Origin of the sequence: Rhodopseudomonas pentothenatexigens (assembly GCF_900218015.1) — a bacterium.
Lineage (GTDB): Bacteria > Pseudomonadota > Alphaproteobacteria > Rhizobiales > Xanthobacteraceae > Rhodopseudomonas > Rhodopseudomonas pentothenatexigens.
This window is the reverse complement of record NZ_UFQQ01000013.1, coordinates 55,600-113,270: the sequence shown is the minus strand read 5'-3', so window position 1 is coordinate 113,270 and position 57,671 is coordinate 55,600. Positions and strand designations below refer to the sequence as shown.

48 protein-coding genes, 1 tRNA gene and 2 riboswitches (2 of these 51 only partly in view) are annotated in these 57,671 nt (G+C 66.0%); of the genes, 26 read left to right on the top strand and 23 right to left on the bottom strand.

Annotated features, from left to right (window positions below; translation table 11 throughout):
- Together DWA33_RS14095 and DWA33_RS14090 are read left to right on the top strand one after the other, a co-directional pair.
- On the top strand, positions 1-893 hold the 3' portion of the coding sequence (locus DWA33_RS14095) for an NAD(P)/FAD-dependent oxidoreductase (protein WP_114358705.1). The gene continues 235 nt to the left of window position 1, outside the view; only the last 893 of its 1,128 coding nucleotides appear in the window; its start codon lies off the left edge, out of view; the stop codon is at positions 891-893.
- 60 nt (positions 894-953) lie between these two features.
- Entirely contained in the window at positions 954-1,328 is a 375-nt protein-coding gene (locus tag DWA33_RS14090) for a rhodanese-like domain-containing protein (protein WP_114358704.1), read from the top strand.
- A 12-nt stretch (positions 1,329-1,340) separates the two neighbouring features.
- On the opposite strand, the gene DWA33_RS14085 is transcribed toward DWA33_RS14090, so the two are convergent.
- Positions 1,341-1,778, bottom strand: a complete 438-nt coding sequence (locus tag DWA33_RS14085; protein WP_114358703.1) for an ArsR/SmtB family transcription factor — start codon at positions 1,776-1,778, stop codon at positions 1,341-1,343.
- A 252-nt stretch (positions 1,779-2,030) separates the two neighbouring features.
- On the opposite strand from DWA33_RS14085, the gene DWA33_RS14080 reads away from it, so the two are divergent.
- A complete protein-coding gene (locus tag DWA33_RS14080) occupies positions 2,031-2,900 on the top strand; it encodes an alpha/beta fold hydrolase (protein WP_114358702.1) in 870 nt (289 codons plus the stop codon).
- A gap of 120 nt (positions 2,901-3,020) precedes the next feature.
- Here the strand turns inward: DWA33_RS14080 and DWA33_RS14075 are convergent, their stop codons facing one another.
- The 7 genes from DWA33_RS14075 to DWA33_RS14045 all read right to left on the bottom strand — a co-directional run bounded on the left by DWA33_RS14075 (position 3,021) and on the right by DWA33_RS14045 (position 10,738).
- On the bottom strand, positions 3,021-3,722 hold the full coding sequence (locus tag DWA33_RS14075) for an ABC transporter ATP-binding protein (protein WP_114358701.1): 702 nt from the start codon (positions 3,720-3,722) through the stop codon (positions 3,021-3,023).
- The gene (locus DWA33_RS14070; RefSeq protein WP_114358700.1) at positions 3,715-4,449 is read right to left on the bottom strand and encodes an ABC transporter ATP-binding protein; all 735 of its coding nucleotides are present in this window, start codon (positions 4,447-4,449) and stop codon (positions 3,715-3,717) included. The genes DWA33_RS14075 and DWA33_RS14070 overlap by 8 nt, the downstream gene beginning before the upstream one ends.
- A complete protein-coding gene (locus DWA33_RS14065; RefSeq protein WP_430707894.1) occupies positions 4,436-5,392 on the bottom strand; it encodes a branched-chain amino acid ABC transporter permease in 957 nt (318 codons plus the stop codon). The genes DWA33_RS14070 and DWA33_RS14065 overlap by 14 nt, the downstream gene beginning before the upstream one ends.
- 361 nt (positions 5,393-5,753) lie before the next feature.
- Positions 5,754-6,977 carry a substrate-binding protein gene (locus DWA33_RS14060; protein ID WP_114358698.1) on the bottom strand — a complete coding sequence of 408 codons (1,224 nt, stop codon included), beginning with the start codon at positions 6,975-6,977 and terminating at the stop codon, positions 5,754-5,756.
- Positions 6,978-6,981: 4 nt separating this feature from the next.
- Positions 6,982-7,839 (bottom strand): branched-chain amino acid ABC transporter permease, encoded by an 858-nt coding sequence (locus tag DWA33_RS14055; protein WP_114358697.1) that lies wholly within the window; start codon positions 7,837-7,839, stop codon positions 6,982-6,984.
- Positions 7,840-7,875: 36 nt separating this feature from the next.
- Positions 7,876-9,390 (bottom strand): amidase, encoded by a 1,515-nt coding sequence (locus DWA33_RS14050; protein WP_114358696.1) that lies wholly within the window; start codon positions 9,388-9,390, stop codon positions 7,876-7,878.
- 163 nt (positions 9,391-9,553) lie between these two features.
- Positions 9,554-10,738: a substrate-binding domain-containing protein gene (locus tag DWA33_RS14045; RefSeq protein ID WP_114358695.1), complete on the bottom strand. Its 1,185-nt coding sequence runs from the start codon at positions 10,736-10,738 to the stop codon at positions 9,554-9,556.
- A 158-nt stretch (positions 10,739-10,896) separates the two neighbouring features.
- Between DWA33_RS14045 and DWA33_RS14040 the strand changes: the two genes are divergently transcribed.
- Positions 10,897-11,340 carry a MarR family winged helix-turn-helix transcriptional regulator gene (locus DWA33_RS14040; RefSeq protein WP_114358694.1) on the top strand — a complete coding sequence of 148 codons (444 nt, stop codon included), beginning with the start codon at positions 10,897-10,899 and terminating at the stop codon, positions 11,338-11,340.
- A gap of 164 nt (positions 11,341-11,504) precedes the next feature.
- Positions 11,505-12,650, top strand: coding sequence for an acyl-CoA dehydrogenase family protein (locus DWA33_RS14035; protein ID WP_114358693.1), 1,146 nt, complete (start codon positions 11,505-11,507; stop codon positions 12,648-12,650).
- A gap of 61 nt (positions 12,651-12,711) precedes the next feature.
- On the opposite strand, the gene DWA33_RS14030 is transcribed toward DWA33_RS14035, so the two are convergent.
- Both DWA33_RS14030 and DWA33_RS14025 read right to left on the bottom strand, forming a co-directional pair.
- Positions 12,712-13,047 (bottom strand): cysteine-rich small domain-containing protein, encoded by a 336-nt coding sequence (locus tag DWA33_RS14030; protein ID WP_114358692.1) that lies wholly within the window; start codon positions 13,045-13,047, stop codon positions 12,712-12,714.
- A 193-nt stretch (positions 13,048-13,240) separates the two neighbouring features.
- Positions 13,241-13,440: riboswitch (cobalamin riboswitch) on the bottom strand.
- A gap of 57 nt (positions 13,441-13,497) precedes the next feature.
- Positions 13,498-14,073: a histidine phosphatase family protein gene (locus tag DWA33_RS14025; RefSeq protein WP_114358691.1), complete on the bottom strand. Its 576-nt coding sequence runs from the start codon at positions 14,071-14,073 to the stop codon at positions 13,498-13,500.
- Between the two features lie 172 nt (positions 14,074-14,245).
- On the opposite strand from DWA33_RS14025, the gene DWA33_RS14020 reads away from it, so the two are divergent.
- Positions 14,246-14,977 carry a Crp/Fnr family transcriptional regulator gene (locus tag DWA33_RS14020; RefSeq protein ID WP_114358765.1) on the top strand — a complete coding sequence of 244 codons (732 nt, stop codon included), beginning with the start codon at positions 14,246-14,248 and terminating at the stop codon, positions 14,975-14,977.
- A gap of 16 nt (positions 14,978-14,993) precedes the next feature.
- Here the strand turns inward: DWA33_RS14020 and DWA33_RS14015 are convergent, their stop codons facing one another.
- A complete protein-coding gene (locus DWA33_RS14015; RefSeq protein WP_430707893.1) occupies positions 14,994-15,767 on the bottom strand; it encodes a Crp/Fnr family transcriptional regulator in 774 nt (257 codons plus the stop codon).
- 222 nt (positions 15,768-15,989) lie between these two features.
- Between DWA33_RS14015 and DWA33_RS14010 the strand changes: the two genes are divergently transcribed.
- Positions 15,990-18,527 (top strand): HWE histidine kinase domain-containing protein, encoded by a 2,538-nt coding sequence (locus tag DWA33_RS14010; RefSeq protein ID WP_114358689.1) that lies wholly within the window; start codon positions 15,990-15,992, stop codon positions 18,525-18,527.
- 19 nt (positions 18,528-18,546) lie between these two features.
- Here DWA33_RS14010 and DWA33_RS14005 read toward each other — a convergent pair whose 3' ends face one another.
- The 7 genes from DWA33_RS14005 to DWA33_RS13975 form a co-directional block, all read right to left on the bottom strand.
- Positions 18,547-19,260 (bottom strand): ABC transporter ATP-binding protein, encoded by a 714-nt coding sequence (locus tag DWA33_RS14005; protein WP_114358764.1) that lies wholly within the window; start codon positions 19,258-19,260, stop codon positions 18,547-18,549.
- A complete protein-coding gene (locus DWA33_RS14000; protein ID WP_114358688.1) occupies positions 19,241-20,005 on the bottom strand; it encodes an ABC transporter ATP-binding protein in 765 nt (254 codons plus the stop codon). The genes DWA33_RS14005 and DWA33_RS14000 overlap by 20 nt, the downstream gene beginning before the upstream one ends.
- A complete protein-coding gene (locus DWA33_RS13995) occupies positions 20,002-21,000 on the bottom strand; it encodes a branched-chain amino acid ABC transporter permease (protein ID WP_114358687.1) in 999 nt (332 codons plus the stop codon). The genes DWA33_RS14000 and DWA33_RS13995 overlap by 4 nt, the downstream gene beginning before the upstream one ends.
- A gap of 2 nt (positions 21,001-21,002) precedes the next feature.
- On the bottom strand, positions 21,003-21,869 hold the full coding sequence (locus tag DWA33_RS13990; protein WP_114358686.1) for a branched-chain amino acid ABC transporter permease: 867 nt from the start codon (positions 21,867-21,869) through the stop codon (positions 21,003-21,005).
- Between the two features lie 374 nt (positions 21,870-22,243).
- Positions 22,244-23,419 carry an ABC transporter substrate-binding protein gene (locus DWA33_RS13985; RefSeq protein WP_114358685.1) on the bottom strand — a complete coding sequence of 392 codons (1,176 nt, stop codon included), beginning with the start codon at positions 23,417-23,419 and terminating at the stop codon, positions 22,244-22,246.
- A 48-nt stretch (positions 23,420-23,467) separates the two neighbouring features.
- Complete coding sequence (locus DWA33_RS13980; RefSeq protein ID WP_114358684.1) at positions 23,468-24,928, bottom strand: glutamine synthetase family protein; 1,461 nt, start codon at positions 24,926-24,928, stop codon at positions 23,468-23,470.
- Entirely contained in the window at positions 24,925-26,283 is a 1,359-nt protein-coding gene (locus DWA33_RS13975) for an aromatic ring-hydroxylating dioxygenase subunit alpha (protein WP_114358683.1), read from the bottom strand. The genes DWA33_RS13980 and DWA33_RS13975 overlap by 4 nt, the downstream gene beginning before the upstream one ends.
- Positions 26,284-26,640: 357 nt before the next feature.
- Here DWA33_RS13975 and DWA33_RS13970 point away from each other — a divergent pair, with 357 nt between their 5' ends.
- A complete protein-coding gene (locus DWA33_RS13970) occupies positions 26,641-27,432 on the top strand; it encodes an IclR family transcriptional regulator domain-containing protein (RefSeq protein WP_114358682.1) in 792 nt (263 codons plus the stop codon).
- A gap of 21 nt (positions 27,433-27,453) precedes the next feature.
- Here DWA33_RS13970 and DWA33_RS13965 read toward each other — a convergent pair whose 3' ends face one another.
- The 3 genes from DWA33_RS13965 to DWA33_RS13955 all read right to left on the bottom strand — a co-directional run bounded on the left by DWA33_RS13965 (position 27,454) and on the right by DWA33_RS13955 (position 33,788).
- Positions 27,454-29,844: a PAS domain S-box protein gene (locus tag DWA33_RS13965; RefSeq protein ID WP_114358681.1), complete on the bottom strand. Its 2,391-nt coding sequence runs from the start codon at positions 29,842-29,844 to the stop codon at positions 27,454-27,456.
- A gap of 264 nt (positions 29,845-30,108) precedes the next feature.
- Positions 30,109-32,691 (bottom strand): YncE family protein, encoded by a 2,583-nt coding sequence (locus tag DWA33_RS13960; protein WP_147270247.1) that lies wholly within the window; start codon positions 32,689-32,691, stop codon positions 30,109-30,111.
- A gap of 11 nt (positions 32,692-32,702) precedes the next feature.
- On the bottom strand, positions 32,703-33,788 hold the full coding sequence (locus DWA33_RS13955) for a hypothetical protein (protein WP_116080224.1): 1,086 nt from the start codon (positions 33,786-33,788) through the stop codon (positions 32,703-32,705).
- A 517-nt stretch (positions 33,789-34,305) separates the two neighbouring features.
- Positions 34,306-34,410, top strand: a riboswitch (guanidine-I (ykkC/yxkD leader).
- 75 nt (positions 34,411-34,485) lie between these two features.
- On the opposite strand from DWA33_RS13955, the gene DWA33_RS13950 reads away from it, so the two are divergent.
- From DWA33_RS13950 to atzF, 7 genes are read left to right on the top strand one after another with little or no spacing between them, the layout of a single operon-like run.
- Entirely contained in the window at positions 34,486-35,556 is a 1,071-nt protein-coding gene (locus DWA33_RS13950; RefSeq protein WP_114358678.1) for a putative urea ABC transporter substrate-binding protein, read from the top strand.
- 35 nt (positions 35,557-35,591) lie between these two features.
- The gene (locus DWA33_RS13945; protein WP_114358677.1) at positions 35,592-36,410 is read left to right on the top strand and encodes an ABC transporter permease; all 819 of its coding nucleotides are present in this window, start codon (positions 35,592-35,594) and stop codon (positions 36,408-36,410) included.
- Entirely contained in the window at positions 36,407-37,198 is a 792-nt protein-coding gene (locus DWA33_RS13940; RefSeq protein ID WP_013500911.1) for an ABC transporter ATP-binding protein, read from the top strand. The genes DWA33_RS13945 and DWA33_RS13940 overlap by 4 nt, the downstream gene beginning before the upstream one ends.
- A 38-nt stretch (positions 37,199-37,236) precedes the next feature.
- Positions 37,237-38,076, top strand: a complete 840-nt coding sequence (locus DWA33_RS13935; RefSeq protein ID WP_114358676.1) for an urea amidolyase associated protein UAAP1 — start codon at positions 37,237-37,239, stop codon at positions 38,074-38,076.
- 2 nt (positions 38,077-38,078) lie between these two features.
- Complete coding sequence (locus DWA33_RS13930) at positions 38,079-38,714, top strand: urea amidolyase associated protein UAAP2 (protein ID WP_047307426.1); 636 nt, start codon at positions 38,079-38,081, stop codon at positions 38,712-38,714.
- Positions 38,715-38,716: 2 nt separating this feature from the next.
- Positions 38,717-42,265 (top strand): urea carboxylase, encoded by a 3,549-nt coding sequence (uca, locus tag DWA33_RS13925; protein WP_114358675.1) that lies wholly within the window; start codon positions 38,717-38,719, stop codon positions 42,263-42,265.
- Positions 42,265-44,088, top strand: coding sequence for an allophanate hydrolase (gene atzF / locus DWA33_RS13920; RefSeq protein WP_114358674.1), 1,824 nt, complete (start codon positions 42,265-42,267; stop codon positions 44,086-44,088). The genes uca and atzF overlap by 1 nt, the downstream gene beginning before the upstream one ends.
- Positions 44,089-44,168: 80 nt before the next feature.
- Here atzF and DWA33_RS13915 read toward each other — a convergent pair.
- Positions 44,169-44,243: transfer RNA gene (locus DWA33_RS13915), tRNA-Gln, on the bottom strand.
- Positions 44,244-44,480: 237 nt separating this feature from the next.
- On the opposite strand from DWA33_RS13915, the gene DWA33_RS13910 reads away from it, so the two are divergent.
- The 5 genes from DWA33_RS13910 to DWA33_RS13890 all read left to right on the top strand — a co-directional run bounded on the left by DWA33_RS13910 (position 44,481) and on the right by DWA33_RS13890 (position 50,247).
- Positions 44,481-46,262 carry an acyl-CoA dehydrogenase family protein gene (locus tag DWA33_RS13910; protein WP_114358673.1) on the top strand — a complete coding sequence of 594 codons (1,782 nt, stop codon included), beginning with the start codon at positions 44,481-44,483 and terminating at the stop codon, positions 46,260-46,262.
- Positions 46,263-46,327: 65 nt separating this feature from the next.
- Positions 46,328-47,089: a crotonase/enoyl-CoA hydratase family protein gene (locus tag DWA33_RS13905; RefSeq protein ID WP_114358672.1), complete on the top strand. Its 762-nt coding sequence runs from the start codon at positions 46,328-46,330 to the stop codon at positions 47,087-47,089.
- Between the two features lie 243 nt (positions 47,090-47,332).
- Complete coding sequence (locus tag DWA33_RS13900) at positions 47,333-48,112, top strand: hypothetical protein (protein WP_147270246.1); 780 nt, start codon at positions 47,333-47,335, stop codon at positions 48,110-48,112.
- A gap of 117 nt (positions 48,113-48,229) precedes the next feature.
- Positions 48,230-48,898 (top strand): MlaC/ttg2D family ABC transporter substrate-binding protein, encoded by a 669-nt coding sequence (locus DWA33_RS13895; RefSeq protein WP_114358670.1) that lies wholly within the window; start codon positions 48,230-48,232, stop codon positions 48,896-48,898.
- Positions 48,899-48,981: 83 nt separating this feature from the next.
- Positions 48,982-50,247, top strand: coding sequence for a ricin-type beta-trefoil lectin domain protein (locus DWA33_RS13890; RefSeq protein WP_114358669.1), 1,266 nt, complete (start codon positions 48,982-48,984; stop codon positions 50,245-50,247).
- 203 nt (positions 50,248-50,450) lie between these two features.
- Here the strand turns inward: DWA33_RS13890 and DWA33_RS13885 are convergent, their stop codons facing one another.
- Positions 50,451-50,927 (bottom strand): hypothetical protein, encoded by a 477-nt coding sequence (locus DWA33_RS13885; RefSeq protein ID WP_114358763.1) that lies wholly within the window; start codon positions 50,925-50,927, stop codon positions 50,451-50,453.
- Between the two features lie 231 nt (positions 50,928-51,158).
- On the opposite strand from DWA33_RS13885, the gene DWA33_RS13880 reads away from it, so the two are divergent.
- From DWA33_RS13880 to DWA33_RS13855, 6 genes are all read left to right on the top strand, one after another.
- Positions 51,159-52,838, top strand: coding sequence for a bifunctional metallophosphatase/5'-nucleotidase (locus DWA33_RS13880; RefSeq protein WP_114358762.1), 1,680 nt, complete (start codon positions 51,159-51,161; stop codon positions 52,836-52,838).
- A gap of 102 nt (positions 52,839-52,940) precedes the next feature.
- On the top strand, positions 52,941-53,870 hold the full coding sequence (locus DWA33_RS13875) for a histone deacetylase family protein (RefSeq protein WP_114358668.1): 930 nt from the start codon (positions 52,941-52,943) through the stop codon (positions 53,868-53,870).
- A gap of 82 nt (positions 53,871-53,952) precedes the next feature.
- Positions 53,953-54,204: an exodeoxyribonuclease VII small subunit gene (locus DWA33_RS13870; RefSeq protein ID WP_114358667.1), complete on the top strand. Its 252-nt coding sequence runs from the start codon at positions 53,953-53,955 to the stop codon at positions 54,202-54,204.
- Positions 54,205-54,612: 408 nt separating this feature from the next.
- Positions 54,613-56,538, top strand: coding sequence for a 1-deoxy-D-xylulose-5-phosphate synthase (gene dxs, locus DWA33_RS13865; RefSeq protein WP_114358666.1), 1,926 nt, complete (start codon positions 54,613-54,615; stop codon positions 56,536-56,538).
- A 179-nt stretch (positions 56,539-56,717) separates the two neighbouring features.
- Positions 56,718-57,287, top strand: a complete 570-nt coding sequence (locus DWA33_RS13860) for a nucleoside 2-deoxyribosyltransferase (RefSeq protein ID WP_114358665.1) — start codon at positions 56,718-56,720, stop codon at positions 57,285-57,287.
- Positions 57,288-57,290: 3 nt separating this feature from the next.
- Positions 57,291-57,671, top strand: partial view of a TlyA family RNA methyltransferase gene (locus DWA33_RS13855; RefSeq protein ID WP_114358664.1) — the 5' portion only. 360 nt of this gene lie beyond the right edge of the window; only the first 381 of its 741 coding nucleotides appear in the window; it begins with the start codon at positions 57,291-57,293; its stop codon lies beyond the right edge, outside the window.

The following is a 57,671-nucleotide window of genomic DNA, read 5'->3' as shown; positions in this document are numbered from 1 at the left end:
GCCTGAAGGACGGTGGCCGAATCACCGTCACCGACCAGGGCGAACTCCGCAACGATCACTTGGTCGTCGCCACCGGCGGCCGATTCATCCGCAAGCTGCCGGGCATCGAGCACGCGCTGATTCCGTGCGAAGGCATCAAGGTCGGCGAAGAGATCGGACGCCGGCTCGACGCGCTGAAGGGCGGCACCATTGCGGTCGGCTTCGCCACCAATCCGAACGAGCCGGGCGCGATGCGCGGCGGGCCGATGTTCGAATTCCTGTTCATCATCGACACGCTGCTGCGTCAGCAGGGCAAGCGTCCCGGCTTTCAGATCGTGTTCTTCAGCCCGGCGCCGCGCCCCGGCGCACGGCTCGGCGAGCGCGCGGTCGACGGCCTGCTGCAGGAGATGAAGAACCGTGGCATCGTCACCCGGCTCGGCCGCAAGATCCTGCGGCTCGAACAACGCAAGGTCGTGCTCGAAGACGGCGAGATCGACGCCGACCTGATCCTGTTCATGCCGGGACTGACAGGACCGGCATGGCTGGAGAACACCGAGCTGCCGCTGTCGCCCGGCGGCATGATCAAGGCCGACGAGCTGTGCCGCGTCGAAGGGCTGCCCAATGTCTGGGTCGCCGGCGACGCCGGCTCGTTCCCCGGACCGGACTGGATGCCGAAGCAGGCCCACCAGGCCGACCTGCAGGCGATCGCCTTGGCGGCCAATATCGCCGCGGTGGAAACCGGGCAGCAGCCGGGCACCCGCTTCAAGCCCGAACTGGTGTGCATCGTCGACACGCTGGATTCCGGCATGCTGGTGTTTCGCAACGAGCGCTTCAACTTCGTCGGACCGAAGATGAAGTTGTTTCACTGGCTGAAGCGGATGTTCGAACGTCACTATCTGACCACGTTCCGCTGACATCCGGGTCACGGAAGCGGTGAGCCGATTTCGATTTCGCCAGACGGAGCGGACTGCAACATGAGCGTGAAGACGATTTCGGCGATCGAGGCCCATCGCATGATGACCGAGGACGGCGCTGTCCTGGTCGACGTGCGCGAGCGGCACGAGATTACGCGCGAACACATCGAGGGCGCGATCGAACTGCCGCTGACCGGCCTCAGGCACGGCGACCTGACGGGGGCGAAGGGCCGCAAGGCGATCTTCTTCTGCCATTCCGGCGGACGGACGCGGATGTACGGCGGCCAGATCGAAGCCAAGGCGGCCGGGGTGTGCGACCCCTATGTGCTCGGCGGCGGCATTCTCGCCTGGCGCCGAGCCGGCTTCCCGACAGTGCAGGGTCCGAAGCCACCATCGATGTTCAAACGGCTGTTCGGTGGTGGCTCGGAGCCGTAGGTCAGGATCGTCTCAAGCGTCGACCGGCTGGCGCTGACGACGCGGCCCCGCGCCGTTCCGGGTCGCTCGCGCCCCCGCTCCGTTCGTCGGCTTGTCCTTGCCGCGATCCTTGCGGCAGAAGGTGGCGTGCAGCGCCACGATCAGGCTGCGCACCTCCTCGCTGGCGAGCGAATAGAACACCTGCTGACCGTCGCGCCGCGCCTGCACCAGTTTTTCGCTGCGCAGCCGCGCGAGCTGCTGCGACACCGTCGGCTGCCGTTCGTCGAGCAGCCCGGTGAGTTCAGACACCGATTTCTCGCCTTCCGCGAGCTGACACAGCATGATCAGCCGCGACACGTTGGACAGCGTCTTCAGGAACTCGGCCGCGACCGCGGCATTCTCGCGCAGTTCGCTGGTGTCGACGCGTTTCAGCGCCGGAATGGTCTTCCGGACTGCGCTGGACGCAGGCATCGATGGGCCTCCGCACGGTTGACGAGGAGCGTTCACCGGCCCCCCCGCGCGGACACGCCGCGGCTTGTCGCGCGATCGAAATATCGCGCTGCTCGAGCCGATATGCTTACCCTTGTTGCAAAGGATTGTCAGCCCGCCGCGCATCGGCTGTGCAACCGCAACCACGGCGGCATCCGTCCGCGGCGTCCGCCGGACCATTGAAGCTCGGCCCGGCCCCGGCTATTGCAGCGACGGAAACGCTCGACAACAACGATGCAACAACCACAAAGCGACTTCTTCCAATCCCACGGCCTGCGCCTGCACTATTGGGACTGGGGCAACCCGACCGCTCCGCCGCTGCTGCTGATCCACGGCGGCCAGGACCACGGCCGAAGCTGGGATCACCTCGCCGGCGCACTGCAGCCGCACTTTCACGTGATCGCCCCGGATCTGCGCGGCCATGGCGATTCCGATTGGGCGCGCGGCGGCAGTTACGCGCTGCCGGAATACGTCTACGACCTGACGCGCCTGCCCGCGCTGGCCGCTGCTCCGCCCGCAACCGTCATCGGCCATTCGATGGGGGGCATGATCGCGATGCTGTATGCCGGGACGTTTCCGGAACGGGTCGAACGGCTGGTGGTGCTCGACGGCGTGACGGTCCGCCCCGACGCCCGGATGGCTCCGGTGCACGAGCGGATGATCAAATGGCTCGGGCAACTCGATCGGCTGGAGGGCCGCGAGCCGCGCCGCTACGCAACGGTGGCCGACGCCGCGGCGCAGATGCGCACCCATAACAAGCGTCTCGGCCACGAACTGTCGCTGCACCTCGCCACCCATGGCGCACGCCGCAACGACGACGGCAGCTATTCGTGGAAGTTCGATCCGTATCAGCGGGTAACGGCGCCGCACCGGCTGGCGCCGTCCGAATATGCCGAGCTGTGGGCACGGATCGCCTGCCCGACGCTGCTGCTGTTCGCCGGTGAAAGCTTTCTCGAGCCGGCTCGGGCCGCAGAAGCCTCAAGCTATTTCAAGAACGCCCGTGCCGAGATCGTCGCTGAGGCCGGCCATTGGCTGCAGCACGACCGGCCGGACGAGGTGCTGCGGCTGATTGCTGAATTCGTCGAGCTTCCATCCGCGTCTTGAACTACGAACATCTCCTCCTCGTCATTACAAGGAGGCGAAGCCAACGAAGCAATCCAGCTCAGTGCACAATGTCTGGATTGCTTCGCTGCGCTCGCAATGACCGAGAGGATCTTAGCGCCGCTACGGCGCCAGATATTGCAGCAGTCGCGGGTCGTTGCGGACTTCGTCAGCGGTGCCGGTGAGCGCGACGCGGCCACGGTCGAGCACGAAGGCGCGATCGGCAACGCGCAGCGCCAGATCGAGATGCTGCTCGACGATCACCACCGCGATCTCCTTGGCCAGCAAGATCAGCCGGTCGGTGATCTCCTCGATCACGCCGATCCACACCCCCTCGGTCGGCTCGTCGAGCAGCAGAACGCTCGGCTCCGACAGCAGCGCGCGGCCGATCGCCAGCATCTTGCGTTCGCCGCCGGACAGCGTTCCGGCGATCTGGTCGAGCCGCTGACCGAGCTTGGGAAACATCTCCAGCACGCGATCGACGGCACGGCTGTCCTTGTTCGTCAGCGCCCCCACCGCGAGATTGTCGCGGATCGTCAGCCGCGCGAACACCGGATGGTCCTGCGGCACATAGCCGAAGCCGGCGCGGACGCGCTGCTCGGTCGGCAATTTCGTGACGTCGCGCGAATCCAGCGAAACGCTGCCACGCTTGGCAGGCAGTTCGCCCATGATCGCCTTCATCAGCGTGGTCTTGCCGGCACCGTTACGGCCGAGAATGGCGACACCGCCGCGCCACGGCGCTGACAGCGTCACGCCGAACAGCACCTGGCTGCGGCCGTAGCCGGCGTCGAGGTCGCGAATGTCGAGATAATGATCCTCAAGCACGGCGCAGATACACCTCCTGGACCTTCGGGCTCGCCTGAATCTGCTCGACCGTTCCGGTGTCGAGCACCGCGCCCTGATCGAGCACGGTGAGGCGATCGCAGATGTCGCGGATAAAATCGAGATCGTGCTCGACGATCACCAGCGAGCAGCGCGATTTGATCGGCGCCAGCAATTCGCCGGTGACTCGGCGTTCTTCCAGGCTCATGCCGCCGGTCGGCTCGTCGAGCAGCAGCAGTTTCGGCTCGGGCGCCAGCGCCATCGCGATCTCGAGCCATTGCTGCTGACCATGCGACAGCGCGGAGGCGTGCTCGCCGGCGCGGTCGACCAGGCGGAACTGCTCCAGTATCGCCATCACTTTGTCGTGCAACAGGCCGCGCGTACGCGAGAACATCAGCTTGGAGAGCGCGGTCTGGCCCTGCAGCGCCAGCAGCACGTTGTCGTACAGCGTCAGCGCCGGCAGCACCGAGGTGATCTGAAACTTCAGGCTCATGCCGGCACGGGCGCGCTCGGCCGGGGACGCCGACGTGATGTCGGCGCCGTCAAAGCCGACCCGCCCCTCGGTCGGCACTTCGGCGCCGGCGATGCACTTCATCATCGTGCTCTTGCCGGAACCGTTCGGGCCGATCAGGCCGTGAAATTCGTTCGGCTGCACGGTCAGTTCAGCGCCGTTCAGCGCGGTGAGCTTGCCGAACACCTTCTTCATGCCGCGCGCTTCAAGCAGAGCCATGATCGCTCCCCTTCGGCGGCCGGCCGAAGCTGCCGATCCGCTCACTGTGGCTGACGATCAGGCTGATCAGCCCGGCGGGCCGAAACAGGATCACCAGCAGCATCAGCGCGCCGAGAATGATCGGCCAGATGTCCTGGTAGGAATTCGACAGCCAGAACGACACGATCTCGATCACCACCGTGCCGATCACCGCGCCGATCAGCGTGCCCGAGCCGCCGAACAGAACGTAAAGCACCACCTGGGTCGACATCACCACGCCGAGCATGTTCGGCCAGACGAACCCTTCGTGGAAGGCGTAGAGGCTGCCGGCGAGCCCGGCGATCGCGCCTCCGAGCGAGAAGATGATCGCCTTCAGATGCTGCACCTTGTAGCCGAAGAAGGCGATACGCTGCTCGTTCTCGCGCAGGCCTGCGAGCGCGAGGCCAAACTGCGAGCGCACCAGATAACGGCACACGGCGTAGACCAAGACCAGGATCACCAGCGCCAGATAATAGAACACCGGCCCCTCGCCGAGTTCGTAACTTCCGATCGTCATCTGCGGGATCGAGGGAATACCGTTCTGGCCGCCGAGATAGTACCAGCCCCGCGCCAGCCGATCGAACGCGTAAGACGCCGTCAAGGTGCCGAGCGACACGAAGATCACGCTGGACGGATTGCGGCCGAGCAGCAGAAAGCCACCGATCATCAGCGCCACCGCGAAGCCGATCAGCACGCCGGCCGGCACCACCAGCAGCATCGAAGAAATACCGAGGTCACGCCCGAGCAGCGCCACGCCGTAGCCGGCGCCGCCGAAGAACACCGCCTGGCCGAAGCTCATGATCCCGGCATAGCCCCACACCAGATCGAACGACAGCGCGAACAGGCACAGGATCAGCACCCGCGTCATGAACACGGTGAGATAATCCTGCAGCACCAGCGGCAGCAGCAGGAAGACCGCCAGCATCGCGATCTCGATGATCGGCAGCACGGCAGGGCGCCGCTTGGCGCGTGGCGGAGAGACCTCCGAAAGGGTCGACGAGACTTCCGTCATCGAGGGGCCCGGCTGGCCGCGAACCAGAAGGTCGCGTTCGAACGCGGCGCGGCTGCGACGTCTCCCTCTCCCCGCCTGCGGGGAGAGGGCTGGGGTGAGGGGGCGCCTCCGCCAGTCGCAGACGCTCGGTGATGCGGAGACGCCCCCTCACCCGACCGGCCTCGCTTCGCGACGCCGGTCGACCTCTCCCCGCGTGCGGGCAGAGGTGAAGTCCGCGCGAGCCGACGCGGCGCAGCATGTGAGGTTCTGCCAGGGCAAGACGTTGGCGACCGCATCAGCATTCCTTCGGGTCGACAAGACCCTTGCTGCGTTCGACGATCTCGTAGCTGCCGTTCTTGGCGACCGCCGTGTACATGTTCATCTTGCAGTGGCGCTTGCCGGGGACCATCTCGGCGGGGCCACCCGGGCCGTCGGCGATCTTGGCGTGGTCGAGCGCCGCGGCGACGCCGTCGCGGTCGATCTTGCCGGCTTCCTTCACCGCGGCTTCCCACAACTTGAGGCCGCGATAGGTGCCGGTGGCGGCGCTGCCGGCGGCGAACAGGAAGGTGCCGGGGAATTCCTTGTCGTACTCGGCCTGGATCTTGGCGCTGACCGGATCGTCCTTGGCGACCGCCTTGAAATAATCGAGGCAGCTCGCCAGCCCTTCGATCTCGTTCGGCTGATTGATGCCGAGCGTGTTCTCGTCGTAATACACGCAGGACAGACGACCGCCGTTCTTGAGGAATCCCGCCTCGTAGAGCTGCTTGAAGAACGGACCGACACCGGGCGGGATCACGGTATTGAACACCACGTCGACCTTGTTGGAGATGATGCGGTTGACGGTCGAGGAGAAGTCGATCTGGTCGAGCGGATAGTACTCTTCCAGCACCACCTCGCCGCCATTGGCCTCGATCACCTTGCGGGCATAGACGTTGAGGGTGTGCGGCCACACGTAGTTGGCGCTCGGCAGCGCGAACTTCTTGCCGCCGTTCTTGATCAGCCACGGAATGAATTCGTCGCACTGCTGCGCCGGCGTCGGGCCGGTGCAGAACAGATACGGCGTGCACTCCTTGCCTTCATAGAGCTGCGGATAGATGTACAGCGTCTTGCCACGGGCGACGATGACGTCCTTGATGGCGTTGCGCATCGACGAGGTGACACCGCCGAGCACGACGTCGACCTTGTCGCGCTGGATCAGCTTGCGGACGTTGCCGACCGCGACCGCCTCGTTCGACGCGGTATCCTCGATATGCAGCTCCAGCGGCCGGCCGAGCAGGCCGCCGGCGTCGTTGATCTGCTTCACCACCATCTTGGCGACGTTGGCGTCCGCATTGCCGGCATAGCCGATCGGGCCGGTGAGATCGGTGGCGATGCCGACCTTGATCGGGCCGGCAGCCGCATTGGCCCAGTCCGCCGGGATCACCCAGCTTCCGACCCCGGTGGCGATCGCGGTGCTGGCAAAGGCGAAATTGGACAGGAACCGGCGGCGATTGATCTCGAAGTTGGAGTCGCTGGACATCAGGCTAGATTCCTTTTCCCGAAACGAGGCCCTGCGGCCGGAATTTGATGAAGATGATGGCGAGCACGAACACGAGCACGTCGGCGATCACCGGCTGGATCACCCAGGGCAGCGCCGCCGACAGGGTGCCGATGATGCCGGCGCCGGCGACCGGACCGGCGAACGAGCCGACGCCGCCGACCATCACGGCGATGAAGCCCTGGATCAGGAAGCGCAGGCCGAGATCGGCGAACAGCGAGAACACCGGCACGATCAGCGCGCCGGCGAGTCCGGCGAGCGCCGCACCGAACGCGAAGGTGGCACCGTAGATCGCGTTGGTGGAGATGCCGGAGGCCCGCGCCAGCGCCGGATTTTCCAGCGACGCCCGCACCCTCAATCCGAACGAGGTTCGCGACAGCAACAGATAGCTGCCGATCATCACCAGCGCGGTGACGACGATGATCACCAGCCGCCAGGTCGACAGATGCACGTCGCCGACGGTGATCGAACCGCCGATCGGCTCCGGCACCGAGATATAGAGGCCGCCGATCAGGCCGCGGACGATCTCGCGGATGATCAGACCGAGCGCATAGGTCCCGAGCATCGCCACGATCGGCGCGGCGTAGAAACGCCGCACGATGAGGCGTTCGAGCACCAGGCCGAACGCACCGACCAGGAATGGCGCTGCGACCATGCCGGTCCACACCGGCAGGCCGGCGGTGTGCGCCAGATAGGTGATGTAGGCGCCGAGCAGGACGAACTCGCCCTGCGCGAAGTTGAAGATGCCCATCATGCTGGCGATGATCCCGAGCCCCAGCACCACCAGCACGACGATGGAACCGAAGCTCAGGATTTCGAACAGGGCAGCGAACAGGTTTTCCATTCGGACCTTACCGGCTGACGGACGACCGGACCGCGATCACATCTTCTTCCAGTCGCCCGACTGCTCGAAGGCGTGGGCGGCGCGGTAGATGGTCGGCTCATCGAAGTGCTTGCCGACCAGCATCAGCCCGACCGGCAGACCATCGACCATGCCGCAGGGGATCGACATCGCCGGATGGTGGGTGATGTCGAACGGCGCGGTGTTGGTGATCATCTCGAAGGCACGGCCGATCACCTCCTCGCGCGGCGCGCCCGGCGCCGGCAGCGGCGTGGCCTTCATCGGCGTGGTCGGCATCAGCAGTAGGTCGAAGTTCGCCAGCGCGGCGTCGTAGGCCGCGGCGATGCGGCGCGAGATGTTGAGAGCCTTGCCGTAGTAGCGCGGCCCGAAGGTGTTGTTGATGTAGGTGCCGAGCAGCAGCATCATCTTGGTGGTCTCGGACAGCGAGTCCGCCTGGCCGCGCCAGCCGCGATGCGCCTTCATCAACGTGGTCGAGTAAAGGTCCGGACGGCTGAGGCCGTAGCCGTCGCCGAACATCATGGTCTGGGTCATGCCCTCGGTGCCGATCGGCATCCACACCGCGCCGGCGAGATTGTGAGCCGGGATCGAGATCTCCTCCACGGTGGCGCCGAGGCTCGCAAGCTTCTTGGCTGCTTCGCGGACGCTTTCATTCACCGCAGGCTCGGCGCCGGGCTGTTCGAAGCCTTCCCGGACGATGCCGATCTTCATGCCCTTGATGCCCTGGCCGAGCGCCTTGGTGTACTCGTGCACCTTGGGAGCGCGGATGCGCGGATCGTAACCGTCGTCGCCGGCGATGACTTCGAGCAGCAGCGCGTTGTCTTCGACATTCGCGGTCATCGGCCCGGTGTGATCGACATAGATCTCGATCGGCATGATGCCGGTGTAGGGCACCAGCCCCCAGGTCGGCTTCATGCCGTAGGTGCCGCTGAACGACGACGGCATCCGGATCGAGCCGCCCTGGTCGCCGCCCATCGCCATATCGGCCTCGCCGAGCGCGACCACCACGGCGCTGCCCGACGACGAGCCGCCGGCCGAGTAGCCCATCTTGTGCGGATTGTGCACCGGACCATTGGAGCCGGTGTGGCTGCCGCCGGACATGCAGAAATGCTCGCAATGGGTTTTGCCGACGATCTCGCCGCCGGCATCGAGAATGCGGGTGACGACAGTGGCGTCGAAGTCCGGCACGTAGCCTTCGAGAGTCGACGAGCCGTTCATCATCGGCACGCCGGCCAGCATGATGTTGTCCTTCAGCGCGACGGTCTTGCCCTTCAGCTTGCCCGACGCCGCGCCCTTCACGCTCGACTTCCGATACCAGGCGTTGCGCGGGTTGTCCTCGGCACCGGGCGTATAGCCGGGCGTGCGCGGATACTTCACCAGCGGCACTTCATCGGGCAGCGCCGCGACCACGTTGTAGGCGTCGATCGACGGCTGCATCAGCCCGCGGAACGAGACGATATCCTCGTCGGTGAGCGACAGGCCGCACTGATCGGCGACTTCGAGAATCTGCGTGGGGGTGGGAAGCGAAACGGCCAAGTTGGTTCTCCTGCGCGTAGGCGGATCGGGAATGGCGACCCGGGGAGGGACGCCGGCGGCGGCTCTGCAGAAGCGCCGCCGCGTCAGGCGTTAATACACAGGGAAATATTTTCCTTTTCAAGTATAATTTTTCAACGAGCCGACCCTGACGGACTGATCCGATTCAGAACGTGCGGAGCAGCTTGAAATCCAGGCCGTCGGCTTCGGCGAGATGCATCGTCATCCGGGCTCGGCCGTCGCGGATCGTCACCTCGCCGCGTCCACCCTGATACACGACATTGCGCGCTACCTGCAGCAGCGAGCGGGCCTGCAGCGTTTGCGCCTTCTCGGCGATCGTCGCCAGAAATCGCAGGCCTTCGTAGTTCGACTGCCCGACCGAGCCGATCGGCGGCGCGGTCGGTCCGAACATCCGCCGATAGGAATCGCGGAACGCGTCGTTGGCGGCGCTGTCGTGGCAGCCGAAATAGCCCGAGGCGCAGAACAGATTCTCGGTGTTGTCGGCGCCGATCCCGAGCAGCACGGTCTCGTCCATCGCGCCGGCAAGCCGCAGGATGTGGCGCGACAGCCCGGCTTCGGCGAAGGCACGATTGAAGGTGACGCTGTCGTTGCCGATCAGAGAGATCAGCACCACGTCGGGCTGGGCGGCCCGGATCCGGTCGAGATGGCGTTCGTGATCGTCCTCGCCGAGCGGCACGAACTCCTCGCCGACCACTTGGCCGCCGGCATCCTTGATGTATTTCTTGACCGCACGGTGCGACAGCCACGGCCAGACGTAGTCGCTGCCGATCAGATACCAGCGCTGCGCCTTCTTTTCCCGCGCCAGCCAGTCGATCGCCGGCCGGCTCTGCCAGCGCGGCGTTTCGCCGATCGCCATCACCCCGGGGGTCCGCTCGCCGCCTTCATAGACCGGCGTGTAGATGTACGGCACACGGCCGCGAATGGCTTTGCGCAAGGCGACCCGCACGGCGCTGATATGCGAGCCCATCACGATATCGACGTCGTCGTAATCCACCGCCAGCGAGACACGGTGGATGACATCCTCGATCGGACCGCCGGCGTCGCTGAACACCAGCTCGATCTCGCGACCGAGGATGCCGCCGCGCTTGTTGATCTCCGCCGCCGCCAGCAGCGCCGCATTGGTCGAGGCCGGTCCCCACAGTCCGGGCGAGCCCTGGAAGGTGACGAAGTTCGCGACGCGGAGCTTGTTGCGGGCACGGCGCGAAGCCGCACCGCCGCCGTCTCCCGGCCCTTCCACCCAACGCGCGTCGGGAAGCGAGCCGCGCTCCAGCAAGCCGAGCGGCGGCCCTCCATAGAAGCCACGATGTCCGAGATCGACAGCCGAAAGCACGCCCTCTCCTGCCTAGTGCGGGTGATCCCGCCGAAGTCCCCTCCCCGGGTTCGACGATCGATGCTATTCGAAAATATTGAATCTTCAAGGATTGCTGTGCATATAGATGCAGCAAACTGCGCATCCGATTCACTCAGACGGAACGATAAAGTCTCATCGTGGCCAAATCGCCGACCCGCAATCCGCCGATCACCGAACACCTCGCCTATCTGCTGGCGCAGGCCAATCGGGAGATCAACCGCCAGCTCGAAGCACGGCTACGCAGCGAAGGGGTGCCGGTGGAGCAGTGGCGCATCCTCAAGGTGCTGTCCGACGGCAAGGGTCATTCGATGGGCGAACTCGCCGAGGCGGTGCTGCTCAATCATCCGACCCTGACCAAGATCATCGACCGGATGGTGTCGGATTCGCTGGTGTACCGCGTCCAGGACCCGGAGGACCGCCGCAAGGTGCTGATGCACATCTCCGATCGCGGCAAGGCGCTGACCCAGCGGCTGAATGCGCTGGCGCTGAGCCAGGAGGCGCATATCGCCGAGAGCTACGGCGACAAGGCCACCGCCGAGCTGAAGCGGCTGCTTGAAAGCCTGATCGACAGCGCGACCTGAGCGACCTTCCAGCATTGCGCATGCTGCGGCTGCGAACGGCGCAGCCGCCTGCAGCGACACGCCGCAAGATGCGGCGATCGCAACGACTATCCTGCACCGCCGAACTGGCCTAGATCAGCGGGCGATGCGCCGTGCCAAGCGGCCGCCCATTCGAGTGAGGAAACATGCAATACCGATCGCCCTGGATGACCGAAGAGCTGGACACGTTCCGCGACCAGTTTCGTAAATTCCTCGCCAAGGACCTCGCTCCTCACGGCGAAAAGTGGCGCAAGCAGAAAATGGTCGACCGCTCGGCCTGGCTGAAGCTCGGCGAGATGGGCGCGCTGCTGCCCAGCGTTCCGGAAGAATACGGCGGACTCGGCGCCAGCTTCGCTTACGACGCCGCGGTCTATGAGGACATGGAGAAGATCGTCCCGGACGCACTGAGCGGCGTCACCGTCTCGAGCGGCATCGTGGCGCACTACATCCTCAACTACGGCTCGGAAGAGCAGAAGCGGCGTTGGCTGCCCGGCATGGCCCGCGGCGAGCTGATCGGCGCGATCGCGATGACCGAGCCCGGCACCGGCTCGGACCTGCAGAGCGTGCGCACCACCGCCAAGCTCGACGGCGACGACTACGTCATCAACGGCCAGAAGACCTTCATCACCAACGGCCAGAATTGCGACCTGATCATCGTGGTCGCCCGCACCGGCGGCGCCGGCGCCAAGGGGCTGTCGCTGATCGTGCTGGAGACCAAGGACAACCCCGGCTTCAAGCGCGGCCGCAACCTCGACAAGATCGGCCTGCACGCCTCCGACACCTCCGAGCTGTTCTTCGAGAACGCCCGCACGCCGAAGGAAAACCTGCTCGGCGGCGAAGAGGGCAAAGGCTTCGTGCAGCTGATGCAGCAACTGCCGCAGGAGCGGCTGATCATCGCGATCGGCGCCGTGGCGGCGATGGAGCGCGCCGTGGCGCTGACCTCGGACTACACCAAGGAACGCAAAGCCTTCGGCCAGCCGATCATCGAATTCCAGAACACCGCCTTCACGCTCGCCGAGCGCAAGACCGAGGCGTTCATCGCACGGGTGTTCGTCGACTTCTGTCTGGTGCAACTGATCGCCGGCAACCTCGACGCCGTCACCGCCTCGATGGCGAAATGGTGGACCACCCAGAAGCAGGTCGAGACCGTCGACGAATGCCTGCAGCTTCACGGCGGCTACGGCTACATGCAGGAATACCCGATCGGCCGGATGTTCATCGACTCGCGGATCCAGAAGATCTACGGCGGCACCAACGAGGTGATGAAGCTGCTGATCGCCCGCTCGCTGTAAAGAGCGTTCAGGCGCCTCCTGGTGCTGCTCTGCGAGGGCAACAAGGAGGCGCCCGCGGCGGTCAGTCGCCGCTCTCCGAGACTTCACGCTTGAGGCGACGCGGATCCTGGGGCTGGCCGTCCCAGGGCACCGGCCGCTCCAGCCAGCGCTGGATGAAATTCCACGATCGCCGATAACCGTTGTGCGGCAGGGTGCAGTCCGAACAATCCTTGCGCGTCAACCCGTTTCGATCGGCGAACGTCTTGTACGGGCCCGGGCACTGATACGCGCTCAGCGGGCAGTAGCAGAACAGGCAGTTGAACTCCCGTTCGACGCCGGGATGACACGGCAGAAACGGGCAAGCCTCGTTGGTGAAGCCCTTGAAGGCTTCGTTGGTGGTGGTGTCTTTCGGCTCCATAACCGTTCCCTCGCGCCGCAGCAGTGGACCGCCGGCTTGATCGCAACGGCGCTGTGGCGGGTTCTGATTGAAGGGGAATGAACGCAAGGCGATGCCGAGCGTCGCGTGACGCTGCGATCGCGGCTGCGCGCGGCTTCGCCTGCTAAGAGAATTCGGTCATCGCTGCTCCGCTCTCGACCCGCCGTCGATCGGTTAGATGCTTCCGTCTCCGGCCGGTCTCCTGGCTCACGGATGTCGCCCGGATCGCCTTCCCGACGCCGATGGCGTCAGTGGCCGTCTGATCCGGACAGATCCGCTTACAGTTGCGGGGGCAGCTACGGATTTGGTGAAAGTCACCGCACCGTATTCCCAGTTTCACCTCGCATGCGAGGCACCGAAGACGTCGAAACCAGAGCACGCGCCCGGTGTGCGTGCAAGTAAAAATGGCCGCGGTGCACCGCAGCAGGCGATTTAGCCGGCGATGCGATTGACGCAGACGATGCGCCAGCCGGAGGAGCCGAGCCGATCGATCAGCGTCAGCGACAGCGGATCGATCACGAAGCTAAAGGCCGCTTCCGGCGACATCCCCAGCGCGATCGCCAGCACCGCGCGAATCGTCCCGGAATGCACCACCATGACGACGTCGCCGTCGGCCAGGGCCGCCAGACCGCGACGAACCCGTGCAATCTGGTCGACGAAACTCTCGCCGCCCGGCGGCGCCAGCCGCGCGGCATCCTGCCAGAACGCCTCGTAGGCCGGGCCGAGCTCGCGCGCCAGATCATCGTGGCGACGCCCGGTCCAGGCACCGAAATCCTGCTCGCGGAAATCCGGCTCGAGCACCGGCTCGAAACCGATCGCCGCAGCGGTCTCGCGCGTGCGCCGACTCGGACTGGCGACCGCCGCGGCCTCGCGCGGCAGCGCTTCGCGCAGCCGGCTCAGCCGCGCCGCATCGCCGAGATCGACCGGTGCGTCGGGCGAATGGATGACACCCTTCGGCCCGTCCACCGGGGCATGCCGGACCAGCCACAGCCGGCTGACATCACTCATCGATCGATCCTCGCACGACTCATCGAGCAGACAGAGCACGCCAGAAGCGCAATCCGCAAGCGAGCGCAGCTTCGCCGGTCCTCCTCGGCGGAATTGAAACCGACCCTCCGTCGCCGCGTTGAAGCCGGCACAGATCTCCGTATCAGATGATATGCGAAAGGCCCTCGGCTTCATGAAGGACGTGCATCGTGTCTTGATCGACAAACTCCGTGAGCATTCCCGCCTGTCGAGCGACGATCTGGCGGCGATCCGCGGTCTCAGCTTCACCTTGCGTGAGCTGCAAGGCGGCGAAGATCTGGTCCAGCAGGGCGAATCCCCGAAAGGAGCCGCATTGGTGGTCGACGGCATGGTCGGGCGTTATCACCTGCAGCGAAATGGGCGGCGCCAATTCCTGTCGTTTCACATGGTCGGCGACTTGCCCGACTCCCAGGGCATCTTCCTCGAGCGGATGGATCACTCGCTCTGCGCAATCGGACAAGCGGTCGCGGCGATCATTCCACATCGGGAGATCCTGCGGATGTTCGAAGCCCGGCCCGGTCTCGGCTTTGCGATCTGGCGCGAAACCCTTGTCGACGCTGCGATTTTTCGTGAAGCGATCACCAACAACAGCGCCCGGACGATGAAGGCCCGGATGGCGCATCTGTTCTGCGAGCTGTTCTACCGCGCCGAAGTCTCCAAGCTCACCGACGGCAATTCAATGCAGCTCCCGATCAGCCTCGCCCAACTGGGCGACACCCTGGGCATGGCGATCGCCACCGTCAATCGGACCATCTCGTCGCTGCGGGCATCGAAGACGATGGACTTCCGCTATGGGATTCTGACCATCCGAAACTGGCAAGGCCTCGCCAAGATCGGCGAATTCGATCCCGGCTATCTGCACCTCAAGCGCGCACCGGCGCGCTGACGTCATCCGGCAAAAGTTACGCGGCGGCGTCGTCCGGCTCCGGATAGACGCCGCGCAGCACCACGTCGAAATGCTCCTTCACCGCGTCGTTGCAGCGGCAGGCACGCATCCGCAGCTTGTCGGCATCGTCGACGATCAGCGCGCCGCGCCGCGTGGTGAGGATGCCCTCCTGGCGAAATGCCTGCAGCACGCGGCTGGTGTAGCTGCGGCCGACCCCCATCATCGCCGCGAGCTGTTCGTGAGTGAGCGGCACCGTCGTGTCGCCGGTCCGGTCCATCGCTGCAGCGATCCATTTCGCTGTGCGCTGCTCGATCGAATGGATCGCGTTGCACGCGGTCGATTGGAACATCTGCGCCATCAGGCAGTCGGCGTAGCGTGCGAACATCGCCTTGAAGCTCGGCGAACGATCCTTGGCGGCCTGGATGTTGAGGATCGGCACGCGGACGAACGGCCCCTCGAACTTGACGACGATCAGGCAGTACGCCGGCAGGAAACCGGAACTGACGATGCCGCCGACCGCGCCCTCGCGCCCGACCAGCACGGTCTCGACGCCGCGGCCGTCGCCATCGGTCACTTCATAGGAGACCAGGCTTGGCCCGCACGGAAAGAACGCGCTGCCGACGTGATCGCCGGGGCGATACAAAAGATCTCCGGCCGCGCGGGTCTCGCACCTCAGATGCGGACGCAGGAGCTCGAAATCGCTCAGGCTCAATGCTCGCAACAAATTGTTGTTCGGCCTTTCAGAACCGGCGATCACGGCTGTTCCTCTGTCTACTAGTGAACGGAACAAATAACCTACCGGGGCTAGATTGGTTCCAGCGTCCAGCGAGGCACGTTGCGAGTGTCTCAGCCTCTAGCCGGGTGGACGGCTTGTCGTCGGCTCGCTTCCCCCCACCCGTAAGGTTTCCATTGGCTGCAGGTGCAACGATCCTATCGACGACCGTCTCTGCTCATCGCTCCCGAGAGATCGGGCGTGTAGCAGCGTGCGCCGCGGCTTCGCGGGGGGCACGACGTGCCGCATAAGGTCGATCTCACCTCCTGCGATCGCGAACCGATCCACATTCCCGGAAGCATTCAGCCGCGCGGCTGCCTGCTGGCGTGCGACTCGCAAGCGGTGCGGATCACGCGCATCTCGGAAAACGCCGGCGCCATTCTGGGCCGCGAGACGCCGCGGGTCGGCGAGCTGCTGGCCGACTACTTCGGCGAGACCGAGGCTCACACGCTGCGCAACGCTCTGGCGCAGGCATCCGACCCGAAACGACCGGCGCTGATCTTCGGCTGGCGGGACGGCGGCACCGGCCGCGCCTTCGACATCTCTCTGCATCATCACGACGGCACCTCGATCATCGAATTCGAGCCCGCGGCCGCCGACCATGCCGACAACCCGCTGCGGCTGACGCGGCAGATCATCGCGCGTACCAAGGAGCTGAAGTCGCTGGACGAGATGGCGGCGCGGGTGCCGCGCTATCTGCAGGCCATGCTCGGCTATCACCGGGTGATGATGTATCGCTTTGCCGCCGACGGCTCCGGCGAGGTGATCGGCGAGGCCAAGCGCGGCGACCTCGAGAGCTTCCTCGGGCAGCATTTTCCGGCTTCCGACATCCCGCAGCAGGCGCGGCTACTGTATCTGAAGAATGCGATCCGCGTGATCTCGGATTCCCGCGGCGACAGCAGCCGGATCGTGCCGGAGCGCGATGCCTCCGGCGCCGCGCTCGATCTGTCGTTCGCGCATCTGCGCAGCGTGTCGCCGATCCACCTCGAATATCTGCGCAACATGGGCGTCAGCGCCTCGATGTCGCTGTCGATCATCATCGACGGCACGCTGTGGGGCCTGATCGCCTGCCATCACTACGAACCGCGCGTGGTGCCGATGGCGCAGCGTGTCGCGGCCGAAATGTTCGCCGACTTCTTCTCGCTGCATTTCACCGCCGTCCATCACCAGCGCCGCTTCCAGGCCTCGCTGCGCACCCGCCGGACGCTCGACGCGCTGACCAGCCAGATGTCGTTCGATGCCTCGGTCGACGACTTTCTGCGCGCCAACCTCACGCGTATCGCCGACCTGATTCCGAGCGACGGCGTCGGCCTGTGGATGAACGGCGTTTGGACCGCGCACGGTTCGACGCCGCCGGCCAACGCGCTGCCGTCGATCATGTATCTGCTCACCGGCCGTGCCGGAAACGAGATCGTCGCCACCCACGCTTTGGCCGACAGGATCGTGGCGGCGAGCGACTATGCGGGGGCGGCCGCCGGCATGCTGGCAATCCCGCTGTCGCAGACCGCCGGTGATTACTTGCTGTTCTTCCGCAAGGAGCAGGTGCAGACGCTGAACTGGGCAGGCGATCCAAACAAGACCTACGAGGCCGGGCCGCTCGGCGACCGTCTGACGCCTCGCAAGAGCTTTGCGATCTGGAAGGAGCAGGTCGAGGGTCAGTCGATCCCGTGGAACGCGGATGATCGCGACACCGCGGCGACCATCCAGGTCGGCTTGCGCGAAGTGCTGCTGCGGCAAAGCGAAATTCTCTCGGCGGAGCGCAAGAAGGCCGAGGTGCGCCAGCGCGTCCTCAACGAGGAACTGAACCACCGCGTCAAGAACATCCTGGCGCTGATCAAGTCGCTGGTGAACCAGCCTGCCGGCGAAGGCAAGTCGTTGGAGGAATTCGCTTCGGCGCTGCGCGGGCGGATCATGGCGCTGTCTTTCGCGCACGATCAGGTGGTGCGATCCGACGGCGGCGGCGCGCTACTCGATCTGATCCGCGCCGAGCTGTCGCCTTACCCCGCCGCCCAGATCGTGCTGGACGGTCCCGACGTCGGTCTGGATTCCCGCGCCTATTCGGTGATGGCGCTGGTGCTGCACGAACTGGCGACCAACGCGGCGAAGTACGGCGCACTGTCGCGCTCGTCGGGCCGGCTGAAGGTGACATGGACGGCGCGCGCCGATGGCCGCTGCGACGTCGAATGGGCCGAGACAGGCGGCCCGCCGGTCCGGCCGCCGACCCGGCAGGGCTTCGGCACCGTGCTGCTCAGCCGCAGCATTCCGTTCGACCTCGGCGGCTGGAGCGAGATCGACTACGCGCCAGGCGGCGTCGTCGCGAGACTCGGTATTCCCGGTCAGTTCGTCACCGAGTCGCTGCAGCGGCCCTCGAGTCCGCAGCCGAACAGTGCAAGCGGCGACAGCAGCACGCTGAACATCGCCAACGCGGCGATCCTGCTGGTCGAAGATCAGCTCGTGATCGCGCTCGATGCCGAGGAAATGCTCGGGGCTATCGGGGCCAGGTCGGTGATCTCGGTGGCGTCCGCCGAAGAGGCGCTGCTGACGATCATGCAGCAGCCGCCGACTCTGGCGATCCTCGACGTCAATCTCGGCAGCGGCAGCTCACTGCCCGTCGCCGACGAACTCGAACGGCTCGGCATCCCGTTCATGTTTGCAACCGGCTACGGCGACACCGCGATGATTCCGGAGCGCATGCGCGACCTGCCGATCGTGCGCAAGCCATATTCGATCGAGTCGCTGCGCGGCGCCCTGGCGGCGATGCTCGACGACCGCGGCTGACGGGCTTCCCGCCGCGTCCTCAGCCGATGCCGACACCGAGCAGCCGGTCGGCCAATTCGCGATCGGCCCTGAACTCGGCCGCCCGGCCGCGCCAGACGATACGGCCGCGCTCGACCACCAGCACATCGTCAGCAAAATCGAGCGCGCGCTCGATCTGCTGTTCGACCAGCACCACCGTCATCTCCCCGGACTGTGCCAGCTTGACGATGGTTTCCATCAGTTGATCGCAGATCACCGGCGCGAGGCCTTCGAGCGGCTCGTCGAGCAGCAGCACGCTCGGCTTGCCGAGCAGCGTGCGCGCCAGCGACAGCATCTGCTGCTCGCCGCCCGAGAGCTGCATGCCGCCGTGGTTGCGCCGCTCGGCGAGGCGCGGGAACATCGCGTACACCGACTCGAGTTCGGTTCGCGGCCGGCCTTTGAGGCCGGTGAACAGATTCTCTTCGACAGTGAGCGAGCGGAAGATGTCGCGGGTCTGCGGCACGTAGCCGAGCCCGGCGGCGGCGCGGGCGAAGGTCTTCAGCCCGGTGACGTCGCGCTCGCCGACGCGCACCGAGCCGCCCTTGTGGGTGGTCAGTCCCATCAGCGTCGCCAGCAGCGTGGTCTTGCCGACGCCATTGCGGCCGAGCACGGTGAGCCGTCCACCGGCCGGCACCGAAAAGCCGATGTCGCTCAGAATGCTCACCGAGCCGTAGCCGGCGCTGAGGCCTTCGACGTCAAGACGCGCGGCGGGCATCGGCATAGTTTCCCAGATAGGCCGCACGGACGGCGTCGTTTTCCTTCACCTCGGCGGGGGTGCCTTCGAAGATCAGCGCGCCGTTCGCCAGCACCAGCACGCGCTTTGCGAATTTGAACACCAGATCCATGTCGTGCTCGATCATCAGGATCGCGATCTCCGGCGACATCCGGCCGATCGCTTCGAGAATCCGCGGCGACTCGTCGTGCGGCACGCCGGCGGCAGGCTCGTCGAGCACCAGCACACGCGGCTTCATGGCGAGACCGATCGCCAGATCGAGCAGCCGCTGCTGGCCGTAAGCCAGCTTGGTCACCGGCGTCGCCGCCAGATGGCCGATGCCGAGCAGGCTGAGCACGCTCTGCCACTCGTCGCGGACGTCGGCCTTGTCCATCACCGAGGAGAACATCCGCCTGGTCAGGCCGCGGCGTTGCATCACGGCGAGCGCGACGTTCTCGGCCACCGTGAGGCTTGTGAACAGCCGCGTCACCTGGAAGGTGCGGACCAAGCCGCCGCGGACACGCTCGGGGATCGACGCGGTGGTGACGTCCTCGCCCGCCAGCAGGATGCGGCCGTCCGACGGCGCCAGATCTCCGGAAAGCTGATTGACCAGCGTGGTCTTGCCGGCGCCGTTCGGGCCGATCAGCGCGACCCGGTCACCGCTCGACAGCGTGAAAGAGACGTCGTCGGTGACGCGCAGGCCGCCGAACGATTTCGACAGGCGCTGGACTTCGAGCAGGGTGGTCATCGCGCGGCCCTCGCCTGCCTGAAATCGCCGATCCGCCGGGTCACCTCGTTGACCAGCCCCTTGGGGAAGAACAGCACCACCACGATCAGCAGTACGCCGACCAGGATCATCCAGTGGAACGGGCTGGCGGTCGAGACGTAGTGGTGGAACAGCTCGAACAGGATGGCACCGATCAGCGCCCCCCACAGATTGCCGGCGCCGCCGAGGATCAGCATGATCAGCGCTTCGGCCGAGCGCTCGAAGCTGACGCTGTCGAGCCCGACCACGCCGGTGTTGATGGCGGTCAGCGCCCCGCCGAGCCCGGCGACCGCGCCGGCCGCGCAGTACATCACCACCAGCCGCGGGTACACCGAGACGCCGATCATCCGCGTCCGCAGCGTGTCGTCCTTGATGGCGCGGCACATCAACGCGAACGGCGAACGGCCGAACCGGAGCAGCGTCACCATCGTGATCAGCAGAACGATCACCGAGAACACGTAGCCGGTGCGGCCGAACATATCGAAGTTGAAGATGCCGAACACCGGCCCCGGGGAGATGCCGGCCAGGCCGTCGCTGCCACCGGTGATCGACGACAATTTGTTGGCGAGCGCGGCGACGAGCTGTCCGAACGCGATCGACAGCACCAGTTGCGGCAGGCCGCGGAAGCGCGTCACCAACAGGCCGGAGACGAGCCCGGTCGCGGTGCCGGCGAGCGCGCCGATCAGCAGCATCAGGATCGGATCGGTGACGCCTGCGAGACAGAAATTGCCGGCCGCATAGGCACCGACTCCGAACAGCGCCGCATGGCCGAGGGTGGCTACACCACAATAGCCGGTGACGAGATCGAGCGAGATCACCAGGAATGCCAGACCGATCACGCGGATCAGAAAGGCGAGATCGTCGGGATAGACGAAATACCCGATCGCCCCGAGCACGGCGATCACCGCGGCGGCGATCAGGTCGTTGCGGAGACCGGCCCAGGCCGAGGGCGCTGCGGTGACGGACAAGGTCGCCATCTTTAGTGCGCCTTTCCGAACAGGCCGTGGGGGAACACGTAGACGATCACGATCACCGCGACATAGAAGAAGAACTCGCCGAACTCCGGCGCCAGATATTTGCCGGTGGTGTCGGCGAGGCCGAGCAGCAGCGACGCCGCCATCGCGCCGGTCACCGAACCCGCGCCGCCGACCGAGACCACGACCAGGAACGTCACCATGTAGCGCAGCGCGTAGAACGGCTCGACCGGCAACAGCTCGGCACCGACCACGCCGCCGAATGCGGCGAGCCCGACCGCGAGCGCGAAGGTCGCCGAATAGACGATCTGGGTGCGGATGCCGAGCGCCTCGGCCATGTCGCCGTTGTCGACCGCCGCGCGCAGCCGCACGCCGAACTCGGTCTTCTCGATCATCAGCCACAGCGCCACCGCGGTGACGACGCCGCAGCCGATCACGAACAGCCGGTGCGCCGGAATCATGCGGAAGCCGAGATCGAACGGCCCTTTCAGCATCTCCGGGAGCGGGATCGGCTTCGAGGTCGGGCCGAAGATGTAGTTGGCGATGCCGACGATGAAGAAGGTGATGCCGATCGTCAGCAGGATCTGGGTCAGTTCGTCGGAGCGGCGATAGATCCGCCGATACAGCAGAAACTCGAACGGCACCGAGATCACGACCGCGCCGATCACCGCGATCAGGATCGCGATCGGGTAGGACACGCCGAGCGAGGTCAGCGCGAACGAGGCAAAGTAGCCGCCGATCATCGCGAACGCGCCGTGGGCGAGATTGACCACGCGCATCAGGCCCATCATGATCGACAGGCCGATCGAGATCGTGAACAGCACCATGCCGTAGGCGAGAGCGTCCGGCAGGATTCCGAGAATCGTCCGCATCACAGAGCCGCCCACGCGGACGTCGCCGATCTGGTTCGATTCAATTCAGCGTTCACAACCTCACTCCCGACTCGACTTCACGCCGTTTTCCCAGAGCGCCTCACCGATTGATCGAGGCGCTATCGCCCATTCCACATTGCACTGTGTCCTCATCCTGAGGAGCCCGGCGAAGCCGGGCGTCTCGAAGGATGGGGCCACGCGTTCCTTGCGGCCCATGGTTCGAGACGGCGCTTCGCGCCTCCTCACCATGAGGTGGTGGTCGCGGCAACCATCCCGACAGCCAGCCTGATTCTACGACGAACTGAACCGATCTAGTCGACAACAGCCCTCCGCGCCAAGTCACGAACCAAGCGCGAAGGGCCCAAAGTTTCGGCTTACTGCTTAACCAGTCCCCAGTCCGGCTGATCCTTGAAGGTCTCGATCTCCTTGTTGATCAGCTTGCCGTCCTGCTTCACCACTTCGCGCAGATAGACGTTCTGGGTGATGTGGCGGGTGGTCGGATCGATCGACACCGGGCCGCGCGGGCTGGTCCACTTCATGCCCTTGACCGCCGCGATCGCCTTCTCGGGATCCTGCTTGCCGCCGGTCGCCTCGATCATCTTGTAGATCAGGCGGGCGCCGTCATAGGCGGCGACCGACGTCATGGTGACGTCGCTGAGCTTGGCGCCGCCCTTTTCGAGCTGAGCCAGAAACGCCTTGTTCTCGGGCGAGTCGTGCGACACCGCATAGTGATAGGTCGACAGGATGCCGATGCCGGAATCGCCGATATTCGGCAGATCGGGCTCGGTGACGACGTCGCCGGTCGACATCAGCTTGACGCCGGATGCCTTCAGGCCGTTGTCGATATAGGCCTTGACGAAGCCGAGGGTCGGCGGGCCGGCGGGCAGGAAGGTGAAGATCATGTCGGCGCCCGAATCCTTGATCCGCTGCATGATCGGGCCGAAATCGGTGGTCGCCAGCGGCATTCGCACGGATTCGACCACGCTGCCGCCTTCGGCCTCGAAGGTCTTCTTGAACGCGGTCTCGGCGTCGATGCCCGGACCGTAATCGCTGACCGCGATCGCGACCTTCTTGGCGCCCTTCTGCTTGGCGACCTTCGCGGCCGGCACTGTGTTTTGGTACATCGTGAACGAGGTGCGGACGATGTAGGGGCTTTTCTCGGTGATCGACGAAGTGGCGGCGTTCATCACCACCATCGGCACCTTGGCTTCCTGCAGCAGCGGCGCCACCGCCATCGCGTTCGGCGTGAAGTACAGGCCGGCGATGTACTGCACCTTCTCCTTGACGATCAGTTCCTGCGCCAGCGCCTTGGACTGCGCCGGATTGGGCGAGACCTCGTCGCGATAGACGAACTCGACGGTGTGGCCGCCGACCTTGTTGCCGTGCTCGGCGACCCAGGCGTCGATGCCCATTTTATAATTCTGGCCGAACAGCGCGTACGGCCCCGACATGGTGCCGATCACGCCGACCTTGATGGTGTCGGCCTGCGCGGCGCCGACACTGAACGAAATCGCCGCGGCTGCGCACAGCCACCCAAACTTTTTCACCATCCGTCTCGCTCTCCTCTGCCTGATCCTGTTATTTGCGTTTAGTTATGCTCAGAACATCTCGAAATACTCGCGCTGCTCCCACTCGGTGACTTCCGCCTGGAAGCGCTCGATCTCGGCATTCTTGATGAACGTATAATAGTCGACGAATTCGTCGCCCAGCGCGGTACGGAAGAACGGATCGTCGCGCAGCGCGAAGATCGCCTCGCGCAGCGATTTCGGCAACAGATCCGCCTTGGTCTCGTAAGGCGTATCCGCCGACGGGCCCGGATCGAGCTTGCGGTCGACGCCGTCGAGGCCCGACAGGATCTGCGACGCCATGTACAGATACGGATTGGCGGCCGGCTCGCCGACGCGGTTCTCGATCCGCGTCGCCTTGTCGCCCGGCCCACCGATTACGCGCAGCATCACGCCGCGATTGTCGCGGCCCCAGATCGCACGATCTGGCGCCAGCGAATAGGAACGATAACGCTTGTAGCCGTTGATGGTCGGCGTGGTGAACACGGTCGCGGCGCGGGCGTGCGTCATCAGCCCGGCCAGATAGTGCCTGCCGAAATCCGACAGCACGTCGCTATCCGACATGAACGCGTTGCGGCCGCCGTCGCGCGCCACCAGCGACTGGTGCAGATGCCAGCCCGACGACACCACGTTCGGAATCCGCGGCCGGCACATGAAGGTGGCGTGATAACCGTGGCGGCGACAGATCTGCTTCACCGCGGCGCGGAACAGCACCATCAGATCGGCCGGCAGCAGCCCCACCGTCGGCTGGAAGGTGAACTCGCACTGGCTCGGGCCGAACTCGACCTCGATCGAACGCAGCGGCAAGCCGAGCGCGAGAATGTCGCGGCGGATCAGTTCGAGCACCGGCTCCATCTGGTCGTAGCGCTGCTCGGTGAGATACTGATAGCCGTGCGACAAGAGACTCACGCTCGGCGGTTCGCCGGGCTGGCCGGCATGCTCCGGCCGCATCTTGGAATCTTCGACCTTGAAGACGTGGAATTCGACCTCGAGTCCCGCCTTGTAGTCGTAACCGCGGTCGGCGAGCTTCTGCAGCACCGAGCGATAGATGCCGCGGGTCGCGAACTGCACCGGGCGGCCATCGGCGAAGTACAGATCGCACAATACCCAGCCGGTGGTCGGTGCCCAGGGCAGGACGCGGAACGTGGTCGGATCGGGCAGCATGACGACGTCGGCGCCGCCCTGCATCTCCGACATGCCGAAGCCCCCGCCGGCCTGAAACACCGGAAACACCGTCTTGTGCGAGGTGTCTTTCGCCAGCATCGTGGTGGTGATGGTGGCGCCGCTGTCGAGGCAGTTCAGCGCTTCGGACGCCACCAGCGTCTTGCCGCGCAGGATGCCGTGCTGATCGGGGAACGAGAACCGGATGGTTTCGAGCCCCTGCTCTTCGGCGATGCGGCGGACCCGCGCCGCCGCATCGATCTGCTCCTCGGACCACAGGCCGTGCCGGGCCGCCAGGCTGTCGCCCGTTGCGTATCGCTGGTGCACGTTCATTCTGCGGCCGTCAGATGCGGGACCTTGGCGGCGATCTCGGACGGCACCGGCGCGGCCCACGGCGCGCCGCGGCGACGCTTGACGTCGACCTCCATCCAATAGGTCTCCCAGCCGCGGCTCGGGCCGATGCCGTCCATCGTGGCCGGCCCCTGGATCGCGCGGGCCGCAGCCTCGTCGAGCGCGAGCAACGGCCTGGCGCCGGAGGCGGCCTTTTCGATCTCCTGGCGCAGCAGCCTGCGATACTGGATGATCGCCTTGTCGCTCTGGCCGAGATGCTCGCGAGTGCGATCCTGGATCGCGCCCATCGACTCCACCGCCCACTGGTCGTGCACGTTGATGTCCAGTCCCATGCCGGTGTAGGTCGCGGTCGCCTGCTCGTGCGGATCGAAGCCGTAATCGTTGGTCTTGTTCTTGCGCGACTTGTAGTCCGGCAGCTCGTACAGCTCGAGGCGCTGATCGCGCATCTTCAACTTGTCGACCGGCGCAGCGTAGCTGGTGAAGATCGCGTACCAGTAACAGTGGGTGTCGTCGACCGGGACGTGCCACTGCGTGATCGTCATCTCGGTGCTCATCGGGATGACGAAGCCGTGCGGGAACAGCTGATTGGTGACGCGGACGTGGGTGCGTTCGTCGTCGATCTCGCGCAGCGCGATCAGCCGCAGGCCGTATTCGGTGTGCTCGACATTGATGATCGGGCGATCGTATTCGCGCAGCACCTTGGTCATCGGCAGATCGCTGCCCGCCGAGGCGCCGCGGAATTGCTTGCCGTAGGCCTGCGAGGTGTCCTCATCCTCGAAGAAGCGGTGCAGGAACGAGGCGTGCGCCGGGTCGATGCCGACCTCCAGCGCCTGCAGCCAGTTGCATTCCATCAGCCCCTTGAACGCGAACACATGGGTATCGGGGGCGATGAAGCAATCGATCTCCGGAAACGCCGGCGGCTCGCCCGCGCCGAGATAGGCCCACAGGATGCCGCCCTTGGCCACCACCGGAAACGCGCGCTGCTTGATGTTCTTGCACAGCGGGGAGCCGGCCGGCTCGGCGGGGGTGTCGATGCAATTGCCGTCGACGTCGAACAGCCAGCCGTGGAAGGCGCAGCGCAGGCCGCCGTTCTCCAGCCGCCCGAACGCGAGGTCGGCGCCGCGATGCGGGCAGTCGCGATCGATCAGGCCGTAGCGGCCGGTCTCGTCCTTGAACAGCACGAAGTCTTCGCCGAGCAGCCGCACCGGCTTGATCGGCCGCTCGCCTTCGAGTTCGTCGACCAGCGCGGCCGGCTGCCAATAGGCGCGCATCAGCTTGCCGCAGGGCGTCCCCGGCCCGACCCGGGTGATCAGATCATTCTGTTCCTGGCTCATCATGGCGTCGGCCTCCTTGGCGCAGCCTCGGGCGGCTGCCTTGTTGTGAGCGCAGGAGCGACCGCGGTCAGCGCGCGCAGCAGCTTGTGGGTGCCATAGCCGCTGACATTGATCCTGACCATCATTCGCCCTGCACAGCAAAACGTTCGATAGACGAACATTCGTTCGTTTAGAATGAAACTGCCTCTAAAGAGCATCTCGTGCAAGAACAAATTCTCCGCGTTCCGTGCCTATGAGGATGGCAGCCGCCTAAGTCGCTGGCGAACTTGTGTTCGTTGATCGAACAATCGTATAGCTCGCGCTCAAAAGTCGCGGCGCGTGCCGTCGGCGCTCCGCCTCGTCCCCATACAAAGTACCCGCATGCCCAAACTGAAACGAACCGCCGACGACGCACCGACCGAGAGTGCCGAGTTCATCGAAAGCCTGTCGCGGGGATTGCGGGTGATCGAAGCCTTCGGCGCCGAACAGCGGCCGATGACGCTGAGCGATGTCGCCAAGGCCTGCGATCTGCCGCGCGCGACGGCACGGCGTATCCTGCTGACGCTGCAGAGCGCCGGCTATGTCAGCAGCGACGACCGGCTGTTCGCGCTGACGCCGCGCGTGCTCGGACTCGCCTCTGCCTATCTGGCCTCAAACCAGATCAGCGCGGTGCTGCAGCCGCTGATGGACCGGGTGTCGGCCAATGCCAAGGAAGTCTGCTCGCTGGCCATTCTCGACGGCGAAGACGCGGTGTTTGTGGCGCGGGCCAGCCCGGCGCGGGTGTTCTCGGCCGGGATCGATCTCGGCTATCGATTGCCGCTGTTCTGCACCTCGGTCGGTCGCGTACTGCTCAGCCGGCTCGACAACAACGAGCTGACCGCGACCATCAACGGCATGACGCTGGCCAAGCAGACCGAAGAGACCATCGTCGACAAGCAAACGGTGATCGCCACCATCATCGCCGATCGTACCAAGGGCTACTCGCTGGTCGACCGCGAAGCCGAGCCCGGCTTCCGCTCGGTCGCGGTGCCGATCCGCCGCTATGACGACACGATCGTCGCCGCCGCCAATATCGGTGCCCATGTCGACCGGATCACCACCGGCGAGATGATCGACCGCTTCCTGCCGCTGCTGCAGGCGATGGCGGAGGAAGCCAAGCCGCTGATGATGTGAGTTCGTCCGCGGCCCGCGACCTCATCCTCCGGTCGGCCGCGTCCGGCGTTCGGAGATCGCCCGCCGCAACACCCGGGACAGCGCTTCTACCGAATATGGCTTCTGAATCAGCTCGAAGCCTTGATGCGCGTTCTCGGCCAGCACGCTGCTGTAGCCGCTGGTCAGCACCACCGGCAGGCCGGGATAGCGCTCGCGAACGATGGTGGCGAGTTCGACACCGTTCTTGCCGGGCATGATCACGTCGGAAAACACCAGATCGAACGCGAACTCGTCCTCGGCCAGCGCCGCCAGCGCTTCGTCGGCGGACTTCGCCCATTTGATGGTGTAGCCGAGATCCTGCAGCAGTTCGGTCGAAAACTTGCCGACCTCGACATTGTCCTCCACCACCAGGATGCGGTGACCGAGCCCGCCGGCCGGGTCGGCGCGCGACAGCGTCGCCGCCTCGGTCTGCTCCGGGGCCTGCGCCTGGGGCAGATAGATGGTGAAGGTCGCCCCCTCGCCCAGCGCGCTGTGCACGATGATCTCACCGCCGGACTGCTTGGCGAAACCGAACGCCTGGCTGAGACCGAGGCCGGTACCGCGGCCGACCTCCTTGGTGGTAAAAAACGGCTCGAAGATCACGTCGAGATTGCCCGGCGCGATGCCGCTGCCGCTGTCGGTGACCGAGATCGCTACGAACGCGCCCTGGCGCGCCGGCTGCGACCGCGCCGGCGGGATTTCGTCGACGCGGCGAAGTGATATCGACAGCCGGCCCTCGCCGTTCATCGCGTCACGGCCGTTGACGGCGAGATTGACCAGAGCGGTCTCGAACTGGCCCACATCGGCGATCGCGTAGTTCGGCTCCCGTCCGGTGTCGACGTCGATCTCGACCCTGCTGCCGACCAGCGGGCGGATCAGATTGGCGATGCTCTGGATCTGGGCCGCGACGTCGAACACCACCGGCGACAGCGGCTGCCGCCGCGCGAACGCCAGGAGTTGCCCGGTGAGTTTGGAGGCACGATCGGCCGTGTCCGAAATCGCATCGACGTAGCGCCGGCGGCGCTCCTCCGGCAGGTCGCGCCGGCGCAGGAAATCCACCGCGGAGCGGATGATGGTGAGCAGATTGTTGAAGTCGTGCGCGACGCCGCCGGTGAGCTGTCCGACCGCTTCCATCTTCTGCGCCTGCCGCAGCGCCTCCTCGTTGCGGCGGCGCTCGGTGGAATCGATGCCTTCAGCCAGCACCGCCATGACGCCGCCCTGCGCATCCGCCACCGGCCGCAGCGAGAAATCAATGTGGCGCTGCCCGGCGGGGAGTTGCAGTTCCAGATCGAGCTTGGCGATCTCGCCCGCTCGCGCCGCGTGGAACGCGCGTTCGATCGCACTCTCCGCCGCGGGCGTCGCCTCGAACCACGGCGTCTTCCAGAAGAGCGCGCCCAGTACTTGCGCCGGCTCGGCCGCGATGCCGGCCAGCGCGGTGCCGTTGACGTAGAGCAGCCGGCCCTTGAGATCGAGCAACCCCTGATACTGATTGGTGGTTTCGAGGATCGCGCGAAGCTGTGACTCGCTGGAATGCAGTTGCGCGGTGCGCTGCGCGATCAGCCGCTCCAGCACGTCGTTGACATTGCGCAGATCGATCTCCGCCTGCTTGGCGGTGGTGATGTCGTGGGCGACACCGATGAAGCCGATGTGGCGCCCGGCGGGATCCCATCGCGGCTGCGACTCCGACCTGATCCACCGCCATTGCCCGTCGGCGCGGCGGTAGCGGCCTTCAAGCACGAACGGCTGCAGCGAGGCCTCGCCGGCGACGCTGTTGCGGACCACCTCGGCGACATCGTCGGGATGGATGATGCTGCGCCAGTCGAACACCAGCGCCTCGTCGTAGGAAAGCCCGATGAAGTCGCAATAGGCGCGGTTGACGAAGCTGCGGGTTCGGTCGAGGCGCGTGACCCAGATCGGCACCGGCGCGCTGTCGGCGATCAGCTTGAAGCGCTGCTCGCTCTCGCGCAGCATCTCGCGGGCGACGGCGCGATCGGTGATGTCGATATGCGCGCCGACCATCCGCACCGCGCGCCCCGACGCATCGCGCTCGATCCGCCCTTCCGCTGCGATCCAGCGCACTTCCCCGTCGTTCGGGCGGATGATGCGATATTCGGCGGAGTAGCGGTCGGAGGTGCCCTTGATGAGGTCGAGAAACTGCCGCTCGGCGCGTTCGCGGTCCTCGGGGTGCAGCCGGCGCACCCAGTCCTCATGAGTCTCGTTCACCGCCTCGGGCGGCAGGCCATGGATCGCCAGATATTCCGGGGATCGGTGATTACGGAACCCCGCGGTCAGATCCACCACCACACCGCCCACTTTGGCGATGCGCTGAACCTCTGCGAGTTCCCTTTCCCGATCGACGAGCGCCTGCTCGGACGCGGACAGCGTGTCGTTCACTTTCGCCTCTGCTGGGCTTGTGCAAACCGAATCTAGCGCAACCGCCCGCCAGGAGTCGACGCGAGAGCGAGCAGGGAAGCGACATCGTCAGGGTTCCGCGGGGCGCAAGCGCTGGTGCTGGTGCGCTCTCTCCACCCGGCAACATCGGCGGCCGGGTCGGTGCTGAAGGGGCTGCGACGGTTGTGACAAGCAGCACCGCAGCGGGCCCCCCGGCGACCTATTCTGGCGCGGAACGATCGTCGGCGTCGTCTTCAGACCCGGACGCTATCTGCGTCCGTCAGGCGGGCCGCCTCGAAGATGACCATCCCGCCCTCCTCCGAGAACCGGCGGTCCAATGATCCGGCCGCCTCTCGCCGGCAAGCAGCGCTGGCCGAGCGGGCCAAGGACGAATCCGGGCGGACACCCGGTCGGCCGCCGGATCACCGCCGGTGGCGTGTCCGGCATCGGCCGTGACTTGCGCGCGACGCAGCCGCCGCGGGCGTCACGCCGCTCGTTGGGCCGGCACTTGGGACGGAGCATTTCGCGTGGAGCGGGCGTGGGCTGCAGCGTCGCGGACACGCACGCGCCTTTGCTGTTGCGGATTTCGCCACGTTTGCAAGGCTGGGGCGGCGAGGCTTGAGTGGGACATTGCTTGCGATCCTGAGGATCGACCGCGACCGCGCAGCATTCGCCGCTGGTCGTCAGATTGGCAGCAGCACAGCACTTGGCCTTGCCGGTCGGCACGAAGCCCGGCGCACAGCACAGCGACAGCTTTGGCAGCCAAAAACGCGGGACACACATCGCGCCATCGGCGCTCGGCGTCTGCCCGGACGCGCAGCATTGACCCGTCGAGGTCATCTGACTCGTCAGACAACACTTGCCGCCGGTCTTGGTGTAGCCGGGCGCACAGCAGCCGGGACAAGCCCAGTCTGGGATCTTCGGCTTGAGCGGATCACATTTGCCGTTCACCAGAGCCCCTGCGCAACACTGCTGCTCCCCGTTCGGGCCGGAGTAGATCTGGCTGTTGTCACAGCATTGCTTGTCCGCACCGATCGCGGTCTGGGCGGCACCGCACATCGGCTTGCCGATATCGGTCGACGGAGTCCGGCTGGAGCAGGCGCCACCGGGCTCAAGATCGATCGGCGAGCAGCATTGGCCGTTGATAACGATGTCCGGCGGCGGGCAACCGGTTCCACACTGATTGGTCTTGATGATCCATATCTGGCTGGGCGGGCAAACCGAGCCATCCGGACCGCAAACGTGGGTCTTGCAGATCTGCAGACCGGGCGGGATCGGACTGCCGACGAACGGCGGCGCGCCGGCCGGGGCAGGCGCCATGCGCAGCTCGGCGGCCGGCCGCGTGCACAGCCGCAAGATGGCGATATCTCCGAGGTGCCCCCGCGCAGAGGAATCGAACGGCGCATCTGCATAGTCGATGAAGTAACTCAGCAGCGGGGGCTGCTCGCCGCGACGGACGCGCCACACCGGGTTTCCCTGCAACCCATTGATCGCGAGCGCATCGGCTCGGCCGAGTCGAGCTATCAGCCCGGCATCGGCCGTCCGACGCAACTGTTCGCCTGTGCTCCAGACGAAGCCGCCGCAGGACTCCGGATTCAGCTTACCATCGGCATCGTAGCTGTAGCCGATCGCGACGCCACCGTTGCCGTTGCGGAAATCTGCAGCCAGACCGATGGCATACTCGTCCGGCAGAGGCTGCCAGATCGGTTTGCCGCCTTCGATCCTACCAATCACCGCATAGCGCAGCACGCGACCGATCGACGGGACCGATAACGCCTCGAAATCCTGCGCGCCGGTCGGCGCGGGCCGCTCGGCGAGATACATTCGTCCCGCGTCGTCGAACGCAATGCGGGAAATCTCGGAGGGAGCGGCAGCTGCGGGTACTGCCACTTCGAGCCGCGCATCGGTGCCGAAAGACCCGTCGTCGCGCAGACCGACCGAGTACACCTGCAGCCCCTCGGCTATCGCGTAGTAAAGCCGACGACCGTGCACCGCCAAGCCGAACACCCGCCGTGCCGGTGCGGCATAACCCCAGGTTTCCGGACGAGCGCTGTCGAATTGCGGGCTCGAGATGTCCGCGCCGGCTGCGGGCGGGGGCGGAGCCGAAGGAAGCCCTGCAGCGGCGGTGCCGACGATGCCATGATCATAAGCGCCGAGGCCGGAGCCGCGGGCGCCGAAGCGATGGATCAGGCCGGTTTCCCGATCGGCGACGAACAAGGAGGCGCTGATCGGATCGAAAGCCAATCCACCGAGTGCGGCGGCGCTGTTGGGCTTGCCGCCGGTGGCGACATTCGCGAACAGCGTGACGGCGCCCGTCGCACCGTTGATCTTCCAGATTGATCCCGGCCCTCCGCCCGGTCCCCATTGCGCCGCCATGAAGGTCGCGTCCCTGCTCCCTTGCCTGATGCGTTGAGGCTGTCCGTCGGGGCCAGAAGCAACGATCGCGATGCCATAGGCGGAGCTCGCCGCGACGTAGATGTTGAACTTGTCGTCCACCGCGACGCCGAACACCTGGCCGATCATCTTGGCGCTGACGGTGAACGGTTTCGGCGCGCCGACCGGCTGCGCCGACGGCGGCCCGTCCATCCGCCTCAGATCGATGACGCGGAGCGATGGCCCATCGGGATCGATGAACGTCCGCAGGTTCGGGTCCTGACCAGGCTCGATCTGAAACGGCCGAACCGCACCCGAGAAGCCGGTCACGGCGGCGTAGCCCGGCGCGTATACACCCGGCGATGATTGCGCGATTGCGGCGGCACCGCCTGCGAGCGTCAGGACCAGTGCGCAGGCCGAGCCTCGTATCGCTCGGACGAGGACTGCGAGGAAAGCGGGGCGGCCGGAGACGATCATGGTTGTACGCCTCATTTGGGAGGCTTGGGCCGCGGCTCACATGAGCCGGTCTTGACGTTGGGCACGGTGTCGGGCGCGCAGCATTCGCCGCAATTCGACATCTGCACGGGATCGCAGCAGCTCCCGTCGAAGGCCATGCCCTGGCTCTTGTCGGAGCATGGCGTCACGCACGGGCTGTTCTTGTCACCGCCGAGCCTCGTTTGTCCGGCGGGGCAAGCCGGCGGCGGACACATGCCGAACGGTGCAAAGCCGAAACTCGCCACCTGATTGGTTTCGTCGCACAGGCATTCGGAGATGTTGTCGGCGGTCAATTTTCCCGGGTGGGTGCCTTTCGGACAGTCGCAAGAGAACACGTATTTGTTGTCGCCCGACCCGGGATTGGCGACCTGCGACCACTTCGGCACCATCGGCTTCGGACAGCTGCAATAGGTGATGCCGCTATGACAGGCATATTGGCCTGGATCGGTGACGACCAGCGTTCCATCGCCTGTTTCGACGACGGACACGCCATAACGATCATAGGTGTCCTTGTAGCTCCCCTTGCTCGAAGGGCTGAAGATCGAACCGGCACCGCCGATGCCCTGACATTCCGCATGCTTCGACCAGTCCTTGAAGTGGATCTTCCTGCAGCTTTCTGGGATGGCCGCGCAGACGGCGCGGACGGGCGGACGAACCTCGCACTTCCCGCAAGACTGCCACCCCAACTGCTCCTGCCCCCAGCACAACGCCTCTTCGAGGCAGTTGCCGGCCTCCGAACCCAGCCCGATGGTGGTCTGTTCACTCTTGCAGGAGCACTTCACCACGTCCGCAGCCGCGCCGACTGCGGCGAGCTGCTTCGAAAGATCGCCGAGCACCGCTTCGGCGACGGCGTTTCCAAAGATCGTATTGAGCTTGCTGACGATCTGATCGGCGCTGCCTTGGGCTTCCGCGCAGAACTGATCGACCAGGGCTTGTCCTTTGCCGGTGTCCGATCCCTGCGCGGCGACACCGGTGAGGACTGCGGTCAACGCGATGGCTGCGTATCGGCTGGTGTCGTCTTGATAGACTGACTTACAGGCCCAGCCGGCGGACAGCGTCCCAGCCAAGGCGTCGGCCATGTCTTCAGGACTGCATCCGGCACGCGCCGGCGACACGAGCAAGGTCGCCGCAACAACGGCTGCATACGCAGCTCGCCAAACCATTGAACGTGCCATGATCAGCCCTTTCGGCCGTCCGGCTCACGTCAGGTTCAATGAGGGCCTATCCCCCCACATTCTTTGCAAGGCTGAGCCGACGCTGGCGCAGTTGCATTGAGCGAAATCAATCGCGAATCGATCTCGGCGAAGGCCGGGGCTATTACTTACCCTCCAGGATGATCATGGATCGGCCCCCAGACCGAATTCCATCCTTTCGGTGGAGGAGTCGCCGTTCGGTTTCACTGCGTCCCGTCGCACCGACGGCGCTGCGGACTGCATGCGGGGCCTGCTGTGCGCAGTCGAAAGCGGCTCCCACCTCATAATGATACCTAACCCGCCGGATCGTTCGCCAATCTGAACAAACAAGTATCGCCGCCTGCACATTGTTTGTGCGGTGCGATGCTTCCAAACGCCGGTGAGTTGAGGCAACAATCTTCCCAGAGTTGGCGGCTAGGGTTCCGGTCTGTTTCAGACGCTGGTCCGAGAGCTGCCCCCCGAAGGGAGAAATCCTTCGGACGCACGGCGGGACAAAAGCCCGGGAGACCTCGTAAGCCGAGGAATTGGCAAACGATGGTCCATGTCAATTCCTCATCGTGACCAGATTCTGAGGAATGATCCGATGCGGAAAACACGTTTGCTGTCTTCTCTGATCCTCGCCGGTTCGATCGTCGCGCTGAGCGTCGCCGGAGCCTCCGCCGCCCCCAAGAAAGACTTCAAGGTCGCCTGGTCGATCTATGTCGGCTGGATGCCGTGGGGCTACGCCGCCGACACCGGCATCGTGAAGAAGTGGGCCGACAAATACGGCATCACCATCGAGGTGAAGCAGTTCAACGACTACGTCGAGTCGATCAACCAGTACACCGCCGGCTCTTTCGACGCGGTGACGATCACCAATATGGACGCACTGTCGATTCCCGCCGCCGGCGGCGTCGACACCACCGCGGTGATCGTCGGCGACTTCTCCAACGGCAACGACGCGGTGATCCTGAAGGACAAGAAGGACCTGACCGCGATCAAGGGCCAGAAGGTCAATCTGGTCGAGTTCTCGGTGTCGCACTATCTGCTGGCGCGGGCGCTCGAATCCAACAAGCTGACCGAGAAGGACATCAAGGTCGTCAACACTTCCGACGCCGACCTCGCCGCCGCCTACAAGACCGCCGACGTCACCGCGGTGGTGACGTGGAATCCGATCGTCTCCGAAATCCTCTCTTCGCCCGACGCCCACAAGGTATTCGACTCCTCGCAGATCCCCGGCGAAATCATGGATCTGATGGTCGCCAACACCGCGGTGGTGAAGGACAATCCGAACTTCGCCAAGGCGCTGGTCGGGATCTGGTACGAGACCATGGCGAAGATGACGGCGGAAGGCGCCGAGGCCAAGGCCGCCAAGGAAGCGATGGCGAAGGCGTCGGGTACTGATCTGGCCGGCTTCGAAAGCCAGCTCGCCTCGACCAGGCTGTTCAGCAAGGCCGCGGACGCCGAAGCCTTCACCAAGAGCGCGGCGATCGGCAGCACCATGGACCGCGTCCGCAAGTTCCTGTTCGACAAGGACCTGCTCGGCAAGGGCGCGAAGTCGGCCGACGCCGTCGGCATCGAGCTCGCAGACAAGAGCGTGCTCGGCGACAAGTCCAACGTGAAGCTGCGGTTCGACCCGAGCTTCATGGACATGGCCGCGGCCGGCAAGCTGTAAGCGATCACCTCCACAAGCCAAGCCGGAGCACGACGATGCGATGGGTGAACATCAGGCCTGGACGGCAACTCGCCATCTACATGGCGGCGCTGCCGTTCGTGCTGGTGATCATTGCGTATCTGCTGGGCTCCGGCGCCAGGCTCGCTGAGAATCCGAACGACAAGCTGCTGCCGGCCCTGACCAGCATGGGCCAGGCAGTCAAGCAGATGGCGTTTCAGGTCGACGCCCGCACCGGCAACTATCTGTTGTGGACGGACACGCTGGCGAGCCTGGAACGGCTCGGCGCTGCGTTGGCGATCTCGACCTCGCTGGCTCTCGTGTTCGGCATCGTGATCGGACTGCTGCCGGCCGCGAACGCGCTGCTCGGCTCGTTCGTGTCGGTGACGTCGATGGTGCCGCCGCTGGCGCTGCTGCCGATCCTGTTCATCGTGATGGGGCTCGGCGAAAACTCCAAGATCGCGCTGATCGTGATCGGCACGCTGCCGGCGATGATCCGGGACCTGGCGATGCGGGTGATGGAGCTGCCACGCGAGCAATTGATCAAGGCGCAGACGCTCGGCGCCTCGACCTGGCAGATCGCGCTCCGCGTGGTGCTGCCGCAGATCCTGCCGCGATTGATCGACTCGCTGCGGCTGCAGCTCGGCCCCGCCTGGCTGTTCCTGATCGCCGCCGAAGCGATCGCCTCCGACTCCGGGCTCGGCTATCGCATCTTCCTGGTGCGACGTTATTTGGCGATGGACGTGATCATTCCCTACGTGGTGTGGATCACGTTGCTCGCCTTCCTGATGGACCTGGCGTTGCGACTGATCCAGCGCAAGGCCTTCCCCTGGTTCGCCGCGGTGAGGGCGGAATGAGCGCGATCCGATTCGACAACGTCTGGAAGGAATACGGCGACCACATCGTGCTGGAGCGGATCACGCTCGACGTCGCGCCGCGCGCCTTCGTCGCCCTGGTCGGCCCCTCCGGCTGCGGCAAGACCACCTTCCTGCGCATGCTGCTCGGCGAGGAGACGCCGACCCGCGGCCGGATCCTGATCGACGGCCGGCCGATGCCGAGCGAACCCGACGCCGATCGCGGCGTGGTATTCCAGCGCTATTCGGTGTTTCCGCATCTCACCGTGCTCGACAACGTGCTGTTCGGCCGCGAGCTGCAACAGTCGCGGCTGCTCGGCCGGCTGTTCGGCCGGGCGCGGCGCGAGGCGACCGAGCAGGCGCTGGCGCTGCTCGACGAGGTCGGGCTGAAGGGCCACGAGCACAAATATCCCGCGTCGCTGTCCGGCGGCATGCAGCAGCGGCTGGCGCTGGCGCAGGCGATCATGCGCGGCCCCAAGATCCTGCTGCTCGACGAGCCGTTCGGCGCGCTCGACCCGGGCATCCGCGCCGACATCCACGTGCTGATGAAGCGGCTGTGGAACGAGACCGAGCTGACGGTGGTGATGGTCACGCACGATCTGTCCGAAGCGTTCAGCCTGGCGACCCGCGTGATCGCGTTCGAGCGCAATCGCAACCGTCCCGAGGAGCGCGAGCGCTACGGCGCCACGATCTCGCGCGATCTCGAAATCTTTCCGCGGCGCATCGCGCAGCCGCGCACCGACCATCCAATCCGCTCCGGCCGGGACGACCCGGCCGCACAGGGAGCATGAGCCGGGACGACCCGGCGTTTGTTCACCGTGAGGACAGCATGATCCTGACCGAGCAAGAGAAGGCCGAAGTCGAGGCCAACCGCCAGCGCTACGAACAGCACAAGGCACTGGGCCAGCAACAGGCACCGAAGGCCTTGCCGCCGCCGACGCCGCGCGACGGCGCGCCGATCGCAGCGGACGCGATCATCCATCGCGAGACCGTGCCGGGTGGCTGGTACTACGTGACCAAGCTCGGCCGCGGCGAAGCGCTGCGCCTCGTCAACACCAGCGGCACGTCCTGCGTCAGCATCCAGGCCTGGAATGCGCTCGACCCGAGCGAGCGGCTGAACCATGCCGACACCATCAAGGTGCAGTGGGCGGCGTCCTTGCGCAAAGGCCGGGTGATCCTGTCCGACATGGGCCGTGCGCTGCTGTCGATCATCGAGGACACCAGCGGCGCGCACGACACCATGGTCGGCGGCTCCACCGCGGCGACCAATGCGGCGCGCTACGGCGCCGGCAGTTTCCGCAACACCCGCGACAATTTTGTGCTCGCCGCCGGCAAGCTCGGGCTCGATCGCCGCGACCTGCACCCGTCGATCGGATTCTTCGCTCCGGTCGCCGTCGACTCGCAGGGCCGGTTCGAATGGCACGGCGAGCGTCGCAACAAGGGCGACTTCGTCGATCTGCGCGCCGAGCTCGACCTGCTCGTCGCGGTGTCGAACTGTCCGCACCCGCTCGACCCATCCCCCAGCTACGCGCCGGGCGACATCGACATCATCCGCTATCAGGCGCCTCAGCCCGCCGCCGACGACCTTTGCCGCACCGTGTCGCTCGAAGCCAAACGCGCGTTCGAGAACAACGCCTTCTATCTCGCCGGCGTCGCAGGGAGGGCCTGAGCATGACCGCGATTCCCGCTTCCGCCCGCATCGTGCTCGACACCGAGATCCCGGCGCGCGTGCCGTGGTCGGCGATCATCCGCAAGGGCCAGACGCTGCGCATCGTCGACAGCCACGGCCAGCAGGCGGTCGACACCCTGTTCTACGCCGCCGACGATCATGGCGAACGCTATAGCGGCCAGGACACACTACGCGCTCAGGGTTCGGCCTACGTCACCACCGGCACGCGGATCATGTCCACCGAGGGCCGCACCATGCTGCGCATGGTCGCCGATAGCTGCGGCCTGCACGACACCTCGGCCGGCGCCTGCTCCTGCGAGAGCAACACCGTGCGGTTCGGGCACCAGACCAAATATCTGCATGCCTGCCGCGAGAACTTCGTGCTGGAGGCCGCCAAGCACGGTCTGTCGAAGCGCGACATCGTGCCGAACCTCAACTTCTTCATGAACGTGCCGCTCGACACGTCCGGCAATTTCACCGTGGTCGACGGCGTCTCCAAGCCCGGCGACTACGTCGAGATGGTCGCCGAGATGGACGTGCTGTGCCTGATCTCGAACTGTCCGCAGGTCAACAATCCCTGCAACGGCTTCTTCCCGACGCCGATCCAGGTGGTGATCTACGAGGCAGGCGAGGACTGATCATGTTCAGCAAAGTTCTGATTGCCAACCGCGGCGAAATCGCCGGGCGGATCGGCCGCACCTTGCGCCGGATGGGGATCGCATCGGTCGCGATCTATTCGGACGCCGACCGCTTCACCCGCCCGGTGCGCGAGGCCGACGAGGCGGTGCGGGTCGGCGGCGACGCCGCCAGTGACAGCTATCTCAATGTCGACGCCGTGATCGCCGCCTGCCTCTCAACCGGCGCGCAGGCGGTGCATCCCGGCTACGGCTTTCTCTCGGAGAACCGCGGCTTCGCCGAGCGGCTGAAGCAGCACGGCATCGCCTTCATCGGGCCGCGCCCCGAGCATCTCGAGGCGTTCGGCCTGAAGCACCGCGCCCGCGAACTGGCGCAGGCCAGCAACGTGCCGCTGCTGCCCGGCACCGGACTGATCGACAGCATCGAGGAAGCTCTGGAGGCCTCGGCACGGATCGGCTTTCCGCTGATGCTGAAGAGCACCGCGGGCGGCGGCGGCATCGGCATGCAGCTTTGTCACGACGAAGCGACGCTGCGCGAACGCTTCGCCACGGTGCAGCGCACCGCGCGCGCCAGCTTCGGGGACGCGCGGGTATATCTTGAGCGCTTCGTCGCCAACGCCCGCCATATCGAAGTGCAGATCTTCGGCGACGGCCAGGGCAACGTGATCGCGCTCGGCGAGCGCGACTGCTCGCTGCAGCGGCGCAACCAGAAAGTCGTCGAGGAAACCCCGGCGCCCGGCATCTCGGATGAGATGCGCATCCGGCTGCACCAGGCCGCGGTCGCGCTCGGCCGGAACGTCGCCTACGAATCCGCCGGCACCGTCGAATTCATCTACGACGTCGCCCGCGACGAATTCTACTTCCTCGAGGTCAACACCCGCCTGCAGGTCGAGCATCCCGTCACCGAAGCAGTGTTCGGCGTCGATCTGGTCGAATGGATGGTGCGCCAGGCTGCCGGCGACAGCCCGCTTGCGACCTATACACCGCGTCCGCCGCAAGGCGCGGCGATCGAAGTGCGCCTCTATGCCGAAAACCCCGGCGCCGGCTTCCGGCCCTCGGCCGGCCGGCTGACCCAGGTGGCGTTTCCGGACGACGCGCGCGTCGACGGCTGGATCGAAACCGGCGACGAGGTAACGCCGTTCTATGACCCGATGCTGGCGAAGCTGATCGTGCACGCGGCCGACCGCGACGCCGCGATCGACAAGATGATCGGGGCGCTCGCCGCCACCACCGTCGCCGGGATCGAGACCAATCTTGATTACTTGCGCGCGATCGCCGCATCCGATCTGTTCCGCAGCGGCAAGGTCGCCACCAAGGTGCTGGCGGACTTCAGCTTCGCGGCGCGCACCATCGACGTGGTGGCGCCCGGCGCGCAATCCGGCCTGCAGGAGCTGCCGGGCCGGTTGCATCTGTGGCACGTCGGCGTGCCGCCGAGCGGACCGATGGACGAGCGCTCGTTCCGCCTCGCCAACCGGATCGTCGGCAATCCCGAGACCACCGCAGCATTCGAACTCACCGTCAGCGGCCCGACGCTGCGCTTCAACGCCGACGCCGTCGTGGCGCTGTGCGGCGCCGGCATGGCGGCAAAGCTCGACGGCACAGCGGTCAGCAATGACGCGCCGATCGCGGTACGCGCCGGCCAAATGCTGGCGATCGGCAAGATCGAGGGACCAGGCCAGCGTTGTTATCTCGCCATCCGCGGCGGCTTCGATGCGCCCGAAGTGTTCGGCTCCCGCGCGGTGTTCACGCTCGGCGCGTTCGGCGGCCACGCCACCGGCGCGCTGAAAGCCGGCGACGTGCTGCATTTCGGCTCGATCGCTCCTGTCGCGGAGCCGCGCGCGCTCACCGATGACGAACGGCCAGCGCTGACGCGCGCGTGGCAGATCGGCGTGATCTACGGCCCCCACGGTGCGCCCGATTTCTTCCGGGACGACGACATCGCGACGCTGTTTTCCTCGGACTACGAAGTGCACTTCAACAGCGCCCGCACCGGCGTGCGGCTGATCGGACCGAAGCCGCAATGGGCACGTGCCGACGGCGGCGAAGCCGGGCTGCATCCCTCCAACATCCACGACAACGCCTATGCGGTCGGTGCGATCGACTTCACCGGCGACATGCCGATCATCCTCGGGCCCGACGGCCCGAGCCTCGGCGGCTTCGTCTGCCCGGCCGTGGTGGCGCGCGACGAACTGTGGAAGGTCGGCCAGCTCAAGCCCGGCGACAAACTTCGCTTCGTGCCGGTGGCGCGGGCCGATGATCCGGTCGCAGGGCCGACCGTGATCGCCGCGCCTGCCGAGCTCGGCTCGGCGATCGTCGGCCGCCATGACGATGGCGAGATCCCGGTGGTGTATCGCCGCGCCGGCGACGACAATCTGCTGGTCGAATACGGCCCGATGGAGCTCGACATCGCGCTGCGCTTGCGGGTGCACGTGCTCGCCGAGGCGGTGGAGAAAGCCAGACTGCCTGGGATCATCGATCTCACGCCGGGAATCCGCTCGTTGCAGATCCACTACGACAGCGCGGTGATGTCACGCCGCAAGCTGCTCGACGCACTGGCGAGGATCGAGCGCGAACTGCCGTCGGTCGAAGCGATGGCGGTGCCGAGCCGCATCATACACCTGCCGCTGTCGTGGAACGATCCACAGGCGGTGCTGGCGATGCGCAAGTATCAAGAGCTGGTGCGTCCCGATGCGCCGTGGTGTCCGTCCAACATCGAGTTCATCCGCCGCATCAACGGTCTTTCCAGCGAGGACGACGTCAAGCGCATCGTGTTCGGCGCCAGCTATCTGGTGCTCGGCCTCGGCGACGTCTATCTCGGCGCGCCGGTCGCCACCCCGGTCGATCCGCGGCATCGCCTGGTCACCACCAAATACAATCCGGCCCGCACCTGGACGCCGGAAAACGCCGTCGGCATTGGCGGCGCCTATATGTGCATCTACGGCATGGAAGGCCCCGGCGGTTATCAGCTATTCGGCCGCACCATCCAGGTCTGGAACACCTGGCGCAGCACCGAAGTGTTCAAGCCCGGCCATCCCTGGCTGCTGCGGTTCTTCGACCAGATCCGGTTCTTCCCGGTAACGCCGGAACAACTGCTCGACGCCCGCGCCGCGTTTCCGCACGGCGGCTATCCGCTCCAGATCGAGGAGACGACGTTCTCCTACGCCGACTACAAAGCGTTCCTGGCGCGCGAGGCCGAAGGCATCTCGGCGTTCAAGACCCGCCAGCAGACCGCGTTCGAGGCCGAACGCCAGCGCTGGCGCGACGCCAAGCTCGACGAGGTCGTCGAGGACGACACCGCGGCCGCGCTCGGCTCCGGCGGCGACGTGCCGGACGGCTGCATCGGCCAGTTCACCGAAGCGCCCGGCAACGTCTGGAAGCTCACCGTCGAACCCGGCCAACATGTCGAGATCGGCCAGACGCTGGCAGTGATCGAATCGATGAAGATGGAGATCGCGATTCCGGCGACCGCGCGCGGCATCGTCCGAGCCCTCAATGCCAAGCCGGGGCAAACGCTGCGCGCCGGCGACCTGATCTGCGCGCTGGAGGAAGTGTGATGTCGGCTGCTGAACTCACCACCTTCCCGACGATCGCAACCTTACACGCCGCATATGCGGCCGGCGCGTCTCCGGCCGAGATCATCGCTGTGGCATATCGCCGGATCGCAGCAGTGGCCGATCCCGGCATCTTCATCACGCTGCGACCCGAGCACGATGTTCTCGCCGACGCCGAAGCGCTCGGCCCGTTCGATCCCGATGCGCAGCCGCTTTGGGGCATCCCGTTTGCGGTGAAGGACAACATCGATGTCGCGGGTCTTCCGACCACGGCCGCCTGCCCGGGCTTCGCCTACACGCCGAGCGAAACCGCGTTTGCGGTCCAGCGTCTGCTCGATGCCGGCGCGATCCTGATCGGCAAGACCAACCTCGATCAGTTCGCGACCGGGCTGGTCGGCGTCCGCACGCCTTATCCGGTGCCACGCAATGCGATCGATCCGCGCTACGTGCCTGGCGGGTCGAGCAGCGGCTCGGCGGTCGCGGTGGCGCATGGCCTGGTGACATTCGCGCTCGGCACCGACACTGCAGGCTCCGGCCGCGTCCCGGCTGCGCTCAACAATATCGTCGGGCTGAAGCCGTCACTCGGCAGCGTGTCGTCGCGCGGCATGGTGCCGGCGTGCCGGACGCTGGATACGATCTCGGTGTTCGCCGGCACCGTCGCCGACGCCTACGCGATCTATCGCGTCATGGCGACGTTCGACCGCGCCGATCCCTGGTCGCGGCCGCATCCCAGTGCAGCTACCAAGCCCGCTGCTTTGCCGCCCGGTCTGCGCGTCGGTGTGCCGGACACGGCGAGCCGCAAATTCGCCGGCGAGCTGCAGTCCGAACGCGCGTTCGATCTTGCGTTGACGGACCTTGCGACGGTGGTGTCTGCACCCGCTCGTGCAGTTGATCTGTCGCCGTTGTTCGACGTCGCCAGCCTGCTCTACAGCGGGCCGTGGGTCGCAGAGCGCTATCAGGCGATCCGGCAGGTGATCGAGACCACGCCCGAGCTGCTGCATCCGGTGACGCGGAAGATCATCGGCTCGGCTTCGGCGTTCAGCGCGGCCGATGCATTTGGCGGGCTGTACCGGCTGGCCGAGCTGCGCCGCGCCGCCGATGCGATCTGGAGCAGCATCGACGTGCTGATGGTGCCGACCTATCCGCGCCCGCGCACGATCGCGGATTTGCAGACCGATCCGATCGGCCCCAACAGCGAGCTCGGCACCTACACCAATTTCGTCAACCTGCTCGACCTTTGCGCGCTGGCCGTACCCGGCCGATTCCGCGCCCCTGGTTTTCCGTCCGGCGTCACGCTGATCGCGCCGTCCGGCCGCGACGGTCTGCTCGCCGCGCTGGGCGAGCGCCTTCACGCCGCAAGCGAGGTGTCCGTGGGCGCCAGCAGCACCAAGGTGCCGGCTCCAGTCGAGGCGTCGTCCACTGCCGGTGCGAACGAGATCGAGCTGGTGGTGGTCGGCGCGCATTTGTCCGGCATGCCGCTGAACCACGAGCTGACCAGCCGCGGCGGGCGTTTCCTGCGCGCGGTCTCCACCACGCCCGACTACAAGCTGTTCGCGCTGCAAGGCGGCCCGCCGTTCCGGCCGGGCCTGCTGCGCGTCGCACCGGACGAAGGCACCCCGATCGCCACCGAGGTCTGGGCAATCTCCGCCGAAGGCTTCGGCAGCTTCGTCGCCGGCATCCCCGCGCCGCTCGGCATCGGCACCACGCGGCTGGCCGACGGCACGACGCCGAAGGGCTTCATCGTCGAGGCCGAGGGCCTGAAAGGCGCGACCGACATTTCGTCGTTCGGCGGATGGCGCGCCTATATGAAGAGTCTGGCGAGCTGAGGCGGCCAGCCTCAAGACTGGAAACCCATCTCCAATCAGAGACTTGTCCAATCAGAGACTTGAACCTCGCAGGCTGAGCGTGGCTGGGGCGGGAGGGATCGAACCTCCGCATGGGGGAATCAAAATCCCCTGCCTTACCGCTTGGCTACGCCCCAACGGCCGGTTCCGGCCCGCGCGGCCGGGCGGCGGATTCGCCTCGGCTCCGCCGGTCTATCGAGACAAGGGCGGGTTTTCAACCGCCGAGAGCCTGGAATCCGGCCCGACTGCGCAGCCAGGGCCGCAACATCGCCCGGCCGACCGGCTCCCGCGGCAAACGCGACCCCACGGACGGTTGAGGGGAACGGCTTTTCATGGAAGAAGGCCAGCATCCTTCCGTCAGCCGGGACACTGTCATGACCTATCGCGCACCGATCGACGACATCCTCCTTTCGCTCAACCACGGCGCGGGATTGCAGGCGGCGGTCGCCGCCGGCCATTACGGCGATTACGACAGCGAGATCACCGCGCAGGTGCTGGATGAAGCCGGCAAGTTCGCCAGCGACATTCTGGCGCCGCTGAACCGGGTCGGCGACAAGCACGGTATCAAGCTCGAACACGGCAAGGTCACCACCGCGCCGGGCTGGCCTGACGCCTATCAGCGCTGGATCGGCGCCGGCTGGAACGCGGTGTCGGGACCGGAGGAGTTCGGCGGCCAGGGGCTGCCGATGGCGGTCAACGCGGTGTGCACCGAAATCTGGGCGTCGTCGAACATGGCGTTCGGGCTGTGCCCGCTGCTGACGCTGTCGGCGATCGAAGCGCTGCACGCCCACGGCAGCGACGAGCTGAAGCAGATCTACCTCGGCAAGCTGGTGTCGGGCGAATGGACCGGCACGATGCAGCTCACCGAGCCGCAGGCCGGCTCCGACGTCGGCGCGCTGCGCACACGCGCCGAGCGCGCCGCGGACGGCAGCTACAGGATCTTCGGCAGCAAGATCTTCATCACCTACGGCGACCACGACATGACCGACAACATCGTGCATTTCGTGCTCGCGCGGCTGCCGGACGCGCCGGCCGGCACCAAGGGCATCTCGCTGTTCCTGATTCCGAAATTCCTGGTGGGTGCCGACGGCACGCTGGGTGCCCGCAACGACATCTATCCGAGCGGAGTCGAGCACAAGCTCGGCATCCACGCCTCGCCGACCTGCACCATGACGATGGGCGACCATGGCGGCGCGATCGGCTACCTGATCGGCGAGGAAAATCGCGGCATGCAGTGCATGTTCACGATGATGAACCAGGCGCGTCTCGCCGTCGGCCTGGAAGGCGTCGGCATCGCCGACCGTGCCTATCAGCAGGCGCTGGCCTATGCCCAGGAGCGCAAGCAGGGCCGCGCGATCGGCAGCACCGGCACCGGGTCCGATCCGATCATCAAGCACCCGGACGTCAAGCGCACGCTGCTGACGATGCGGGCGCTGACCGGCGCCGCGCGCACCATCTGCTACTCGACCGCGGTGGCGCTGGATATCGCCGCGCGCAGCTCCGACCCCAAGGTCAAGGCCGCCGCCGCCGCCCGCGGCGCGCTGCTGACGCCGATCGCCAAGGCGTTTTCCACCGACGTCGGCACCGAGGTCGCTTCGCTCGGCGTGCAGATCCACGGCGGCATGGGCTTCATCGAGGAGACCGGCGCCGCGCAGCACTATCGCGACGCGCGGATCGCGCCGATCTACGAGGGCACCAACGGCATCCAGGCGATCGACCTCGTCACCCGCAAGCTCGGGGTCAATGGCGGCGCATCGGTGTTCACGCTGCTCGACGAGCTGACCCTGATCGTCAAGGACGTCGAGGCGTCGAACGATCCGGGCTTCGGCCTCACCGGCCTGCGGCTACGCGAAGCGCTGGAGTCGCTCGACCGCACCAGCCGCTATCTGCTCGACAAGCTCGGCAGCGCCACCAACGATGCGCTGGCCGGCGCGACGCCTTACCTGCGCCTGTTCGGCGCCACTGTGGGCGGCTGCGCGCTGGCGGCCGAAGCGCTCGCGGCACGTGACCTCGACGGCGTCAGCGATCCGTCGCGCTACGTCGCTCTGGCGCGGTTCTTCGCCGAGACCATCGCGGTGCAGGCGCCGGCGCTGGAACGCAGCGTCATCGACAGCGCCGACGCGGTGGCCGGTGCCGAGGCGGTGCTGTCAGCCTGATCCGTCGCAAGCTCGCGGCCACACCGAAGCCCGCCACTGTGAGCGGGCGGTCCTTGGAGGAAACCATGTCGGAACATCTGATCGTTGCCGATGAAGAGGGCGTGCGCGTGATCACCATGCGCCGGCCGGAGAAGAAGAACGCCCTGACGCAGGACATGTATCGGGCGATGACCGCGGCGATCGACACTGCGCAGAACGATCCGGCGATCCGCTGCCTGATCATCACCGGCGGCTCCGGCGTGTTCACCGCCGGCAACGACCTCGACGATTTCCTGAAAGCCGGCACCGACCAGAGCGGTGCGCCGCGGGTGACGGCGGCGACGGATTTTCTCTACGCGCTCGCGCGCAATACTAAGCCGCTGATCGCCGCGGTCGACGGGCTGGCGATCGGCATCGGCACCACGCTGCTGTTCCACTGCGACTATGTGCTGGCCTCGACCTCGGCGGTTTTCTCGACGCCGTTCATCCAGCTCGGCCTGGTGCCGGAAGGCGCCTCCAGCCTGCTGGCACCGCGCAGCATGGGCCACCAGCGCGCCTTCGCGATGCTGGTGATGGGGCAGAAGCTCGGCGCCGAGCAGGCGCGCGAGGCCGGCTTCGTCAATGCCGTGGTGCCGCCCGGCCAGACCGAGGCCGACGCGATGAAGGCCGCCCGCGACATCTGCGCGCTGCCGGCCGAAGCGGTGGCGATCTCGCGCAAGCTGATCAAGCCGTCACCGGACGACCTGATCGCGCGGATCGATCAGGAGAGCAAACTGTTCGGCGAGCGGATGAAATCGCAGGAAGCGGTCGGGGCGTTTCAGAATTTCTTCATGCGGAAAAAAGGCTGACTCCGCAGCGGCGGCATCAGCCGGCGACTTCTTTCCGGCCGACCAAGCAAGGAATGCACGTCAGGAGACCAGTTCGCCGACACGGCGCGAGGCGATTTTTGACGTCCGCGCGCTGCTACACACGCATGCCTGATTGATTTTCTCGTCGCGGCCAACCACTATCCGGTATTGCGAGTAGTTGGTGGGGGCGGAATGAAAAGGTTGTTTGTTGCGTTAGTACTCGCGGGAATGGCGATATCACCGGTGCTGGCGCAGCAGGAGCCGTGGGGCGGCAACGTGCTCGGCTGGAAGTTCACCCAGACGGCGGAGGCCAACAACGTCGTCAATTGCCGCGCCACACAGGGGCAGAACATCGTCTCGCGACGAAACAACGGAAAGCACTATCTGTCCGTGCCTGCGCCGACGGACCTGCCGCAAGGCTGGTACCGCGAGGGCCGCGCCTCGATCATCATCGGCGGCAATGCCGAGCCGGTCGATGCGGAAAAAGGCGGCCGCCTGGCGTTCTATGTCGATGACGGCCAGCTGACCGCCCTGTCCCGCGCGCGCGGCTATCAATGGCGTGTCGCGGGGCCGCGCGGCATCCTGACGGGATCGGCGTCCTTCACCGGCGACGTCGGCAAGGCGGTCGCCGAACTGCACGCCTGTGTGAAGGCGAACACCGTCGCCGCACCGCAGCCGGGGTCCGCAGCCCCGGCGCCGGCGCGCACCATCGCGAAATGGTCCGGCCCGTGGGTCTGGATCAATCCCCTGACGCTGTTCGGCAAGCCGGTCGACACGCGGGGGCAACGGCTGTCGATCGAGCTGTTGCCGAACAACCGGGTGAATATCTGCACCGATCTCCGGCGCAACGACACCTGCAAGAACGCACCCTTCACCGAGCGCAGCGGCGTCTACCAGCTGTCGCCCAACGGATCGGAGCTGTACGAGATCAGGACCGCCAACGGGGGTCTCAGCGGGCAGTTCTGGTTTCGGAAAGAGAGCCGGACACGCACCGGTCCGGACGGCACGTTCGTCCTCAACTAATCCTCCCGGCGACACCGCAGCCGACGGGCGGCCTTCGCCGACATCTGCGCCGGCCACGTTTCCGGCCGACATCCGACATGTGGCGCAAACACTGCGTCGAACCATGGGACCTTCAACATGCGCGTGCTGACGTTTCTGCTTGTTTGCTTCCTGGCTGCGGCTCCGGCGGGGGCATTCGCCTTCCCCGGCCTCGGCCAGACTGTTGCGCCCGCGGATTCGGCACGGCAGGACGCGGTCGGGCACCGCGGATGGGATGGAACCGCCCCCCTCATCCGCGTCGCCGCCACTCCCGCCCAGGCCGCCGAAGCCGTGGTCAAACAGTTTGCCGAGGCGGCGCGGACTGCGAACAAGGAGACGATCGGCGGTCTCGTGCGCGGCGTGTTCGACATGGACACCACGACCAAATCGGCGCTCGGCCGCTACGCGCGCCAAGCCACGCCGGATCAATTGCAGGCCGTGTCGCGCGAATTCGAGAAAATTCTGGCGAAATCGGTTCTGAATTCGACGGCCGATCAAAAGGCGACCAGCGTCAGCGTTGATCCCTGCACGGAAGCGCAGCGAAACTTCACGTGCACCAGCCGCTTCATGAGACGTGGCGCCCAACCCATCGTCATCGTCTGGCGGGTCGCTGCCAACGCCGGCTCGTACAAGATCTTCGACATGATCGTCGAGAACGTCAGCGCGGTGACCATCTATCGAGACTCGTTTGCGTCCATCATCCAACAAAGCGGGATCGACGGGCTGATTGTGCAGTTGAAGACCAGAAATCAAAGCCAGGCCAAATGATCCAGCCGCAGCGCCGCGGCCAGACCCGCATGCAGCGCTCGCTGCGATTTTGATCCCTGACAGATAATGATCGGAGAATTTTCATGCGTGCAGTCTTCGGCCTGATGATAGCGGCCTTGTTCGTCCCCGGCGCCGCGCTGGCGCAGGGCCAGCCGCCCGGCGACGCCCGGTTCTGCCAGCAATATGCCGAGACCGTCGCGACCGCATCGGAAGACGCCATCAAGTCCAACCCGGCATGCCTCAACCCCGGCAAAGGCGTGCATGGCGACCGCAACAATCATTTCGCGTGGTGCATGCGCACGCCCAGCGACGAGGTGCAGGGAGCTGCGGTGCATATCCGCCGGCTGGGCAGCCGCTGCGCGGGCCTGCTGGTGACGCCGGAGGAATACGGCGGCTATTCGATCATCGGCAACGGCCAGATGGAGCAACCTTACGGGCAGGCCCGGGGGTGGGACGTATCGGCCGCCTTCAGCGGTCGCCTGTTCATGTACTGCGCGGCGGTGAGCCGGCGCGACGGTCGCGAGGTGCGTATCGGCGTCGACCAGGCGATGCCGGGCGACGGCAGCCAGTGGCAATTGGTCGTCCCGGTGAAGGCGAACAAGGACTGGCAGGGGCGCCTCGAAATCGACGGGCAGGATCCTGCCGGCGGCGCCGGCGCGGATGTCAGCGGCACCATCTTCGACGACTGGACGATCGCCTGGCTCAACATGGGGCAGGTCGACGCCTTGAAGAACGGCCGGCAGGCGGTGCTCGGCGTCGGCAAGATGGACTACGACTTCCGCCTCGACGGAATCGCCGCCGCGATCCTCAAGGTGCAGGAATGTCGCAGCCGCCTCGGCGTTCCGCCCGCCGCGTCGGCGGCGCAGCCGCCGGTCAGTCAGCAGATGGCGGCTGCACCGCCGCCGCCGCCGCCGCCCCCGCCCCCGCCCGCCAACAATTCGGGCGCGAATTCGCAGGTAATCTTCAAGCTGCGCGCCAACCCCGACCTGTGTGTCCGCAACATCGGCGGACGAGGCGAAGACTCCGCCGATATCGTGCTGTCGCGTTGCGGCCAAGCGCAAGGCGAGATTTTCCTGTTCGACACCAAGGGCAGTCCGATCCGCCCGCAGGATCGAAGCGACCAATGCGTGTTCATCAACCAACTGCCCGAACCGCCGGACTACGTGATCACGATGGCCTGCAATATGGCGCGCGACCGCTGGCAATATCAGGCGCAGGCCGGGCAGGTTCGCGGCAACCAGAACCGCTGCTGGACGGTCGAGAATCGGGCAATCCGTCCCGGCGCCAAGATCGTCGCGACGCCTTGCCGCGCCAATGCGGCGGAGCAACAGTTCGACGTGGAGTATTGAGGCGACGCCCGCTAGAGCTTTTCCGGTTCTGATAGAATCAGAACCGGAGCTCTCGATTCTTGATCGGACGCGTTTTCTTCACGCGAACCGATTTCCACTTCGCTCGAAAACGCTCCAAGTCGAACGCCTGACCGTTTCGAGCATCCCAAGAGCAAACCGAGTTCGCCGCGCCGATCCGCCGGATCCGAGGCCGACGAGACCAGCTACTTCTTCCCCTTCCCGAACACCTGATCGCTGAACGGATTCGCCGCAGGCGCCCTCAGTTCGATGAAGCCGAGCTTGACCTCCTGGTGGCACGAATTGCACCCCGCCGTCAGGTCGCCATAGGCCTTGACGAAGGCCTTGCTGTCTTCGGCGGCGATCGCGGCGGTGAGCGCGGCGATCGGTTTGGCCATGGTGGTGACGTCGTCGACCGGCAGGCTCTGATACAGCGAGGCTGCCTCTTGCAGCCGGGTCTTGATCTGACGGGTCTGGTAGCCGGCGAGTTTCCAATTGCCGGTGATGCCGGCGAACCACAGCTTGATGTGCCGCGCTTGCGCGGCTTCCATCAGATCGGCGAGCCGCGGCGTGCCGTTCTTCTCGCCCCCATTCGGCTGCTGCGCGGCGGCGAGCGGAATTGTGGCGGCGAGCGCGACCGTCGCGACCATGGCGGCGGACCAAACCAGCGAGAGCCGTTTCATTGAAGCATCCTCGGTGTTCTGCGCGACGACGGCAGGCGCCACCGCCGCGACTCCATAGCGAACAGCAATCAGTACCGCGCTGGACGCACCGAATTCAATCGGCACCGCGGCAAGGCCGGTATCCGGCGACGCACCGACGCACCGATGCGGCAAAGAGGCATCGGGCGAGGCTTGCATTCGCTCGCGCGGCGGGCGATGCCGGCCCGGCACGCAGCAACCTTCGGACCGCCGATGACCAAGCTTCGCCACCGCACCGCCCTGCTCTCAGCCGCGACCGCGCTGATGCTCGCCGCAGCACCGGCGCGCGCCGCCGAATTGCTGCCGCCGCCGGTCGATCTCCGCATCCTCGCGATCAACGACTTTCACGGCAATCTGAAGCCGCCGCCCGGCGGCATCACGATCGACGATCCGGCGGACCCGGCCAGGAAGATCCAGGTGTCGGCCGGCGGCGCCGAACACATGGCGACGCTGGTCAAGGAGCTGCGCAACAATCGCCGCAACACGATCTTCGTCGCGGCCGGCGATCTGATCGGCGCCAGCCCGTTCCTGTCGGCGATGTTTCACGACGAGCCGACCATCGAGGCGCTGTCGCTGATGGGACTGGCGTTGTCTTCCGTCGGCAATCACGAATTCGACGAAGGCAAGACCGAGCTGCTCCGGATGCAGAACGGCGGCTGCCACCCGGTGGACGGCTGCCGCGGGCCGCATCCGTTCAAGGGCGCAGCGTTCAACTATCTGGCCGCCTCGACGGTCGAAACCGCGACCGGCAAGACGATCTTTCCGGCTTACGCGATCCGCAAATTCGGCGGCGTGCCGGTGGCGTTCATCGGGCTGACGCTGAAGACGACACCGAACATGGTGTCGCCGCCCGGCGTCGCCGGCCTGTCGTTCAAGGACGAAGCCGAGACCGTCAACGCCCTGATCCCGGAGCTGAAGGCCAAGGGGATCGAGGCGATCGTGGTGCTGATCCACGAGGGCGGCTTTCCGACCGGCGACTACAATGCGTGCCCGGGCATCTCCGGTCCCATCGTCGAGATCGTCGACAAGCTCGATCGCGCGGTCGACGTGGTGATCAGCGGCCACACCCACCGCGCCTATAACTGCCGGATCGACGGCCGCCTCGTCACCAGCGGCGACAAATACGGCACCATCGTCACGGCGATCGATCTGAAGCTCGATCCCACCACCCGCGACGTGATCAGCGCCACGGCGGACAACACCATCGTCCGCACCGACGCGCTCGCCAAGGATCCGGCGCAGAGCGACCTGATCGCGGCCTACGACAGGCTCGCCGGTCCGATCGCGGCGCGACCGGCCGGCTCGGTGACGGCGGCGCTGTCACGCGTGCCGAACGCCGCCGGCGAGAGCGTGCTCGGCGACGTCGTCGCCGACGCCCAGCTCGCCGCCACAGCGGATCCGGACAAAGGCGGGGCCGAGATTGCGCTGACCAACCCGGGCGGGGTCCGCTCCGATATTCTCGGCGGCGAAGGCGGCGCGGTGACGTTCGGCCAGGTGTTCGCCGCGCAGCCGTTCCGCAATCAGCTGGTGACGATGACGCTGACCGGCGCCCAGCTCAAGGCGGCGCTGGAGCAGCAATGGGCGGAGCCGGCGCGGCCGCGGATTCTGCAGGTGTCGAAGGGCTTCAGCTTCACCTGGGATGCGGCGGGCGCCGAGGGGAATCGCATTCCGGCCGACAGGATCACGCTGAACGGCAGCGCGGTCGATCCGGCGCGGGCCTACCGCGTCACGGTGAACGCGTATCTCGCCGCCGGCGGCGACGGCTTCACCGTGTTCAAGGCCGGTGCTGCACCGCAAACCGGGGTCTACGACGTCGATGCGCTGTTCGCCTATTTCAGGACCCACAGCCCGGTGGCGCCGCCGGCCGCGGATCGTATCGTGCGGTTGAATTGAGGCGCAGCGGCTAAGCCTTAAGCGGCCCTTTCGCTCGCCGCGGCGAATAACTACATTCATTTGAATATATCGCACACACAGACGGCGCCGGGCTATTTCCGAATGACCACGCTCTTTCTGACCCATTCCGCGTGCCTCGACCATCACACGCCGGAAGGACATCCCGAGCGCGCCGCGCGGCTCGTCGCCATCAACAAGACGCTCGGTGAAGAACGCTTCGCGGCGCTGGCTCGCGCGGAATCGCCGATCGGCTCGCTCGAGCACATCGCGCTGTGCCACACCGATCACCACATCGTCGAGCTGCGCCACATGTCGCCGTCGACCGGCATCGTCTATATCGACGGCGACACCTCGATGTCGCCCGGCACGTTCGAAGCGGCGCTGCGCGGCGTCGGCGGTTCGGTCGCGGCGGTGGACGCGGTGATGAAGGGCACGGCCGCCAACGCCTTCGTCGCCACCCGCCCGCCGGGGCACCATGCCGAGATCACCAAGCCGATGGGGTTCTGCTTCTTCGGCAACGCCGCGATCGCGGCGCGCTACGCCCAGCGGCAATACGGTATCGAACGCGCCGCGGTGGTGGATTTCGACGTGCATCACGGCAACGGCACCCAGGACATCTTCTGGGGCGACCGCACCGTGATGTATTGCTCGACCCACCAGATGCCGCTGTTCCCGGGGACCGGCTCCCAGGGCGAACGGGGCGAACACGACAATATCGTCAACGCCCCCCTCGCCTCCGAAGACGGCGGTACCGAGTTCCGGTTCGCGTTCGAGCAGGCGATCCTGCCTCAGCTCAAGCGGTTCGCCCCGGAACTGATCGTGATTTCGGCCGGTTTCGACGCACATTATCGCGATCCGCTGGCCAGCCTGAACCTGCGTGCGGAAGATTTCGGCTGGGTCACCGAGCGGCTGATGGAAGTCGCGGATCAGACCGCCGGCGGGCGCATTGTCTCCGTGCTCGAGGGCGGCTATGACCTGCAGGGCCTGAGTGAATCCGTTGCGGCTCACGTCGGCGCCCTGATGGGCGCTTGAACCAGCCGCCCCGCCGGGCGACCAAGAACAACAACCAAGACAATGCCGCCGCGTCCCTGCGCGGCGCTGCCGGGAATGCGAAATGGCCGAAGCCTCCACCGCCGATGTCAAGAAGCTGAGCTTCGAGCGCGCCCTCGAGGAACTCGAGACCATCGTCAAGCGGCTGGAAGACGGCAAGGTGGCGCTCGAGGAGTCGGTCACGATTTATGAACGCGGTGAGGCGTTGAAACGCCGCTGCGAGGACCTGCTCCGTCAGGCCGAGGCGCGGGTCGACAAAATTACCACCGACGCCCAGGGCGCTCCGACCGGAACAGAACCGCTGGACGTGCAATAGCACCATGCAACAGGTATCCTGCTCCGTCTTGGCCACGGCGTCGCCGTGGTTGCGGTGCAACACCGGCGCCGAGAAAATCAGGCTCATCAACCGTCTTGGCCGAAAGTTTGCGCAGCCTGACCACGCCTTGGGCGGTCGATGGTTGGCTTTGAAGACTGGTTTGTGTAAAGGTATGAGCTTATGCGCCGCGCTTGACACTTGCCGAGGAGGCACTGTCAAGTTCGGTGGACGTGTGCAGCCGCAATAGGTGATCGAGGTCACCTCGACGGTCGGGAGCGCACATTACGCTTCGATCGTTGATTTCTCCTGAACCAGGAGTGCGCGAGCCGGGTGAGGCTCGGGCAGACCCGACATTCGGACATTCGTCGAGGGACTCACCACCCTGTAGTTATAGACTGGAATATCGCCGTGACCGAATTTAGTAAAACGCCGCTTCTCGACACCATTCGTACGCCCGAAGATCTGCGCAAGCTGCGCATCGATCAGGTTCGGCAGGTCGCCGACGAACTGCGACTGGAGACGATCGACGCGGTGTCGGTCACCGGCGGGCATTTCGGCGCCGGTCTCGGCGTGGTCGAACTGACCACCGCGCTGCACTACGTGTTCGACACCCCGCGCGACCGGCTGATCTGGGACGTCGGGCATCAGGCCTATCCGCACAAGATTCTGACCGGCCGGCGCGATCGCATCCGCACCCTGCGCACCGGCGGTGGCCTGTCCGGCTTCACCAAGCGCACCGAAAGCGACCACGACCCGTTCGGCGCCGGCCATTCCTCGACCTCGATCTCCGCCGGCCTCGGCATGGCGGTCGCCAGCGAGCTCTCCGGCAAGAAGAACAACGTCATCGCGGTGATCGGCGACGGCTCGATCTCGGCCGGCATGGCCTATGAGGCGATGAACAACGCCGGAGCGATGAACTCCCGTCTTATCGTCATTCTCAATGACAACAACATGTCGATCGCGCCCCCGGTCGGCGCGATGTCGGCCTATCTGTCGCGGCTGTACTCCGGCAAGACCTACCGGTCGCTGCGCGAGGCCGGCAAGCAGATCGGCAAGCACCTGCCCAAGCTGATCGCCGATCGCGCGGCTCGCGCCGAAGAATATTCTCGCGGCTTCATGATGGGCGGCGGCACGCTGTTCGAAGAACTCGGCTTCTACTATGTCGGCCCGATCGACGGCCACAATCTCGACCACCTGCTGCCGATCCTGCAGAACGTCCGCGACGCCGACACCGGCCCGTTCCTGATCCACGTGGTCACCCAAAAGGGCAAGGGTTACGGCCCGGCCGAAGCCGCCGCCGACAAATATCACGCGGTGGTCAAATTCGACATCGCCACCGGGGCCCAGGCCAAGGCCAAGTCGAACGCGCCGTCCTACCAGAACGTGTTCGGCCAAAGCCTCGTCAAGGAAGCCGAGAAGGACGACAAGATCGTCGGCATCACCGCGGCGATGCCGTCGGGCACCGGCATCGACATCTTCGGAAAGACATTCCCGAAGCGCACCTTCGACGTCGGCATCGCCGAGCAGCACGCCGTGACCTTCGCGGCCGGCCTCGCCACCGAAGGTTACAAGCCGTTCTGCGCGATCTACTCGACCTTCCTGCAGCGCGCCTACGACCAGATCGTGCACGACGTCGCGATTCAGAAGCTCCCGGTGCGGTTCGCGATCGACCGCGCCGGCCTGGTCGGCGCCGACGGCGCCACCCATGCCGGTTCGTTCGACAACGCCTATCTCGGCTGCCTGCCCAACATGGTGATCATGGCTGCTGCCGACGAAGCCGAGCTGGTGCACATGGTGGCAACGCAGGTGGCGATCGACGACCGGCCGAGCGCGGTGCGCTATCCGCGCGGCGAAGGCCGCGGCGTCGAGATGCCGGAAGTCGGTATTCCGCTGGAAATCGGCAAGGGCCGCGTCATCCGCCAGGGCAACAAGGTGGCGCTGCTGTCGTTCGGCACGCGGCTCGCCGAGGCCGAGAAGGCCGCCGACGAACTCGCCACCCTCGGCCTCTCCACCACCGTCGCCGACGCCCGGTTCATGAAGCCGCTCGATGTCGAGCTGGTGCTGAAGCTCGCCCGCGACCACGAAGTGCTGATCACCATCGAGGAAGGCTCGATCGGCGGCTTCGGCAGCCATGTGATGCAGACGCTGGCCGAGCACGGCATGCTCGACGGCGAAGTGAAGATGCGGTCGATGGTGCTGCCCGACGTGTTCCTGGACCACGACAACCCGGTCGCGATGTACGCCCGCGCCGGGCTCGACGCCAAGGCGATCGTCAAGAAGGTGTTCGACGTCATCGGCAAGGACGCCAAGGCCGACACCGTCAAGCTGGCCTGAGCTCTGATCCGCATCGATAGTTCCGCGGTGTCATTCCGGGGCGCTCACCAACGGGTCCGGCCTTCGGCCGGCCCGATGACAGGCTCCATGAGCGAGCCCGGAATCCATAACCACCGCCGGGAGTATGGATTTCGGGCCTTCGCCACGCTCGGCTGACGCCGACCGAGGCGAATCCCGGAATGACGAAGAAGATCTACCTCGCCGGCCCTGACGTGTTTCTGCCCGATGCGCTCGAGGTCGGCCGGCGCAAGGCCGAGCTGTGTGCCGACCACGGGCTCCAGGGGCTGTTTCCGCTCGACAATGCGGTGGCGCTCGCCGCCCACGACGCCTCCCTGCAGATCTTCCAGGGCAACGAGGCGATGATGAACGATGCCGATGCGATCATCGCCAATCTGACGCCGTTTCGCGGGCCGAGCGCCGACGCCGGCACGGTTTACGAACTCGGCTACATGGCCGGACGCGGCAAACTGGTGCTCGGCTATTCGAACGATCCAGCGACCTATGTCGAACGCGTGGCACGGTTCGAAACGATCGAGACCCGCGACGGCCTGCTGATCGGCGCCGACGGCCTCGCGGTCGAGGATTTCGGCCTCGCCGACAATCTGATGCTGATCCATTGCCTTGACCTACACGGCACGCCGCTGGTGACGCCGCACGCCGCGCCGGCCGACCTGTGGCACGATCTCGCGAGCTTCACCGCCTGCGTCCGGATTGCGGCGCAGCGGCTGGGGCCGAAACAGGCGCGCTGACCCTTGGCGAAGTCACCGGATTCCACGCCCCGGAAGCGTGCCGATGTCGTGCTGGTTGAACGCGGGCTGTTCGACAGCCGCGCGCGGGCGCAGGCGGCGATCGAAGCCGGCCTCGTGGTCGCGGACGGCAAGCCGGTCACCAAGGTCTCCGAACCGATCGCGCTGGATGCACAGCTCGAAGCGCAACCGGCGCATCCGTGGGTATCGCGCGGCGGCGTCAAGCTCGCCGGCGCCCTGGAGCGCTACCCGATTCCGATCGAGGATCGCGTCTGTCTCGACGTCGGCTCGTCGACCGGCGGCTTCACCGAGGTGCTGCTGGCGCACGGCGCCGCATTGGTGTTCGCGGTCGATGTCGGCCGCGATCAGCTCCACGCTTCGCTGCGC

Bases quoted from the DNA above. Each gene is read 5' to 3' on its own strand.
- DWA33_RS14090 (WP_114358704.1), top strand. From the start codon at position 954: ATGAGCGTGAAGACGATTTCGGCGATCGAGGCCCATCGCATGATGACC.
- DWA33_RS14085 (WP_114358703.1), bottom strand. From the start codon at position 1,778: ATGCCTGCGTCCAGCGCAGTCCGGAAGACCATTCCGGCGCTGAAACGC.
- DWA33_RS14080 (WP_114358702.1), top strand. From the start codon at position 2,031: ATGCAACAACCACAAAGCGACTTCTTCCAATCCCACGGCCTGCGCCTG.
- DWA33_RS14070 (WP_114358700.1), bottom strand. From the start codon at position 4,449: ATGGCTCTGCTTGAAGCGCGCGGCATGAAGAAGGTGTTCGGCAAGCTC.
- DWA33_RS14065 (WP_430707894.1), bottom strand. From the start codon at position 5,392: ATGCTGGCGGTCTTCCTGCTGCTGCCGCTGGTGCTGCAGGATTATCTC.
- DWA33_RS14060 (WP_114358698.1), bottom strand. From the start codon at position 6,977: ATGTCCAGCGACTCCAACTTCGAGATCAATCGCCGCCGGTTCCTGTCC.
- DWA33_RS14055 (WP_114358697.1), bottom strand. From the start codon at position 7,839: ATGGAAAACCTGTTCGCTGCCCTGTTCGAAATCCTGAGCTTCGGTTCC.
- DWA33_RS14035 (WP_114358693.1), top strand. From the start codon at position 11,505: ATGCAATACCGATCGCCCTGGATGACCGAAGAGCTGGACACGTTCCGC.
- DWA33_RS14030 (WP_114358692.1), bottom strand. From the start codon at position 13,047: ATGGAGCCGAAAGACACCACCACCAACGAAGCCTTCAAGGGCTTCACC.
- DWA33_RS14025 (WP_114358691.1), bottom strand. From the start codon at position 14,073: ATGAGTGATGTCAGCCGGCTGTGGCTGGTCCGGCATGCCCCGGTGGAC.
- DWA33_RS14020 (WP_114358765.1), top strand. From the start codon at position 14,246: ATGAAGGACGTGCATCGTGTCTTGATCGACAAACTCCGTGAGCATTCC.
- DWA33_RS14005 (WP_114358764.1), bottom strand. From the start codon at position 19,260: ATGCCCGCCGCGCGTCTTGACGTCGAAGGCCTCAGCGCCGGCTACGGC.
- DWA33_RS14000 (WP_114358688.1), bottom strand. From the start codon at position 20,005: ATGACCACCCTGCTCGAAGTCCAGCGCCTGTCGAAATCGTTCGGCGGC.
- DWA33_RS13995 (WP_114358687.1), bottom strand. From the start codon at position 21,000: ATGGCGACCTTGTCCGTCACCGCAGCGCCCTCGGCCTGGGCCGGTCTC.
- DWA33_RS13990 (WP_114358686.1), bottom strand. From the start codon at position 21,869: ATGCGGACGATTCTCGGAATCCTGCCGGACGCTCTCGCCTACGGCATG.
- DWA33_RS13985 (WP_114358685.1), bottom strand. From the start codon at position 23,419: ATGGTGAAAAAGTTTGGGTGGCTGTGCGCAGCCGCGGCGATTTCGTTC.
- DWA33_RS13980 (WP_114358684.1), bottom strand. From the start codon at position 24,928: ATGAACGTGCACCAGCGATACGCAACGGGCGACAGCCTGGCGGCCCGG.
- DWA33_RS13975 (WP_114358683.1), bottom strand. From the start codon at position 26,283: ATGATGAGCCAGGAACAGAATGATCTGATCACCCGGGTCGGGCCGGGG.
- DWA33_RS13970 (WP_114358682.1), top strand. From the start codon at position 26,641: ATGCCCAAACTGAAACGAACCGCCGACGACGCACCGACCGAGAGTGCC.
- DWA33_RS13960 (WP_147270247.1), bottom strand. From the start codon at position 32,691: ATGATCGTCTCCGGCCGCCCCGCTTTCCTCGCAGTCCTCGTCCGAGCG.
- DWA33_RS13955 (WP_116080224.1), bottom strand. From the start codon at position 33,788: ATGGCCGACGCCTTGGCTGGGACGCTGTCCGCCGGCTGGGCCTGTAAG.
- DWA33_RS13950 (WP_114358678.1), top strand. From the start codon at position 34,486: ATGCGGAAAACACGTTTGCTGTCTTCTCTGATCCTCGCCGGTTCGATC.
- DWA33_RS13945 (WP_114358677.1), top strand. From the start codon at position 35,592: ATGCGATGGGTGAACATCAGGCCTGGACGGCAACTCGCCATCTACATG.
- DWA33_RS13940 (WP_013500911.1), top strand. From the start codon at position 36,407: ATGAGCGCGATCCGATTCGACAACGTCTGGAAGGAATACGGCGACCAC.
- DWA33_RS13935 (WP_114358676.1), top strand. From the start codon at position 37,237: ATGATCCTGACCGAGCAAGAGAAGGCCGAAGTCGAGGCCAACCGCCAG.
- DWA33_RS13930 (WP_047307426.1), top strand. From the start codon at position 38,079: ATGACCGCGATTCCCGCTTCCGCCCGCATCGTGCTCGACACCGAGATC.
- uca (WP_114358675.1), top strand. From the start codon at position 38,717: ATGTTCAGCAAAGTTCTGATTGCCAACCGCGGCGAAATCGCCGGGCGG.
- atzF (WP_114358674.1), top strand. From the start codon at position 42,265: ATGTCGGCTGCTGAACTCACCACCTTCCCGACGATCGCAACCTTACAC.
- DWA33_RS13910 (WP_114358673.1), top strand. From the start codon at position 44,481: ATGACCTATCGCGCACCGATCGACGACATCCTCCTTTCGCTCAACCAC.
- DWA33_RS13905 (WP_114358672.1), top strand. From the start codon at position 46,328: ATGTCGGAACATCTGATCGTTGCCGATGAAGAGGGCGTGCGCGTGATC.
- DWA33_RS13895 (WP_114358670.1), top strand. From the start codon at position 48,230: ATGCGCGTGCTGACGTTTCTGCTTGTTTGCTTCCTGGCTGCGGCTCCG.
- DWA33_RS13890 (WP_114358669.1), top strand. From the start codon at position 48,982: ATGCGTGCAGTCTTCGGCCTGATGATAGCGGCCTTGTTCGTCCCCGGC.
- DWA33_RS13885 (WP_114358763.1), bottom strand. From the start codon at position 50,927: ATGAAACGGCTCTCGCTGGTTTGGTCCGCCGCCATGGTCGCGACGGTC.
- DWA33_RS13880 (WP_114358762.1), top strand. From the start codon at position 51,159: ATGACCAAGCTTCGCCACCGCACCGCCCTGCTCTCAGCCGCGACCGCG.
- DWA33_RS13875 (WP_114358668.1), top strand. From the start codon at position 52,941: ATGACCACGCTCTTTCTGACCCATTCCGCGTGCCTCGACCATCACACG.
- DWA33_RS13870 (WP_114358667.1), top strand. From the start codon at position 53,953: ATGGCCGAAGCCTCCACCGCCGATGTCAAGAAGCTGAGCTTCGAGCGC.
- DWA33_RS13860 (WP_114358665.1), top strand. From the start codon at position 56,718: ATGACGAAGAAGATCTACCTCGCCGGCCCTGACGTGTTTCTGCCCGAT.